This window comes from Roseburia sp. OM04-10BH (genome assembly GCF_003462605.1).
GTDB lineage: Bacteria > Bacillota > Clostridia > Lachnospirales > Lachnospiraceae > Roseburia_C > Roseburia_C amylophila.
The window spans coordinates 1-57,671 of sequence record NZ_QTZI01000003.1 but is presented as its reverse complement, the minus strand read 5'-3'; the positions used below and the strand labels follow the sequence as shown (position 1 = coordinate 57,671).

General features: G+C 40.9%; 55 protein-coding genes and 1 other annotated feature (1 of these 56 running past the window's edge). Of the genes, 9 read left to right on the top strand and 46 right to left on the bottom strand.

Annotated elements, in window-relative coordinates:
• The 7 genes from DXB43_RS04160 to DXB43_RS04130 form a co-directional block, all read right to left on the bottom strand.
• A protein-coding gene (locus DXB43_RS04160; protein ID WP_117946893.1) for a DUF4340 domain-containing protein crosses the window boundary here: on the bottom strand, positions 1-403 show its 5' portion. 236 nt of this gene lie to the left of the window's left edge; the window shows 403 of its 639 coding nt (coding positions 1-403); it begins with the start codon at positions 401-403; its stop codon lies beyond the left edge, outside the window.
• Complete coding sequence (locus tag DXB43_RS04155; protein WP_117946892.1) at positions 403-2,508, bottom strand: Gldg family protein; 2,106 nt, start codon at positions 2,506-2,508, stop codon at positions 403-405. The genes DXB43_RS04160 and DXB43_RS04155 overlap by 1 nt, the downstream gene beginning before the upstream one ends.
• The gene (locus DXB43_RS04150) at positions 2,508-3,449 is read right to left on the bottom strand and encodes an ABC transporter ATP-binding protein (protein WP_117946891.1); all 942 of its coding nucleotides are present in this window, start codon (positions 3,447-3,449) and stop codon (positions 2,508-2,510) included. The genes DXB43_RS04155 and DXB43_RS04150 overlap by 1 nt, the downstream gene beginning before the upstream one ends.
• A gap of 113 nt (positions 3,450-3,562) precedes the next feature.
• Positions 3,563-4,210 carry an HAD family hydrolase gene (locus DXB43_RS04145; RefSeq protein WP_117946890.1) on the bottom strand — a complete coding sequence of 216 codons (648 nt, stop codon included), beginning with the start codon at positions 4,208-4,210 and terminating at the stop codon, positions 3,563-3,565.
• A 10-nt stretch (positions 4,211-4,220) separates the two neighbouring features.
• Positions 4,221-5,990, bottom strand: a complete 1,770-nt coding sequence (gene argS, locus DXB43_RS04140) for an arginine--tRNA ligase (protein WP_117946889.1) — start codon at positions 5,988-5,990, stop codon at positions 4,221-4,223.
• Positions 5,991-6,057: 67 nt separating this feature from the next.
• Positions 6,058-6,906: a diaminopimelate epimerase gene (gene dapF / locus DXB43_RS04135; RefSeq protein WP_117697129.1), complete on the bottom strand. Its 849-nt coding sequence runs from the start codon at positions 6,904-6,906 to the stop codon at positions 6,058-6,060.
• A gap of 65 nt (positions 6,907-6,971) precedes the next feature.
• Positions 6,972-7,421: a hypothetical protein gene (locus DXB43_RS04130; protein WP_117946888.1), complete on the bottom strand. Its 450-nt coding sequence runs from the start codon at positions 7,419-7,421 to the stop codon at positions 6,972-6,974.
• A gap of 174 nt (positions 7,422-7,595) precedes the next feature.
• On the opposite strand from DXB43_RS04130, the gene sigG reads away from it, so the two are divergent.
• Positions 7,596-8,381 carry an RNA polymerase sporulation sigma factor SigG gene (gene sigG, locus DXB43_RS04125; RefSeq protein ID WP_022242606.1) on the top strand — a complete coding sequence of 262 codons (786 nt, stop codon included), beginning with the start codon at positions 7,596-7,598 and terminating at the stop codon, positions 8,379-8,381.
• Here the strand turns inward: sigG and DXB43_RS04120 are convergent.
• Positions 8,360-8,899 carry a biotin transporter BioY gene (locus tag DXB43_RS04120; protein ID WP_117946887.1) on the bottom strand — a complete coding sequence of 180 codons (540 nt, stop codon included), beginning with the start codon at positions 8,897-8,899 and terminating at the stop codon, positions 8,360-8,362. The genes sigG and DXB43_RS04120 overlap by 22 nt on opposite strands.
• 211 nt (positions 8,900-9,110) lie before the next feature.
• Between DXB43_RS04120 and DXB43_RS14995 the strand changes: the two genes are divergently transcribed.
• Complete coding sequence (locus DXB43_RS14995) at positions 9,111-9,305, top strand: hypothetical protein (protein WP_147337963.1); 195 nt, start codon at positions 9,111-9,113, stop codon at positions 9,303-9,305.
• A gap of 258 nt (positions 9,306-9,563) precedes the next feature.
• On the opposite strand, the gene trpD is transcribed toward DXB43_RS14995, so the two are convergent.
• Genes trpD through trpE form a run of 7 tightly spaced genes read right to left on the bottom strand, consistent with a single transcriptional unit; the run spans position 9,564 to position 15,985 of the window.
• Entirely contained in the window at positions 9,564-10,577 is a 1,014-nt protein-coding gene (gene trpD / locus DXB43_RS04115; protein ID WP_117946886.1) for an anthranilate phosphoribosyltransferase, read from the bottom strand.
• A 14-nt stretch (positions 10,578-10,591) separates the two neighbouring features.
• Positions 10,592-11,383, bottom strand: coding sequence for a tryptophan synthase subunit alpha (gene trpA, locus DXB43_RS04110; RefSeq protein ID WP_117946885.1), 792 nt, complete (start codon positions 11,381-11,383; stop codon positions 10,592-10,594).
• 10 nt (positions 11,384-11,393) lie between these two features.
• Positions 11,394-12,581, bottom strand: a complete 1,188-nt coding sequence (gene trpB, locus DXB43_RS04105; protein ID WP_022242610.1) for a tryptophan synthase subunit beta — start codon at positions 12,579-12,581, stop codon at positions 11,394-11,396.
• Positions 12,574-13,185, bottom strand: coding sequence for a phosphoribosylanthranilate isomerase (locus DXB43_RS04100; protein WP_117946884.1), 612 nt, complete (start codon positions 13,183-13,185; stop codon positions 12,574-12,576). Before DXB43_RS04100 ends, trpB begins: the two co-directional genes overlap by 8 nt.
• Before the next feature lie 11 nt (positions 13,186-13,196).
• Positions 13,197-14,009 (bottom strand): indole-3-glycerol phosphate synthase TrpC, encoded by an 813-nt coding sequence (gene trpC / locus DXB43_RS04095; protein ID WP_117946883.1) that lies wholly within the window; start codon positions 14,007-14,009, stop codon positions 13,197-13,199.
• Between the two features lie 3 nt (positions 14,010-14,012).
• Positions 14,013-14,582 (bottom strand): anthranilate synthase component II, encoded by a 570-nt coding sequence (locus tag DXB43_RS04090; RefSeq protein ID WP_117946882.1) that lies wholly within the window; start codon positions 14,580-14,582, stop codon positions 14,013-14,015.
• Positions 14,579-15,985 carry an anthranilate synthase component I gene (gene trpE, locus DXB43_RS04085; RefSeq protein ID WP_117946881.1) on the bottom strand — a complete coding sequence of 469 codons (1,407 nt, stop codon included), beginning with the start codon at positions 15,983-15,985 and terminating at the stop codon, positions 14,579-14,581. The genes DXB43_RS04090 and trpE overlap by 4 nt, the downstream gene beginning before the upstream one ends.
• Positions 15,986-16,064: 79 nt before the next feature.
• Positions 16,065-16,367: a binding site (T-box leader), on the bottom strand.
• Between the two features lie 184 nt (positions 16,368-16,551).
• On the opposite strand from trpE, the gene DXB43_RS04080 reads away from it, so the two are divergent.
• On the top strand, positions 16,552-18,039 hold the full coding sequence (locus DXB43_RS04080; protein ID WP_117946880.1) for a hypothetical protein: 1,488 nt from the start codon (positions 16,552-16,554) through the stop codon (positions 18,037-18,039).
• A 124-nt stretch (positions 18,040-18,163) separates the two neighbouring features.
• On the opposite strand, the gene DXB43_RS04075 is transcribed toward DXB43_RS04080, so the two are convergent.
• From DXB43_RS04075 to DXB43_RS04045, 7 genes are all read right to left on the bottom strand, one after another.
• Complete coding sequence (locus DXB43_RS04075; protein WP_117697112.1) at positions 18,164-18,421, bottom strand: HPr family phosphocarrier protein; 258 nt, start codon at positions 18,419-18,421, stop codon at positions 18,164-18,166.
• Positions 18,422-18,532: 111 nt separating this feature from the next.
• Positions 18,533-20,443: a PTS fructose transporter subunit IIABC gene (locus tag DXB43_RS04070; protein WP_117946879.1), complete on the bottom strand. Its 1,911-nt coding sequence runs from the start codon at positions 20,441-20,443 to the stop codon at positions 18,533-18,535.
• Between the two features lie 18 nt (positions 20,444-20,461).
• Positions 20,462-21,376 carry a 1-phosphofructokinase gene (pfkB, locus tag DXB43_RS04065; RefSeq protein ID WP_117946878.1) on the bottom strand — a complete coding sequence of 305 codons (915 nt, stop codon included), beginning with the start codon at positions 21,374-21,376 and terminating at the stop codon, positions 20,462-20,464.
• Positions 21,373-22,122 (bottom strand): DeoR/GlpR family DNA-binding transcription regulator, encoded by a 750-nt coding sequence (locus tag DXB43_RS04060; protein ID WP_022242619.1) that lies wholly within the window; start codon positions 22,120-22,122, stop codon positions 21,373-21,375. The genes pfkB and DXB43_RS04060 overlap by 4 nt, the downstream gene beginning before the upstream one ends.
• A 298-nt stretch (positions 22,123-22,420) precedes the next feature.
• Positions 22,421-22,921 (bottom strand): GreA/GreB family elongation factor, encoded by a 501-nt coding sequence (locus DXB43_RS04055; protein ID WP_022242620.1) that lies wholly within the window; start codon positions 22,919-22,921, stop codon positions 22,421-22,423.
• A 25-nt stretch (positions 22,922-22,946) separates the two neighbouring features.
• On the bottom strand, positions 22,947-23,930 hold the full coding sequence (gene pta, locus DXB43_RS04050) for a phosphate acetyltransferase (RefSeq protein WP_117697104.1): 984 nt from the start codon (positions 23,928-23,930) through the stop codon (positions 22,947-22,949).
• 115 nt (positions 23,931-24,045) lie between these two features.
• Entirely contained in the window at positions 24,046-24,720 is a 675-nt protein-coding gene (locus DXB43_RS04045; RefSeq protein ID WP_117946877.1) for a Crp/Fnr family transcriptional regulator, read from the bottom strand.
• A gap of 86 nt (positions 24,721-24,806) precedes the next feature.
• Between DXB43_RS04045 and DXB43_RS04040 the strand changes: the two genes are divergently transcribed.
• Positions 24,807-25,586: an ATP-binding protein gene (locus DXB43_RS04040; protein WP_117946876.1), complete on the top strand. Its 780-nt coding sequence runs from the start codon at positions 24,807-24,809 to the stop codon at positions 25,584-25,586.
• Positions 25,587-25,615: 29 nt separating this feature from the next.
• Here the strand turns inward: DXB43_RS04040 and DXB43_RS04035 are convergent, their stop codons facing one another.
• Complete coding sequence (locus tag DXB43_RS04035) at positions 25,616-27,313, bottom strand: alpha-glucosidase (protein WP_117697099.1); 1,698 nt, start codon at positions 27,311-27,313, stop codon at positions 25,616-25,618.
• A gap of 78 nt (positions 27,314-27,391) precedes the next feature.
• On the bottom strand, positions 27,392-27,700 hold the full coding sequence (locus DXB43_RS04030; RefSeq protein WP_147343660.1) for a hypothetical protein: 309 nt from the start codon (positions 27,698-27,700) through the stop codon (positions 27,392-27,394).
• Between the two features lie 294 nt (positions 27,701-27,994).
• Here DXB43_RS04030 and DXB43_RS04025 point away from each other — a divergent pair, with 294 nt between their 5' ends.
• Positions 27,995-28,936, top strand: a complete 942-nt coding sequence (locus tag DXB43_RS04025) for an AraC family transcriptional regulator (RefSeq protein WP_117946874.1) — start codon at positions 27,995-27,997, stop codon at positions 28,934-28,936.
• An 85-nt stretch (positions 28,937-29,021) separates the two neighbouring features.
• On the opposite strand, the gene DXB43_RS04020 is transcribed toward DXB43_RS04025, so the two are convergent.
• From DXB43_RS04020 to DXB43_RS04010, 3 genes are all read right to left on the bottom strand, one after another.
• Positions 29,022-29,774 (bottom strand): DUF6033 family protein, encoded by a 753-nt coding sequence (locus DXB43_RS04020; RefSeq protein WP_117946873.1) that lies wholly within the window; start codon positions 29,772-29,774, stop codon positions 29,022-29,024.
• A gap of 101 nt (positions 29,775-29,875) precedes the next feature.
• Positions 29,876-30,706 (bottom strand): undecaprenyl-diphosphate phosphatase, encoded by an 831-nt coding sequence (locus tag DXB43_RS04015; RefSeq protein WP_117946872.1) that lies wholly within the window; start codon positions 30,704-30,706, stop codon positions 29,876-29,878.
• 88 nt (positions 30,707-30,794) lie between these two features.
• On the bottom strand, positions 30,795-31,052 hold the full coding sequence (locus DXB43_RS04010; protein ID WP_117946871.1) for a heavy-metal-associated domain-containing protein: 258 nt from the start codon (positions 31,050-31,052) through the stop codon (positions 30,795-30,797).
• 168 nt (positions 31,053-31,220) lie between these two features.
• Between DXB43_RS04010 and DXB43_RS04005 the strand changes: the two genes are divergently transcribed.
• Genes DXB43_RS04005 through DXB43_RS03995 form a run of 3 tightly spaced genes read left to right on the top strand, consistent with a single transcriptional unit; the run spans position 31,221 to position 33,643 of the window.
• Positions 31,221-32,192: a TAXI family TRAP transporter solute-binding subunit gene (locus tag DXB43_RS04005; RefSeq protein WP_117946870.1), complete on the top strand. Its 972-nt coding sequence runs from the start codon at positions 31,221-31,223 to the stop codon at positions 32,190-32,192.
• Positions 32,193-32,203: 11 nt separating this feature from the next.
• Positions 32,204-33,394 (top strand): sodium/glutamate symporter, encoded by a 1,191-nt coding sequence (gltS, locus tag DXB43_RS04000; RefSeq protein WP_117946869.1) that lies wholly within the window; start codon positions 32,204-32,206, stop codon positions 33,392-33,394.
• Between the two features lie 15 nt (positions 33,395-33,409).
• Entirely contained in the window at positions 33,410-33,643 is a 234-nt protein-coding gene (locus DXB43_RS03995) for a hypothetical protein (protein ID WP_117697081.1), read from the top strand.
• Positions 33,644-33,759: 116 nt separating this feature from the next.
• Here DXB43_RS03995 and DXB43_RS03990 read toward each other — a convergent pair whose 3' ends face one another.
• The 18 genes from DXB43_RS03990 to leuB form a co-directional block, all read right to left on the bottom strand.
• Positions 33,760-35,118 (bottom strand): DUF5808 domain-containing protein, encoded by a 1,359-nt coding sequence (locus DXB43_RS03990; protein ID WP_158567190.1) that lies wholly within the window; start codon positions 35,116-35,118, stop codon positions 33,760-33,762.
• Between the two features lie 5 nt (positions 35,119-35,123).
• On the bottom strand, positions 35,124-35,489 hold the full coding sequence (locus tag DXB43_RS03985; RefSeq protein WP_117697075.1) for a GntR family transcriptional regulator: 366 nt from the start codon (positions 35,487-35,489) through the stop codon (positions 35,124-35,126).
• Positions 35,490-35,602: 113 nt separating this feature from the next.
• The gene (locus DXB43_RS03980) at positions 35,603-36,418 is read right to left on the bottom strand and encodes a hypothetical protein (protein ID WP_117840962.1); all 816 of its coding nucleotides are present in this window, start codon (positions 36,416-36,418) and stop codon (positions 35,603-35,605) included.
• 860 nt (positions 36,419-37,278) lie between these two features.
• Positions 37,279-39,915, bottom strand: coding sequence for a pyruvate, phosphate dikinase (gene ppdK / locus DXB43_RS03975; RefSeq protein WP_117840960.1), 2,637 nt, complete (start codon positions 39,913-39,915; stop codon positions 37,279-37,281).
• Between the two features lie 205 nt (positions 39,916-40,120).
• Complete coding sequence (locus tag DXB43_RS03970; RefSeq protein WP_117946867.1) at positions 40,121-41,518, bottom strand: glycine--tRNA ligase; 1,398 nt, start codon at positions 41,516-41,518, stop codon at positions 40,121-40,123.
• 18 nt (positions 41,519-41,536) lie between these two features.
• On the bottom strand, positions 41,537-42,148 hold the full coding sequence (locus DXB43_RS03965) for a hypothetical protein (protein ID WP_117946866.1): 612 nt from the start codon (positions 42,146-42,148) through the stop codon (positions 41,537-41,539).
• Between the two features lie 103 nt (positions 42,149-42,251).
• Positions 42,252-42,992: a DNA repair protein RecO gene (gene recO, locus DXB43_RS03960; protein WP_022243040.1), complete on the bottom strand. Its 741-nt coding sequence runs from the start codon at positions 42,990-42,992 to the stop codon at positions 42,252-42,254.
• Positions 42,937-43,125, bottom strand: coding sequence for a YqzL family protein (locus DXB43_RS03955; RefSeq protein ID WP_022243041.1), 189 nt, complete (start codon positions 43,123-43,125; stop codon positions 42,937-42,939). Before DXB43_RS03955 ends, recO begins: the two co-directional genes overlap by 56 nt.
• A 78-nt stretch (positions 43,126-43,203) precedes the next feature.
• The gene (gene era, locus DXB43_RS03950; protein ID WP_022243042.1) at positions 43,204-44,115 is read right to left on the bottom strand and encodes a GTPase Era; all 912 of its coding nucleotides are present in this window, start codon (positions 44,113-44,115) and stop codon (positions 43,204-43,206) included.
• A gap of 45 nt (positions 44,116-44,160) precedes the next feature.
• Complete coding sequence (locus DXB43_RS03945) at positions 44,161-47,079, bottom strand: insulinase family protein (protein WP_330417861.1); 2,919 nt, start codon at positions 47,077-47,079, stop codon at positions 44,161-44,163.
• 151 nt (positions 47,080-47,230) lie between these two features.
• Entirely contained in the window at positions 47,231-47,431 is a 201-nt protein-coding gene (locus tag DXB43_RS03940) for a cold shock domain-containing protein (protein WP_022243044.1), read from the bottom strand.
• Positions 47,432-47,551: 120 nt separating this feature from the next.
• Positions 47,552-48,463, bottom strand: coding sequence for a mechanosensitive ion channel family protein (locus DXB43_RS03935; RefSeq protein ID WP_117946864.1), 912 nt, complete (start codon positions 48,461-48,463; stop codon positions 47,552-47,554).
• Between the two features lie 31 nt (positions 48,464-48,494).
• Positions 48,495-49,733 carry a DUF1015 domain-containing protein gene (locus DXB43_RS03930; RefSeq protein WP_117946863.1) on the bottom strand — a complete coding sequence of 413 codons (1,239 nt, stop codon included), beginning with the start codon at positions 49,731-49,733 and terminating at the stop codon, positions 48,495-48,497.
• Positions 49,734-49,853: 120 nt separating this feature from the next.
• Entirely contained in the window at positions 49,854-51,017 is a 1,164-nt protein-coding gene (locus DXB43_RS03925) for a phosphoglycerate dehydrogenase (protein ID WP_117697045.1), read from the bottom strand.
• Positions 51,017-52,099 (bottom strand): 3-phosphoserine/phosphohydroxythreonine transaminase, encoded by a 1,083-nt coding sequence (gene serC, locus DXB43_RS03920; RefSeq protein ID WP_117946862.1) that lies wholly within the window; start codon positions 52,097-52,099, stop codon positions 51,017-51,019. The genes DXB43_RS03925 and serC overlap by 1 nt, the downstream gene beginning before the upstream one ends.
• A 52-nt stretch (positions 52,100-52,151) precedes the next feature.
• A complete protein-coding gene (ilvB, locus tag DXB43_RS03915) occupies positions 52,152-53,825 on the bottom strand; it encodes a biosynthetic-type acetolactate synthase large subunit (protein ID WP_117946996.1) in 1,674 nt (557 codons plus the stop codon).
• A 58-nt stretch (positions 53,826-53,883) separates the two neighbouring features.
• Positions 53,884-55,566: a dihydroxy-acid dehydratase gene (gene ilvD / locus DXB43_RS03910; protein ID WP_117946861.1), complete on the bottom strand. Its 1,683-nt coding sequence runs from the start codon at positions 55,564-55,566 to the stop codon at positions 53,884-53,886.
• Between the two features lie 50 nt (positions 55,567-55,616).
• Entirely contained in the window at positions 55,617-56,717 is a 1,101-nt protein-coding gene (leuB, locus tag DXB43_RS03905; protein ID WP_022243051.1) for a 3-isopropylmalate dehydrogenase, read from the bottom strand.
• Positions 56,718-57,005: 288 nt separating this feature from the next.
• On the opposite strand from leuB, the gene DXB43_RS03900 reads away from it, so the two are divergent.
• Positions 57,006-57,347 (top strand): phenylpyruvate tautomerase MIF-related protein, encoded by a 342-nt coding sequence (locus DXB43_RS03900; RefSeq protein WP_022243052.1) that lies wholly within the window; start codon positions 57,006-57,008, stop codon positions 57,345-57,347.
• Between the two features lie 86 nt (positions 57,348-57,433).
• On the opposite strand, the gene DXB43_RS03895 is transcribed toward DXB43_RS03900, so the two are convergent.
• The coding region (locus DXB43_RS03895) for a hypothetical protein (protein ID WP_158567189.1) at positions 57,434-57,671 on the bottom strand (238 nt) is incomplete at its 5' end.

The window sequence follows — 57,671 nt, the reverse complement described above, 5'->3', positions numbered from 1 at the left end:
TTGTTGTTCCATCCCCTGTCGTCAGGGTAATGGTATTTGACGGCGTTTCAAGCCCATACTCTGATAAGTCCTCATAATCCCTGATTTCCTGGTCTGCTGTAAGCTGTGCTACGGTGGTAACCAATGTTTCCACGGCATCCTGGTCTAATGCAATGCTTTTATCTGCCTCATAATACCATGTATCATCTTCTTTTACAAAAGACAGTGTCTCATTATTATATTGATAAGAAAATGCATTTACATCTTCTGTGTTAACATCTGTCACCATAACTTTGGATGCTTCTTCCTCTTCCTGTTTTTTCTGTTCCTGGCTCTTATTCCACTTCGTCAGGCCAACCCATGCAACAATACAGATAAGAAGCAGGACGCATAAAGCAATCAACTGTTTTTTCTGTTTCTTCATTACTTCTTTCTCCTTCTCATCCAGATTACGATACCGATTGCAAGAAGCAATAACGGAATTACTGCAATGCCGATTACAGCTGATGCAATGACAACCGAAGCCGGTACGGTCAGAGTACTGCTGTCATATTCTTTGACCGGAATCACAACTGCTGAACCGCTGTCTTCCGGAATATAGCTTGCAATGGATTTTGAAAATACGGATAAATTATTTCCGGATACCATACTGTCTGCATCATCCGTAAACATACTCATGGAAGAATATACCAATATATCAGCACTTGCATCATCCAGCGTTTTTTCTGCTTTTAATCCCACGGTAAACGGTCCTGCAATATCATCCTCCGTCTGCTCTAAGGAGCTTGTAGCATCTGTCTTACTGTACGCTGCATCCGAAGTGGTAAGTAAAGGTGTATAGGTTACATTTCCGGTATCGGTATTATAGGTAAGACCTACTGCATACGGTGTAAATACATAGCCATCCACACCGGAAGTCAGCGCACTGCTTTCTACATTTGGTAAAAGATAATATGGTGCCTGATAATAAGAACCGGTATTGCTCTCCATCACCATTCCATCTACTGCAGTAATGCCAAACTCATTTAAAACCGAATAAAAATTACTCATATCAGCATCTGTATAAGATAGCGTTACAAAAAGTTTTCCACCTTTATTGATATAATCAATTACTTTTGACGCATCATCGGATGAAAAATCAGAGGTCGGTCCATTGATAATAAGTGCCTGTGCATCTTCCGGAATGCTGTCTGCCTGCATCAGGTTGAGGCTGTTTAAAGTGACATTTGCTTTCTCAACAGCATCTTTAAAATTACCGTTCAATGCTGTCTCACCATGTCCCTGCAGTTCGTACATAACCGGCATTTCATTCGATGTGACATAGGAAATGGCACTGGTAAGCTGTCCCTCTCCATCATAACCTGTAGTCTGGCTGCTATAAGTACTGTAATCTATACTGGTCTCATAAATATTGCTGTAATTAATTACTTTGGAACGTTTACTGCTTTCTACAATCAGACTCTTTCTGGTGATAGATGTATCATCCGTATAATCCCGGTAAAAATTCGGATAAACGGAGGGGTCTTTATATTCTACCGAAATATGGGAAGATTCGCCTTCATAACGCTTTAATGTCGTTGCAAGGGTATCATCCATATTTCCTTCCGCTTCCAGAACATAAATAGTGACATCCTCATCCAGATTATGAAGAATCTCTTTTGTATCATCAGAAATGGAATACATCTTCTGTGCTGTCAAATCAATAGACGTAATGGAAGATGGCAATGCATTTACTACAAGGTTTACTGCGACTGTAACCACGATTCCGATCACAACCATGGCAGAACTGAATACGCCAAGCTTTAATTTCTTACTGCTCATACTCCAGCGACGCTTCTGTATGGACTGTACCGTCAGGAACAAAAACAGGATAATCATGGAAATATAATATACAATGCCTGATACATCAAGAATTCCCTGCATCAGCATATCCATGTGTTTTGTCAAATCATAACATCCTAAAATCTTTGTAATCATATTTCCATTCTGTGAAATCAGATTGGTAATTCCGGTCATCAGATATCCCACAAAGAGAAATACAAAGGTTAATACTGCAGAAATTACAATACTTTCTGTCAGTGAAGATACAAAGGTTCCAATGGCAATACAGGTCATACCATATAACCAGAAACCCAGTACTCCCACATAGCTCTTTGCAAAAGCAACGTTTCCATATGCTGACATAATTAACGGTGCCAGACACATAACCGCTGCACTGATGGTAAATACGGTTCCGGTGGCGAGATATTTTGCCAGAACCACTTTTTCTACTGATACCGGCGAAGTTAAAATCAGCTGGTCTGTCTTATTCTTCCGCTCCTCTGCCAGGGTACGCATCGTAAGAATCGGCACAGTAACCAGAAACAGAAACGTTACTGCTGATAAAGTACTGCTGATATCTGTCGAACCATAATACATATTGTATACATAAAAATAAAGGCCAAACAGTGCCAGTGTTGCTGCAATAAAAATCCATCCTGTCACTGTCTGAAAATAAGATTTTAATTCTCTTTTCCATATTGCACGCATTATTCTTCCTCCTTTGAAGTAAGTTCAAGAAAGATATCTTCCAGCGATTTACCACCGTTTATCATTTCCAAAATCGGCATATCACTTTCTGCACAAATATGAAAAATCTCTTCTCTGACATCTTTATTTTTTTCTGCCGTTACAGTCACCTCAGTAACTCCATCCTCTGGCAGTTCTTTCGTTTCTACTGCAGTAATATGTTCTGCATCTGCAAAAACTTCTTTTATTTTTTCTTCTTCAGCTTTTAACTTAAGCTCGATTACCTGTCCACCGGACATCCGCTCTACCAGTTCTTCTGTTTCTTCCGATGCAACTAATTTTCCATGGGAAATAATAAATATGTAATCACATACTGCCCGGACTTCCGAAAGGATATGGGAACTTAAAATTACAGTATGCTTCTTGCCAAGACTCTGAATCAGATCACGGATTTCAATAATCTGTTTCGGGTCTAAGCCTACTGTAGGCTCATCTAAGATAATAACTTCCGGATAACCTAAAATTGCCTGTGCCAGTCCGACTCTCTGCCGGTATCCTTTGGACAGATTTTTAATCAGTCTGCCTTTCATATCAGTAATCTTTGTGGTTGCCATGGCATCTTCTACATATGGTTTCCGGTTCTCCTTTGGAATCTTCTTAAGTTCTGCTGCAAACAAAAGATATTCTTCTACCGTCATATCCATGTATAAAGGTGGCAGCTCTGGCAAATAGCCAATACATTTCTTTGCTTCCTCCGGCTGTGCCAAAATATCAAATCCATTGATTTTAATAGTTCCCTCTGTTACCCCCAGATATCCGGTAATCATGTTCATTGTAGTTGATTTGCCTGCACCATTCGGTCCTAAGAAGCCATAAATTCTTCCCGGCTCAATGGTAAGATTCAAATCATCTACCGCTACATGCGTCCCGTATTTTTTCGTCAAATGACTAATCTCTATCACGTCTCTTCCTCCTTATAACATCTCACCTCAGAAAGTTTATGAGAAAGTTGTGTTAAAAAGACGATGTTTTTGTGATAAAAATGCGGTCAAACTGTGTTTTTTGTGTGACGGAATTAATCTAATAATTCTTCAAAGCTTAGGATATAGCGGTCAGATAGCTGCATGATTTCATTTTTCTCATAGGAGGAATGGATATCTTCCACACCTACCACATAGAAATCATCCATCTTTGCACCTTCCACACCTTTTAAAATATCTTCATATACCACACACTGCTCCGGTTTCAAAGAAAGCTTTTCTGCTGCAAGCTGGTACACATCCGGGAATCCCTTTCCCCGTCTCACTTCCTGCGTCACTGTAAATGCATCAAAATATTTCATGATGCCGCAATGGGTAAGACAGGGACGAAACAGCCTCTCATCGGAAGAAGTTGCTGCTGCAATCTTAATTCCTTCTGCCTTTAATTGCTTCAGGTAATCTATAACACCAGCTTTCAACTTTACTTCATTGGTATAAGCTTCAATCGCCATATCAAACCATTCTTTGATAATCTCTTCTTCGGACTCCGGCAGATTAAAACGCTCTTTGGTATATTCTGCTGCCGCATCAAAGTTCTTTGAAGTAATTGCTACCAGATAATCATCCGGCACAACAAATCCTCTTTTGCCAAGAAAATCCTCATCAATTTTCCGCCATACTCCCATGGAGTCTAAAAGAGTGCCATCTAAATCAAAGATGGCACCCATTCTATTGTCAATCATATATTTTCCTTTACATTCTGTCTGGTGCAGAGAAACCTAATACATCGATACAAACCTCTAATGTCCGCCTGGTCAGTGTTAATAAACGAACATAGGAAGCCTGCACTGCCTCGTCTTCTTCTGCCATAATCTTTGTCTCATGATAAAAATGATTCAATGCATTTGCCAGGTCATAGATATAAGAACATACCTTATGTGGTGCTGTCTCTTCGTAGGCATTTTCCATCATGGCATTGAAACGGGTCAGCTCTAACATCAATGCCTTCTCGCTTTCGGAATGTGCCGGAAGAATTGCTGCTGTTCCTGCTTCTTTTCCTGCTTCTTTATATTTGTTCAGAATGGATTTGATCCGGACAATCGTATAAAGAATATATGGGCCTGTATTTCCTTCAAATGAAGTAAAACGGTCGATATCAAAAATATAATCCTTGGAAGCCTGATTGGAAAGGTCTCCGTATTTTACTGCAGAAAGTGCAACTACTTTTGCGGTTGCCTTTGCTTCCGCTTCTTCTACCGTACGGTTCTCTGTAATCTTGCGGTACATCTCATCATTGATGCTGGAAAGCAGTGTCTCTAACCGCATGACACCACCCTCTCTGGTCTTAAATGGTTTTCCGTCTTTTCCATTCATGGTACCAAAACCTAAAAACTGAAGCTCTGTATCATCATCCACAAGATGTGTCTTTCTGGCACAACGGAACACCTGTGTAAAATACAGCTCCTGACGTTTATCCACTACATAGATAATTTTATCCGGATGATAGTCTTTCATACGCCATACAATCGTAGCAAGGTCTGTTGTGTTATAAAGAGAAGCCCCATCGGATTTTAAAATCATACATGGCGGGATTTCTTTCGTATCAGTCTCTTCTTTGACATCTACTACCAGTGCACCATCACTGATATATGCATAACCGTCATCCTTCATCTTCTGTACCATGTCCGGGATATATGGCTGTGCGTCAGACTCACCCTTCCATAATTCAAAAGATACATTTAAATTAGCATAATTCTTCTTTAAATCCGTTACAGATACATTTAAAATATGGGAAAGTAATGCCTGATAGCCTCTTCTCCCATGCTGCAATTCATAAGTTGCCTGCATGGCAGCTTCTTTATAAGCTGCATCCTCTTTGGATTTTCCGCTGGCTGTCGGATAAATTTCTTCCAGCTCGGAAATGGTAAATGGAGGCTCAACCGGATATTCTCCCTCATAATTTTCATCAAAATAGCAAAGTTCCGGTTTACGAAGCTTTAACTCAGTAATAATCAGTCCCATCTGAAGACCCCAGTCTCCCAGATGCACATCACCAATCATATTGTGTCCCATGAATTTACCAATACGTTTGATGCTTTCACCGATAATAGCAGAACGTAAATGTCCTACATGAAGTGGTTTTGCAACGTTTGGTCCGCCATAGTCAATCATGATGGTCTTTGGATGTTCCACCTTATCACAGCCTAAACGCTCTGTATCCTCCTGCATCTTACTGATATAGGAAGCCACAAATTCATTATTCAGCTTTAAGTTAAGGAAGCCAGGTTTTACAGCTTCTACGGATTCAAACATTGCGTTATCCTTAAGCTGTGCTACTACTTCCTCCGCAATCATAATCGGTGCTTTCTTATATTCTTTTGCAGCAGCCATAGCGCCGTTGCACTGATATTCACATAAGTCCGGTCTGTTTGAAACAGTTACTTTTGCATATTTTGCATCAAGTCCGGCTGCTTCAAATGCTTTCACCATCTCATCTGTTATTAAATCCAGTATCTTTCTCATTCTTTCTCATGTTCCTTTCTGAGCATTCTATTTTTCCATTTTATACTCAAAGGCAAGCAGTTGTCAACTACGCCAGAAAGTGTTCTGCCATCAGAATTGTTCCGATTTTCTGCACCTCTCCGGTAAGGAACACGCTGCCATCCTCTCCGATTTCTATCAGTAACTGCCCACCCGGCATCGTGACTTCAATTCTGTCATCCACCAGTCCCAGCTTATGGGATGCTGCCGCTGCTGCACAGGCTCCGGTTCCGGAAGCTAAGGTATATCCGGCTCCCCGCTCATAGATTTCCACCCGGATATGACCTCTATCCATTACTTTACAAAGCTGCATATTAATCCGGTTTGGAAAATAAGATGCATTTTCCACATAAGGTCCTAATTCCATTGCCTTTTCTTTACTGATTTCATCTAAATGAATCACGCAGTTCGGATTTCCCATGGAAACACAGGTTGCCCGGTAAGGATGGTCATGAAAAACCAGAGGCCTGTTTATAATTTCCGGAGGCGTACCTACATAAGCAAGTACCCCTCCGGTAAATTGTGGTATTCCCATATTTACTTTCATAAGACTTCCGTCTTCATTTAAAAAATCAATCCTTACTTCGCCTGCCTTGGTATAAAGGCTAAACGGTCTGTGTCTGATATATCCGGCATCTAATAAATATTTTGCAAAAATCCGAACACCATTTCCGCTGCGCTCTGCTTCACTTCCATCCGGGTTAAATATCTTTACATAAAGCTTCTCATCCTGCCATATCGGTCCATATAAAATGCCATCAGCTCCTGCACCAATATTTCTTCTGCATAGCTTTACAATATGACGTTCCAATAAATGTATCTTATTCTTATTCGGGTCGAGTACAAGATAATCATTTCCTAATCCATGATACTTCTGTAACAGCAAGGCATCATCCATACTTATGCTCCAGTTTTACTTCTTATTACAATATATGAATGAGATATTGTCCGTTAGAACCCGACTTATTCCTGTTCTGTTTCAACGGTCGCTTCTATGACCTCAGGCACTTGTTCTCCACTGTCTGTCTGTTTCTCCACCACCTGCGGTGTTTCCACCTCCTGTGACACTTCCGCTGCCTGCGGTGTTTCTTTTCGTTCAGGACTCTTTTCTCCTAAAATAGCAGATAACTTATCATCTGAAATCGTTTCATCTGCTTCTTCTTTCTGTAAACGTGCTCTTTCTTCCTCAATCTGCTGCCTTACTGCCGCATCAATCTCACGCTGCTTTTTTTCTTCTTCCTCTGCAGCCACTCTTGCAAGACGATCAAGAATCTCCTGTGCCCGCTGTTCATCCTGCTGTTTCTTGCGTGCGGCTAAAATCTCTTCTTCCGACATGTAATGAACATTCCAGCGTTTCACAATACTATGAGCAATTCGATCTCTTTCATTTCTCTTATCTATTGCATCCTGCATATTATTCCACTTCCATTTTTTCTCTTTATGTATATCATAGCTTTCACTCATTCGTTTTTCAAGATGAAAAATTATTAAATTTTTATTGTTTTCGGCATATTTTTATGTAAATAAGGACATCCTTTCTGTATCAGCCAATGGCTGCAAAAACATTTTAACCCGGAGGTACGCATCATGTCCGTCTACAAAGTTGAAATCTGCGGTGTAAATACCGCAAAGCTTCCAATCCTAAAGGAAGAAGAAAAGGCTGCTCTATTTGCCAGAATCAAACAGGGGGATATGACTGCAAGGGAAACATATATCAAAGGGAATCTTCGTCTGGTCTTAAGTGTGATTAAACGTTTTTCCGGAAATCAGGAAAATATTGATGACCTCTTTCAGATTGGATGTATCGGACTGATTAAGTCCATTGACAATTTTGATGATACACTGGGGGTAAAATTTTCCACCTATGCCGTCCCTATGATTATTGGCGAAATCCGCCGCTATCTGCGGGATAACAACAGCATCCGTGTCAGCCGTTCCCTGCGGGATACTGCCTATAAAGCCATTCATGCCAAAGAAATCCTGATGAAGAATTCCATGCAGGAGCCTACTTTACAGGAAATTGCAAAAGAAGCCGGACTTACCAAAGAGGAAATCGTCTATGCCCTAGATGCCATTCAAAGTCCGGTCAGTCTTTATGACCCGGTCTATACGGATGGTGGTGATACACTCTATGTGATGGATCAGATTAGTGATAAAAAGAATAAAGAAGATAACTGGGTGGAAGGGCTTGCCCTCTCCGATGCAATGAACCGGCTCAACGACAGAGAAAATCATATCGTTAAGCTACGGTTCTTTGAAGGCAAAACCCAGATGGAGATTGCTGATGAGATTCATATTTCCCAGGCTCAGGTCAGCCGTCTGGAAAAAACTGCTCTAAAGACTATGAAAAATTATCTTGCCCTGCATACCTGAGCTCTGATTTTTGGTGCAATTAAAATTGCCAGTGCCATTTTCACCAGGTCACCAGGAATAAAAGGAATTACACCAGCCCATAATGCTGCCATCATGTCCATCTTCGCTTCATAAGCAAGCCATGCTGTTCCTAATGCATAGCAGACAATCGTTCCAACAATCATTGCCAGCAGACATAAGAGCCATTTCTCAGTATATTTATCAATTACAATACCGGCAATGATTGCCATTGGAATAAATCCGATTAAATATCCACCGGTTGGGCCAAAAAGTTTCGCCGGTCCTGCGGTAAATCCTGAAAATACCGGTACACCAACCAGTCCAATCAGAAGGTAAATGACGTAGCTTAACGTTCCAAGCTTCCAACCCAGTAAATACAATGAGAAGTAAATAACCAGATTGGTAAGGGAAATTGGTACCGGACCAATCGGCAATGAAAATGGTGCCAGGATACAGGTCAGCGCTGTCATGATTGCTACCAGTGCCATCTGCTGTGTTGTTATTTTTCTTTTTTCCATAATAATGCTCCTATCATTGTGTTTTTTTCAGGCGATTATGAAAGGAAATACCCTATCATTCACTAAAATTTCAGCTATTCAAAGGACATATCTTTTAAGCCACCAGATGCCGCAATTCTAAACAGCATGTTTTCCTTTTTGCTATGAAAACAGTCTTTCCAATGTTTGACAAGATAGCGGTGCTGTCCGTTGAAGGTACGGATGCATTAGAATGACTGTTAGGGGCACTTGGAATTTCGTCTGTCACCCGGCAACGCTGGCACAGGGATGTGCCAGCGAGGCGCATCTGAACATGGATGTAAATATGCGCCGGTTGCCAGACGAATCCATATATGTTCCGAAATTCTTAGTGCCCCTTGCAGACGTTCGGCTGCATCCGTATTCAACGGACAGTGCCGCTATCTAAGTCAAAGCAACGGAAAGACAGTCTGCATTCAAGGAAAACATGCCGCTAAGAATTGCTGACATCTGGTGCCGGATAAAATATAGTCCTTTGAATATCTGAATATTTTATTGGTAATATTGGTATTTCTTTTCACAATCGCCTAAAAATACCCTATAGATTTTATCCATAGGGTATTATATGGTATTCTGGCTTATATTGTCAACCTATATTTGCAAAAGGTTAACATTCCGTTTTTACGGTGCAGCTTTATTTCTGTTTTTACGCTTCGTTTGATACCTTCACCAGCTCTGATAACTTCCCTGCTGCTTTTCCACTGTCGATTGCTTCTTTTGCAAGGGTGATTCCATCTTCAATGGTGGATGCTGCTCCACCAACATACAGGGTTGCTCCGGCATTCAGTAATACGATGTCGCGTTTTGCGCCTTTTTCTTCTCCGGAGAGAATTTTCTTTGTGATAGCGGCGTTTTCTGTTCCATCGCCACCACGCAGTTCTTCTAAGGAAGCACGTTTTAAACCAAACTGCTCCGGTGTTATGGTAAATGTATTTACTTTTCCATCCTTGATTTCAGATATTACGGTCTCAGTTGTTGTTGTGATTTCATCCATATTGTCTTTGCCGCTTACTACAAAGGCACGTTCAACGCCAAGCCTGCTCATGGCAAGGGCAATTTTTTCTGTCAGGGCTGCATCATAAACACCTACCACCATATTTTTTGCTCTGGAAGGATTGGCAAGAGGTCCTAAAATATTGAACACAGTACGCACACCCATTTCCTTTCTTGCCTGACCTACATATTTCATGGATTTGTTAAAGAGCTGTGCAAACATAAATCCGATTCCGGCTTTCTCCACGCAGGCTTCTACATTTGCAGGCTCTGCCATAATATTTACGCCCAGTGCCTCTAATACATCACCGGCTCCGCTCTTTGAAGAAATGGAACGATTGCCATGCTTTGCTACCGGGAGTCCGGCTGCTGCAACGACAAATGCAGAAGTGGTAGACACATTAAAAGTATAAGTACAGTCTCCACCGGTTCCAACCAGATCCACATAATTAGAAACCTTCGGTGAAATAGTATCTGCCTTATCCCTGAGCACTCCTGCAAACCCGGTTAATTCATCTAATGTCTCACCTTTCATACGGAGTCCCATTAAAAAAGCACCAATCTGTGCCTGGGATGCTTCCCCGCTTAATAAGATTTCCATTGCTGCTTTTGCCTGTTCTTCTGTTAAATCTTTTCCTTCTGCAACCAGTTCAATATATTCTTTCATCGTAAATTTCTCCTTTACTGATTCAGTTCTTTTTTAAATGTGCCACAATAAGTTCCAATTGTCTGTAAATCATAATCATTTTCTTCCATCAGTCTGATGAAATGTGAGCCTACAATTGCTCCGTCGATAATATTTTTCATCGGTGCAACATCCTCTGCAGTACGGATACCAAAGCCCATCATAACAGGAATCTTTGATACTTCTTTTACACTGCCAAGATAATCAATTACACTCTTATGGAAGGTTGCTTCCTGTCCGGTTACACCCATGGAAGATACGCAGTAAACAAATCCTCTTGCATCCTTTAAAATCTCAGGAATTCTGTCTTTCGAAACCGGAGATACCAGTTGGATAAGAATCGGTGCATTTTCCTTCTGTAAAAATTCCTTTATCTCATCCTGTTCCTCTAATGGCAGATCCGGAATAATCAGTCCGTCTACTCCGCTTTCAATACATGCATCCACAAAGGCTTCCACACCATAGTGAAGTATGGTATTGTAATACATCATAAATACAATTGGAATCTCAATTTTTGCACTGCGAAGCTTTTTCATGGCTTCTAATACTTTCTTTAAATTCACACCTTTTAAGATGGCATGATAGGAAGCATCCTGAATAACCGGACCGTCTGCTACCGGGTCTGAAAATGGAATTCCAAGCTCGATGATGTCTGTCCCCGCCTGCTCCTGTGTGCGGATAATCTCCTGCATTTTATCAAAGTCCGGCATTCCTGCTGTCATATATGTAATAAATGCTTTTTTGTTCTGTTCTTTTAACTGTGCTAATTTTTCTTCGATTCTGTTCATGCTGCACCTCCTAATTTAAATAACCCTTTCCTGCAAGATAATCTGCAATTGTATTTACATCCTTGTCGCCTCTTCCGGAAAGGCAAACCACCATAATATCATCCGGCTTCATTTTCTTCGCCTGCTTCTTTGCATATGCCACTGCATGGGCACTTTCGATTGCCGGTATGATACCCTCTAATTTACAAAGCTCCATTAATGCATCCATGGCTTCATCATCCTTGATTGCAACATATTCTGCTCTGCCGCTGTCCTTAAGATAGGCATGCTCCGGTCCAACCCCCGGATAATCCAGTCCTGCGGAAATGGAATGGGCAAGCTGCACATTTCCATCCTCATCCTGTAATAAATAGGAACGCATACCATGTAATACGCCAGGCTCGCCCAATGCCATGGCACTGGCATGCTCCCCTGTCTCAATTCCCTTTCCGGCAGCTTCTACACCAATCAGTTTTACATCCTTTTCTTCAATAAAATCTGCAAACATTCCGATAGAATTAGAACCTCCGCCAACACATGCCATAACCACATCAGGCAGTCTTCCTTCCTGCTCTAAAATCTGTTTCTTTGCTTCTTTGCTGATGACGCTCTGGAAATATTTTACCATCTTCGGATAAGGATACGGTCCAACAGCGGAACCGATTACATAAAAGGTATCCTCTGCGGTTTTTGCCCAGGTACGAATTGCCTCATTAGTAGCATCCTTTAAGGTATTACTTCCGGATGTAACCGGCACTACTTTAGCTCCCAGCATTTCCATACGCATTACATTCAGTGACTGACGTTTCATATCCTCCGCTCCCATATATACGGTACATTCCATATTAAAAAGAGCTGCTCCGGTTGCAGTTGCCACGCCATGCTGTCCTGCTCCGGTCTCTGCGATTACTTTGGTCTTTCCCATTCTCTTAGCCAGAAGAATCTGACCGATTACATTGTTAATCTTGTGGGCTCCGGTATGATTTAAATCTTCTCTCTTTAAATATATCTTTGTTCCGTATGCTTCACTTAAGCGGCTTGCAAAGTAAAGTGGTGTCTCTCTGCCTACATATTGTTTCAGATAATAGTCCACTTCCTTTAAAAATTCTTCATCCTTTGTATACTTTTCAAAAGCATCATCCAACTCTTTTAAAGTATTCATCAATGATTCTGCTACATACTGTCCACCAAATGCTCCATAATAACTCTTCTTATTCATGTTCTCTCACCTTTCTTACAAATGCTTCTACTTTTTTATAATCTTTTCCATGTTCTCCTTCTACCGAAGAACTGACATCTACTACATCAGGTTCAAATAACCGGATACCTTCTTCTACATTTTCACTGCTTAAGCCGCCGGCTAAAATAAATGGTATCCTTCTTTCCTGCCATTCCCTTCTTTTTTTCATCGGAAAATCCTGCCAGGAAAAAGTCTTTCCACTGCCATATTCCGGTGCGTCTAATAAAATGCCGGAAGTACCATCCGGAACATTTATTTCTTCTGCTTCTTCCCTGCTTCGCACCTGATATGCTACCCAGACCGGAATTTTAAGATTTTCAGGGAATTCCTGCATCTTATGTATCTGCAGAATATCAAAACCCGCTTCTATAATTTCATCTATCAAATCCGGTGCGGGATTTACTGTAACTGCCACAGTTTTAATAGAAGGATTCAAATGTTTCTTAATTTCTTTTGCCTGTTCTATCGAAACGTTTCGTTTGCTTTTTTCAAAGAATACAAAGCCTGCATAATCTACCTGCATCCGGTTCAGCACTTCTGTCTCAGATTCTCTTGTGATGCCACAAATCTTAATCTTTGTCATGCCATTTCTCCTTACTTTGCGGCTTCCTTATAAACCTGTTTCCAGTGGGCTGCCAGCGCCTTGGGATTTTCATGTTCCATAAATGCTCTTCCGATTAAGAATCCGCTGACACCGCAATCTGCAAGATATGCCACATCATCATCTCTTACAATTCCGCTTTCTGCGATTAAGAGTTTATCCTTTGGCACCATCTTAGAAAGTGTTTTGGTTCGTTCCAGCGAAATGGTAAAATCTTTAAGATTACGGTTGTTGATTCCAATGATGTCTGCATCCAGCTTCAATGCCCGTTCCATTTCCCATTCATCATGGGTTTCCACCAGTACATCTAACTTTAATTCCTTTGCAAGCTGATAAAAGTCATACATTTCCTTGTCATCTAAGATTGCTGCTATCAGTAATACCGCATCTGCATCAATGGCTTTTGCTTCATAAAACTGATATTCTTCAATCATAAAATCTTTCCGTAACATTGGAAGCGGAGTCAGATTTCTTACTTTCCGGAAATAATCAGTATTTCCAAGGAAATGCTTCTCCTCTGTCAGGCAGGATACCGCATCCACAGAAGCGGTATAATCTTCCATCCGCTCTTCCAATGTAATCCTGCTTTCTATCTTTCCAAGGCTTGGGGATGCATTTTTAAATTCTCCGATAATGGAAAGTCCATCTTTGGCAAGATTCTGATAAAAGCTTCTTATCTTTTCTTTCTTTTCCGCCTCTTCTCTTAACTTCTCTTCCGCTAATGTCCGCATCACGGTCAGATCTGTTTTCTGCTTATCCCGAAAAAGCTGCTCTCTTTTATCTGCAACAATTTCATCTAATATCATGTTCTATATCCTCCCGTTTAAGAAATTCTCTATCATACGCTTCCCATGCTGTGTATAAATGGATTCCGGATGGAACTGTAATCCAGCTACCGGATAATCTTTATGGCGCATTGCCATGATTTCGCCATTCTCTGTCTCCGCCGTTACCACAAGACACGCCGGAAGACTATCTTTCTGAACAGCCAGGGAATGATATCTTGCCACCTGAATCGGGCTTTCAATTCCCTGAAAGATTCCTGTGCCGTCATGGGCAATCAGGGACTGTTTTCCATGATATAATTCCTTTGCATAGCTCACTACGCCGCCAAAGGCTTCCCCGATACACTGATGTCCTAAGCAGATGCCAAGGATTGGAATTGTCTTATAAAATTCCTTCACCACATCCATACAGATGCCGGCATCCTTCGGTGCTTTTGGTCCCGGAGAAAGAATGATGCGTTCCGGGTTTATGGTGCGGATTTCTTCTATTGTAATCTTGTCATTCCGTTTTACGATAATGTCCTTCGTAAAAGTTCCTATATACTGATACAGGTTATAGGTAAATGAATCGTAGTTATCAATCAGCAGTATCATAAGTTCTCCTCCTCAACCAAAGTCTTTGCCAATGCCATTACTTTATTGCAGCATTCATAATATTCATTTTCCGGTACGGAATCTGCTACGATTCCGGCTCCTGCCTGAAGGTATACCTCATTTCCTTTCTTTACCATGGTCCGGATTGTAATACAGAAATCCATGTCTCCACCGAAATCAATATAACCGGTTGCTCCACCATACAAGCCTCTTCGTACACTTTCTAATTCATCAATGATTTCCATGGCCCGAATCTTTGGTGCTCCGCTTAAGGTTCCTGCCGGAAGGAAGGATGCCACCAAATCTAATGGATGAGATTCTCCTTTCTTGCGTCCCTCTACCTGGGAAACAATATGCATTACATGGGAATAATTCTGTACTTCCATAAACTGTGTTACCTTTACGGTTCCAAATTCACTGATTCTTCCCATATCATTTCTTGCAAGGTCTACTAACATAACATGTTCTGCCCGCTCTTTTTCATCGGAAAGTAGTTCATCCCGTAGCCGTTTGTCTTCTGCTTCATCTTTTCCTCTCTTCCGGGTTCCTGCAATCGGACAGGTGAACACTTTATTTCCCTGCTTCTTTACAATCATCTCAGGTGAACTTCCGATTACTTCAAAGGTTCCGTAATTAAAATAATAAAGATATGGAGAAGGATTTAATTCTCTTAATTCCTTATATAATTCAAAACCGGTCTGTCTGGTTTCAATCGTCCAGCGCTGTGACAATACGGTCTGGAACACATGACCTTCTCTGATATAATGTTTGATTTTCTCTACCTTTTCGCCATATTCTTCGATACTGTCTGACTTCTTAATAATTTTTCCATCGTGGTAGAAGTTCCGTTTGCATTCCTTCTTCTCCATGGCTTTCTTTATCATCTGTCCTGCCTTTTCCATTGCCTGCTCTCTTCCTTCTTCCGAAGGCTCTTCTAATACTACAGCAGTCAGTGTTTCTGCTACATGGTCTACCATAAGGAAAGAAGTCATCAACATCATCTGTATGGTTTCGATTCCGATTTCATCCGGGTTATTGTCCGGAAGCACTTCAGAATATCTTACGAAATCATATCCAAGATTTCCAACCAGTCCGCCGGAGAAGGACAGCTCTTCGTCTTCTTTTTCGATATGAAATTCACTGTAATATTCTTTCAGACGCTCCAGCGGATTTCCTTCTCTTACTTCCTCTGTGCCATCTGCTTTTGTAATCACCAGTGCATTTCCTCTTGATGTTACAATTTCTTCCGGCTCCATGCCAAAGAAAGTATAGCGGTCATAATTCTTATCGTAACTTTCTAACAGGAAGCCTTTTTTATCTCCTACCAGACTTTCGTACATGTCTGTTGATTTTTCATTGACAATGCTCACTGTTTTTTTGAATACTTTTCTGTTTCTTACCATAATCATCCTCCTATAAACCGGCTTTATAAATGCTGCTCGTGCAAAGAAAAAGTCCCTGACCGGAAAATGTTCTTTTCCAGTCAGGGACGCTTATCGCGTGGTGCCACCCATCTTCGCTATGTCTGCTTTTTACCTGTAAGTAACTAAAAAAGCGGATATTTTCAATCAGAAAATATCCGCCACTAATTCAAACATAACCTCTTGGATACAGAAGTCTCCTTCGATATCCTCGTCCCTGTAACGTGGGAAAACGGCATCCGCTACTATTGTTCACTTTGCATCTGACAAATCCATTCCGAATAAACTATCTTACCGGCTTCCACCAACGCCGGCTCTCTGTAAAGAAATCATTTACCGTACTACTTTTGCTCACTGATTTTATTTATTCAGTTCATTAATTGAGCATAGTTTATCACTGTAAAGTGATGATGTCAATGTATTTTTATAAATTTTTGATTTTTTTCTGTAAAAAAACGCAAAAAAAAGAAAAACATTGTCAAGCTGACTTTAATATGATACCTTAGTAGAGTGTAACCATTCACATAATATATGAAAAGGAGAAAGTTATGTATAATTTAAATGGAGAAAATGTAAACGACAACCCAAATGGTTTTTCCGGAAATGAACCTGCCGGAACTCCCAGCCCAGACAACAATGCTCAGATGAACTATGGTCAGCCGGCTCCTGAGCAGCAGATTTACAACCAGCCGGACAATGGTCCTCAGACCTATGATGCACCAAATGCAAATCAGCAGCAGGCATTCAACCAGAACGATTATAGTCCAAACAGCTTTAATCAGAACGACTATAATCAGTCTGCTTACAATCAGCCAAATTACGGACAGCAGGCATTTAACAATGGAAACACCTATAATGGAAACAGCTACAATGCAGCACCTTCCTACAATATCAACGGTGATGCGCCGAAAAAATCCTGTGTTTTTGGTGTCCTTGGTCTGATTCTTGGTATCGCTGCTTTACCTTTCGGATGGTTTGTTCCAATTATCGGAATCATTCTTGGTATCGCTGCTATCATTCTTTCCATTCTTGGAATGGGTAAGAACCGTGACCTTCGTGGTGCAGCAATTGCCGGATTAATCATTTCCATTCTGGCAACCATCTTTTCTATCGGTGTTATTGTATATGCAGTTATCAATGTTTCTAAAACCTTAAGCAATGCTGGAAAAGAACTTTTTGACAACAGTGGTATCACATCTGATCTTGATGACTTTGATTTTGATTCCGATTCAGATGATAGTGATGACTATGATGACAGTGATTACAGCTATGGCGATGACAAAGAAGTTCCTTTAGATAATGTTGTATTATACTCAGCTAATGATGTTACCATTACAGCTACCAGTATTGTATACAGCTACTATGATGATTCTGTAATTCCGGAAATTAAAGTTACTGTTGAAAACAATACTTCTAACGACCTTGGAATCAATGTTGATTATTGTGCAATCAATGGTGTAACCATGTATGGTTATATTTCAGGTGACGTCGCTGCCGGCAAAAAAAGCAACGAAGAACTTAGCATTTCTTCTGATGATTTCACTTTAACCGGTTTTGACAGCATCGATAATATTAAACTTCAGGTAAGCTTCTATGATTCTGATACTTATGATACTTTGATTGATGATGGTGTTGTACAGGATATCAATCTTTCCGATTCCTATACCCCATTCTCTATTTCCTCTGTTCCGGGTGCAGTTGCATTAGATTCCTCTAATGGCATCAATGCATATTATGTCGGCACAACAACCGGTTGGGATGATACACTTGTATTTGTATTCTATATTGAGAACACTACAGATAAAACCTGTGTTGCTGAATCCGATGATTTCTCAATCAATGACTTTATGCAGGATGATTACGGATATGGATATCTTCTTCCTGGAACCGGTACCTTTATGTCAATTGAAGCAAATGATGATATTACATCTATTGATGATGTAACCAATGCTTCTATTAAATTTGAAGTACGTGATTATGATTCTTATGAGACATTCTATTCCTCTGATGAATTAACATTTATCTCAAATAACTAAGGAATTTTAAAACAATACAAATCATCATAAAAGGACCTGCCACTTATCATAAGTGACAGGTCCCTTTTCATCGCTGTGAACACCTTTTCCGAAATGCACTTCAGCTTAAATATTCTTCCTGGCTTTACAGATTCTCCTGTAAGAATGCACTTAATTTTTCAATTGCTGCATCTTCATCTTCACCTTCAGCACGAAGTGTGATTTCTGCACCTTTCTTAGCACCCAGCCCCATAACGCCAAGGATTCTCTTTGCATCTACTTTCTTACCATCCTTTTCAATGGTAATTGCACTTGCAAATCCTGCAGCTTCCTTTACCAGTAATCCTGCCGGTCTTGCATGGATTCCCTGCTCATCTGTGATTGTGTAAGTAAATTCCTTCATGTTCTTCCTCCTAAAAAGTTATATTTTTTCCCGTTTTTTATACCATAGTTTTAATTTGCAAGTATTTTGACTCGCTTATGCTCACTATTCGTGAGTACATCATTTATTATATCATACAATCTTCTTTTTTAACAATCCCAAAAGCAGACAAGATACTGCTGAACCTACAATCAATGATAAAAGATACCAGATTGCATTACCCATTACTAAGAATACGAAGATTCCACCATGTGGTGCCATCAGTGTACAGTTAAATGCCATAGACATTGCTCCTGCAATTGCAGAACCTACCACACAGGCTGGAATCACGCGCAGCGGATCCGCTGCTGCAAACGGTATTGCACCTTCTGTAATAAAGGATAATCCCATAATAAAGTTTGTCGGTCCGGCTTTTCTTTCTTCTGCTGTAAATTTATTTTTGAAAAATAAGGTTCCAAGTGCAATGGCAATTGGTGGTACCATACCTCCAATCATAACGGCTGCCATAATATTATAGTTTCCAGCGGCAATGGATGCAGTTCCAAATACATATGCTGCCTTATTTAAAGGACCACCCATATCCACAGCCATCATTCCAGCTACCAATGCTCCCAGTAATACCGAGCTTACACCATTCATATGTGCCAGTCCTGTATTAATTGCAATATTCAAAGCTCCGACCGGTGGTTCGATGATAAAGGTCATCAATGCACCTATTAACAATACACCAAGCAGCGGATACAGTAGAACCGGTTTCAATCCATCCAGGCCTTTTGGCAGTTTGTCAAAGATTTTCTTTAATAACTGGATGATAAGACCTGCGGCAAATCCGGCTACTAAGGCTCCAAGGAAACCTGATTTTCCATTTGCTGCAATTGCTCCTCCAACGAAACCTACTACCAGTCCCGGACGGTCTGCAATACTCATGGCAATATAGCCAGCCAGTACAGGAAGCATAAAGCCAAATGCCAGTCCTCCAATGGACTTAAAGAATGCTGCTGCCGGAAGAATTGTACCAAAATTAGCACGCTCATCCGTAGGAAGTGATGCAAGGTCTACACCAAAGCTGTCGATTAAGAATGCAATGGCAATCATAATACCACCACCGACAACAAACGGAAGCATATGGGAAACACCATTCATCAGATGCTTGTAAACTTTGTGTCCAAAACTTTCTCCACCCATGCTTTCACTTTCTGATGCTTCGCCGCTGCCTTTATAAATTGGTGCATCCTTTGCCATAGCGCGCTGTATTAATTTATCTGCTTTACTGATTCCATCGGAAACCTGACAGATGATAACCGGTTTTCCGGCAAAACGATCCATCGGGACTTTGGTATCGGCTGCTACAATAATACAGTCTGCCTCTTCAATTTCTTTTGCAGTAAGCACATTTTTTGCTCCGCCGGAGCCTCTTGTTTCCACCTTAATAAAGCAACCTAATTCTGCTGCCTTCTTTTCCAGACTTTCTGCTGCCATGTATGTATGGGCAATTCCAGTCGGACATCCGGTTACTGCAAGAATCTTTTTCTGATTTACTTCCGGTTCCTTTATTTCTGCTTCCTTCTGTTCTTCCTTTTCTTCCTTCTCAGACTCTGCTTCATCAATGACTTTTAAGAATTCCTCTACCGAAGCTGCCTGTTTTAATCCGTTGGTGAAATTCTCATCCATCAGAAGAACAGACAGACGGCTTAATACATCAAGATGTACATTATCTTCTGTATCCGGTGCTGCAATTAAGAATATTAAATGAACTTTCTCTCCATCTAAGGCATCAAAATCTACCCCATCCTTTAATACCATTGCACTTAATCCCGGTTTCTTTACGGCTGCTGATTTGCAATGAGGAATTGCAATGCCCTCTCCAATTCCTGTGGTACTCTCTTCCTCTCTTGCAAAGACTCCTTTCCGGTAAGTCTCTTCATCTGTAATTTTTCCACTCTTTACCATCAGGGAAACCATCTGGTTTAATACATCTTCCTTTCCGGTTGCTGAACCATTCAACTGAATGCTTTCCGGTGCCAGCAAATCTCTGATTCTCATATACCTTCCTCCTTTTTCTTAAAATGGAAATGCATGATTCTTTAATAATTGTTCTACTTCTTCTTTCGTTGCAAGTTCTTCTGAAAATGCACTGGCGCTTCCGGTACAGACTCCCATCTTAAACGCCTGCGCATAATCCTTATTCTTTAAATATCCTGCCAGGAAACCTGCCACCATGGAATCTCCTGCTCCTACGGAATTCTTTACTTTACCCTTCGGAGCTTCGCTCTCAAAAGCTTTTCCCTCTTCTGTCAAAAGCACAGCCCCGTCACCTGCCATGGAAACAAGTACATTTCTTGCACCCTGCTCCTGCAGCTTCGCTGCGTATTTCTTTACATCCTCTTTGCTGCTGATTGTCACACCAAATAACTGTCCTAATTCATGATTATTCGGTTTAATCAGGAATGGATGAAGCGGAAGTACATTTGCCAGAAGTTCTCTGGTTGCATCTACAGCAATCATGACATCCTTTCCTTCCAGGTATTTCATGATATCCATATATATGGACTGCGGCATAATATCCGGTATACTTCCTGCCAGTACCAGCACATCTCCGGTTTTTAAGGTATCTAATTTAGCATAAAGCTTCCCGATATCTGTGCTGCGGATCATCGGTCCCTGGCCATTGATTTCTGTTTCTTCTGTGGACCGAAGCTTCACATTAATTCTTGATATTCCTTCCTCTACCTGAATGAAATCGGTATTTACCCCCTCTTCATCCAGACGCTTGCTGATTTCTTCTCCGGTAAAGCCAGCTAAAAAGCCCCATGCGGTACTCTTTATTCCCAGATGCTTCAATACGATGGACACGTTGATTCCCTTTCCTCCCGGGAACATTTTCTCCTGTTCCGTCCGATTTACCTGACCGGTTTTGAAGGTTTTTACATCCACCACATAATCCAGTGACGGATTAAAAGTTACGGTATAAATCATTCTTCCACCTCCTTTATATTTTTATACTTCCGATAAGACTCTAAGGTAAGACCTGTTGTAATCACATCTGCTGAAGCAAATGGTGCAAATGTCACACTGGATATCTGTGCAAATTTACTCTTATCTCCCAGGATATAACACTGTCTGCAATTTGCCATTGCTTTCTTCTTTACCATAGCCTCTTTCACATCTGGTGTGGTATATCCTTTTTCTACATTAATTCCATTGGTTCCGAAGAAGCCTTTTGTAAAGTTATATTTATCCAAGGACTCCACTGCCTCAGCACCTACCACCGCTTCTGTGGATGCCTTGAACTCTCCGCCGATGATATAAACCTCACATCCCAGTTCAGAGAGCCGTTTTGCATGGGCTACTGCGTTGGTTACCACACAGGATGGCTTCACATCCATAAAATCAATCATGCAGTCTGTTGTAGTTCCTGCATCCAGATAAATAAAATCATCTGCTGTAATTAAGGATGCTGCATACTTCGCTATAGCTGCCTTCTCATCACGATGCATGTTTCTTCGAAGTGGCACATCATCATCCTGTGTATGAAAAACTGTTCCTCTTAAAATTGCACCGCCATGAACCTTCAAAAGCTTTCCATTTTCGTCTAAAGTATTCAAATCTCTTCGTACCGTTGACTCGGAAGCATCGAAAAGCTGCATCAGCTCAGTTACTTTAACACTGCCCTGTTCTTCCAGCAGGGAAAGGATTTTTCCATATCTTTCCTCTGTCAGCATATCATCCCTCCCATTCCTTTTTTCTATTTTCTGCTTTCTATGGTTTTATTATACGTTCAAAAACCGTCATAGTCAATCATATTCCGTCATTTTCATTCACAAAAATCCATTTCACAATTTGTGCAAAATATACAAAACAGGATACACCTTGGTACATCCTCGCAGAGCGTTTTTTACGTTACAGGAAAGCAATTTCCTGTAACGTAAAAAAAGAAGCCTGCAAAAGCATCACCTTTTACAGACCTCTTCTCGCCTTTTTAAACCGTTTTCCAGTTCTTATTCTTATTCTTATTATCTTTTAGAAGCTTCGGATTTTCTCGTTCTCTTCTCCGGTATTTTCAATTTTACGGATTATAACATCATAACTGTAATCGTCATTTACCTTCACACTGACACGGTCTCCTACCTTATGACCAAGCACTGCTTTCCCCATAGGAGATTCAATACTGATTAATCCTTTCAGCGAATTTCCACGCATGGTGGTCACCAATTTGAAGGATTCTTCCATATCATCTTCTTCAATATAAACCGTCACCGTATTATTGATACCTGCCTCGTCTTCCTTAGAATCATCTGATACAACGACTGCAGTACGAATCATGCGCTCTAAATAACGAATTCTGCTTTCGTTTTTATTCTTATCTTTCTTGGCGGCATAATACTCGAAGTTTTCACTTAAGTCACCCTGTTCTCTTGCTTCCTGTACAGCACGGATTGCATTCTTTCGTACCACTAATTTCCGATATTCAATTTCTTCTTCCATCTTCTTGATATCACTTTGTGTTAATTCGTTATGCATACCGTCACCTTTTCATTCTAACAGTTTAAGCTAATGCAGCTGTAATAATTGCCATGGAATATACTTCTGACGCATTACATCCGCGGGATAAGTCATTGATTGGTGCATTCAATCCAAGAAGAATCGGACCATATGCATCGAAGTTACCAAGACGCTGTGCAATCTTATATCCGATATTTCCGGCATTGATATCCGGGAAAATAAAGGTATTTGCATGTCCTGCCACTTTGGATTCCGGACATTTGGTACGTGCAACTCTTGGAGATACCGCTGCATCAAACTGAAGCTCTCCCTCGATTGGAAGCTCCGGATATTTTTCTCTTGTCTTGTTTGCAGCATTACGCATCTTATCTACATCCTCGCCCTTTCCGGAGCCTAATGTAGAATAGCTTAAGAATGCCACCTTTGGATCTACACCGAATATCTTTGCACACTCTGCTGCTTCTCCGGCAATTTCAACCAGTTCATCTTCTGTCGGATGAATGTTGATTGCACAGTCAGCCATTGCCAGTACTTCATTCTCGCCGGTTGCAGAAGGACGTACCAGAATAAAGCAGGATGATACAATGCTGTTACCCGGTTTTGTCTTAATTAACTGTAATGCTGGACGAACAGTATCTGCTGTAGAATAGGTTGCTCCACCTAACAGTGCATCAGCATATCCCATTTTTACTAACATGGTTCCGAAATAATTAGCCTGTGAAAGAATTCCTTTTGCCTGCTCCGGTGTTACGCCTTTGCTCTTTCTTAAATCACAGAACATGGTAACCATTTCATCAAATTTTTCAAAATGTAATGGATCGATAATTTTGGCTCCACGAATATTAAATCCGCTCTCCTCTGCTGCTTTCTGAATCTCAGCCTCATTTCCAACCAGAATCGGGCTTAAGAAATTACTTGCCAGCAGGCGGGATGCTGCCTCTAAAATTCTTGGGTCATTTCCCTCTGTAAACACAATTTTCTTTGGGCTTTTCTTTAAAATATCAATCAGTTGACCAAAACCAAACATATCTTTCTCTCCTCTTTTTCTATGTATTATTTTAACTGCATATTATTGTACCCTCTTTTAAATAAAAATCAAGTTTTGAATTCAGTACAATTTCTCAAGAGTGCATTTTCTTCTATTACAAATATGCATCTCTGTTCAGGCAAAAATGATTCTTCCGGAAAGAAAGCCGTCCCTCATCTCTTAATTTTCCAAGCTCCGTTGACATCGCACTCCGTTCCACAGAAAGATAATCTGCTAACTGCTGTCTGGAAAATGGAATATCAAACTCTGATGTTCCATGCTTCTGTGCCTCTGCTGACAGATAGGACAATAACTTTTCCCTGGTATTGCGTTTTCCCATATGGGTTAATTTTTCATTAAAGCGAAGATTCTTTTCTGCCATATTCTCTAATAAATTCCGAAGCAGAACCAGCTTCCAGCCTTCCGTTTCTCCATCTGCATTCAATATATTCTGAACGTTCAGCCACAGCACATCTGCCGCCTCTTCTGCAATCACATTTACATTAATATTCCGCCTCTGCATACAGGCAAAGGTCTCTGCAAAAACATCCCCTGGACCTATCTTTGCAACCAGATTCCGGTTTCCCCAGAAATCCTCCTGCACAATCAAAAGTCCGCCAGAAACCAGCAGCCCCATTTCTTTTACCTGCTCTCCGCAGTGCAGAATATAATTTTCTTTATCATAAGTCATCTCATGGGCATCTAATCCCTTTAAGACTTTCTCCTCTTCTGTTTCCTCAATTCCTTCAAAAAAAGGTGAATTTTTCATTTCTACAGGAAATTTTTTCATTTTATAACCTCCGTTGTTTTTCCAACCGATTATTTATTGCTATTATAGTATACTGACCATACAAAATCAACGAGGAGGAATCTAAAATGATTCGTAAAATAATTCATATTGATAAAGAAAAATGTAATGGATGCGGTTTATGTGCATCCGCCTGCCACGAAGGTGCCATCGGCATGGTCGATGGAAAAGCCCAGCTTTTAAGAGAGGATTACTGCGATGGGTTAGGTGACTGTCTTCCGGCATGTCCTACCGGTGCTATTACCTTTGTACAGAGGGAAGCCGCAGCTTATGACGAAGCCGCTGTAAAAGAGCACTTAAAGAACCGTGAAGCAGCTTCGGTAAAACCTGCAGTTTCAGCCAATCACGCAGCTCCGGCTTTCAGCGGATGTCCGGGCAGCCGGATGCGCTCCATGCAGCGTAAAAACACGGAAAATACTTCTGCAGGCTCTAATACCGCATCCGATACTGCATCCAACGCAGTCACAGCAGGAAACGCACCGGAAAGCCAGCTTACCCAGTGGCCGGTTCAGATTAAATTAGCACCTACAAATGCTCCGTATTTTGACAATGCAAGACTGCTGATTGCTGCAGACTGTACAGCTTTTGCCTATGGCAATTTCCATGAAAAATTCATAAAAAACCACATCACCCTGATTGGATGTCCCAAACTGGATGATGTGGATTACAGTGAAAAGCTTACTGAAATTATCCGCAATAACAATATCAGAGATATCAGTATTGTGCGCATGGAGGTTCCGTGCTGCGGCGGCATTGTAATGGCTGTCCAGAATGCCTTAAAGCAAAGCGGGAAAATGATTCCATGGCAGGTTGTTACCATCTCTGTTGATGGCAAGATTATGGAATAAATTTCCAGATTAAATTGCTTCCACAAATCTTACTTTTCTAATTCTAAGACAACGGTTTCACAGCTGTCTAATGTAATTGTTCCATTTAAGGCTGCCTCAGCATTGATTGCTTCCTGGCGGCCTTCATTGGTTAACAATACCTTGGCAATTCTTTGCTCTAATGTGATGGTATGCTCTTCTGTTCCAAAGTTTGCAAGAATCAAAAGCTTCTGACCGCTTTCTTCATTTACCCGTTCAAAAGCAAATATGTCATCTGCATTTTCATATTTTGGTTTAAAAATACCATAAGTGAAAGTATCTTTGTATTCTTTTGCCTTACGCAGTGCAATTAATTTCCTATAATAAGCCAATACAGAATCTGCCTTATGTTCCTGGGCTGCTACGTTGATTTCCATGTAATTCGGATTCATGGCAAGCCATGGAGTTCCATCTGTAAATCCGCCATTTTTTCCATCGGACCACTGCATTGGTGTTCTGGCATTATCACGGCTGTTCTCATAGCAGCATTTCAAGGCTTCTTCTTCACTGAGTCCTGCACGCAACGCCTCCTGATACTGGTCGATGGTGCTGATGTCATCATATTCTGAAATATCATTTCGTTTGCAGTTGGTCATCCCGATTTCCTGTCCCTGATAGATAAATGGAATTCCACGCAAAAGAACGGATACGGTTCCAAGCATCTTCTTTCCTGCATCATTTCTGGCATGCTCCGGCAGATAATGAGTTGCTCCTCTTGGTTCATCATGATTTTCAATAATGTTTGCCTTAAAGCATTTTCCCTGTAATTCCTGCTGGGAATCGAAAATTACTTTCCGCCATTCCTCAAAACGTAATGGTTTCTGGTCGTACCAGCCATGCTCACCAAAAGTAAGCACATGGGCGCTGAAATCAAACATCGTAGAGAAATGTCCATCCTCTCCGATAAATTCCAAGAGTTCATCTTCCTTCATATTAAAGACTTCTCCTACTGTAAAGGCATCGTGCTTCTCAAAGGTCTCATGCTTTAATTCCTCTAAGAAATCTCCTACTCCATTTACTGCTTCCACCATCTTGATACAGGTTGCAAGTCCATCCGGTCCATCCGGCTCAAAGGACGGGAAGTTAATATCTTTCTTGATATTGATAATTGCATCTATACGGAATCCTGCCACGCCTTTGTCTAACCACCAGTTCACCATTTCATAGATTTTCTGACGTACTACCGGATTCTCCCAGTTTAAATCCGGCTGCTCTTTGGCGAACATATGAAGATAGTATTTATCACTGTTTGGCACCTTCTCCCAGGTACTTCCGCCAAAATAGGAACGGTAATTACTTGGAGCCTTGCCATCTTTTCCTTTCACAAAATAGAAATAATCTGCATACTCTCCATCCGGGTCTGCCAGTGCTTTCCGAAACCACTCATGCTGGTCGGAGCAATGATTTACCACCAGATCCATTACGATATACATATCACGTTTCTTTGCTTCCGCAAGCAACTCATCAAACTCTTCCATGGTTCCGAATTCTTCAGCAATATTATAATAATCTGAAATATCATATCCCTGGTCTACAAATGGGGATTTATAAATCGGTGAAAGCCATACGATATCGATACCCAGTTCCTTTAAATAATCCAGTCTGGATATGATTCCTCTCAAATCACCGATTCCATCTCCGTTGCTGTCCTGAAAGCTCTTTGGATAAATCTGATATGCCACCTTGTCATGCCACCATTTTTTCTTCATGTTCTCATCCTCCATATTTCCATTATTCCTGTATTTACACTTCGTTCTTTGTATGATACTGTTATTATATACAAAGTTTTAGGAAGTTTCTTCCGTGATATTTGCGTTTTTATTGCACAATCCTGCTCTTTTATGTAAAACAAAATAAACGATATGATTATGGATTTCAGATGCAGACGGTGGAAAGTAGGTTATAGGATACAAAATAGCAGCATTTCTTAGATACATTTTTTCTTGATTATAAACTGTCTTTCCGCTTGCTTTGACGAGGATATCTGCACCGTCCGTCGAGTGTGGATGCTGCATAAAGATAGTAAGGCGCACTAAGAATTTCAGTATTAATATTATTTTATCTGCCAACCGGCGCAAATTCACATCCATGTTCATATGCGCCTCGCCGGCACGTCCCTGTGCCAGCGTTGGCTATTGCTGTATGAAATTCTAAGTGCGCCTAACAATCCTTATCATGCATCCATACTTCGGCGAACGGTACAGATATCTTGTCAAACATTGGAAAGACTGTTTTTATCATAGAAAGAAAAAATGTATTTTAGAAATGCACTGTTTTGCATCAGACCTACCTTCCATCGTCTGCATCCAAAATTCCATTTCTTTCATTTTGTTTGTATAAAAAATCAGGATAAATGCTGTTTAAATAAGCAACATTAAAAGGAGATTCCCATGAAAGATAAAAAACAACTCCCTCTGGAACAAAAAGAAAAGGCCGTTCATGGCGAACGAATTTTTCCATTAAAGAAATATCTTACTACGTTGCAGGAACGGTATCCCATTGTTACGCCACACTGGCATGAAGAGGCTGAATTTACCCTGATTACCAGCGGTGTCTGTACGTATCAGGTTGACCTTGAAAGCTTTCAGGCTATGCCTGGAGATTTCGTTTTCATTCCTCCTCTGGCTCTGCATTCCATTGCCATATTACCTGCCGGGCATATGCATTCGGAAACATATGTCTTTCACCTTGATTTCCTTGGTGCATCCTCTGCAGATATCTGTGCCATGCGATATCTGATGCCCCTTGCCAAGCAGCAGCTGATTCCCCCTTTTCATATAGTAAAAGAGCACCCGGTCTACCCGGATGCCCTCGCATTGTTCTATGAAATCAGCAGCTGTTATTCCGCTGCCCAGCCGGGATATGAACTGATGTTAAAATCCCTGCTGTTAAAGCTTCTTACCCTTCTACTTCCGTACTGCAGCAAAAGTTCTGAGCAGCCACAGCTTCAAAGCGAACATACCCAGAAGATTAAGGGTGTCTTAGAATATATCGGATTACATTATACCGAAAATATTTCTATTGAAAGCCTGGCATCCTCCTGCTATTTCAGCGAATGCCATTTCATGCGCTTTTTTAAGAAATATGTCGGAATGTCATGCTTAGATTATATCAAGAGCCTGCGCCTGCAAAAGGCTGCCGACCTCTTAGAACAGCAGGAGCTTTCCATTACAGATGCCGCCATAACTGCCGGTTTCAGCAGCCTTTCCTACTTCTACCGGGAATTTAAAAAACGCTATGGCATGACACCACGCCAGTTTATCCATTCCCTTCCGGAACGTCAGCATACGAATCGTACCTCTACTCCAGGCAGTCCTTTTTCTCCACTTTGATTTCCCAGTGGATTAAGAAAGTCAGGACTGCCCGGAGTGCAATAGATAGGGACTCTTTTCCATATTGTATCCTGCCTTTTATTTATTATCCACGAAAATCTACATTCCAGCCAACCTGTTTTTCCTGTGGTGTAAATACATAATCGCTCATGCTGTCATATAACATATCCTGGATTTTCTTTTCCAGTTCTTCCAACGAACCAGCAGTAACCATTACCAGATCTTCACTCTTACCAGTTTTATCCGTGCTGTCAGTCCTGTCCGATTTCTTAACGGAAGATGTATCTTCATCCTTCTTATTCATTCGTTTCTCATAAGCTTCCTTCTGAGCTTTCTTACGTTCTGCACGGTTTTCTTCCTGTTTCTTTTCGATACGTTTCTTCTGAAGAGATAAAGACTTATCTACAACTGCAAAAAATGATGCATTGCCGCCATCATTTACCTGAATGCCATATGCCTTCACACCACTCTGTCCATTAGCAAACCGACTCTGCATGGTTGCAAGCTGACTGGATGCATTGGCTATGATTCCCTCGTACTGTTTCCGGTAAGACTCATCTTCTGCCATCCGCTCAATCTTCTCTTCATCAATTAGAACCACCATTTTGTTGGCATTGGCATACTGTCCTGCATTGGCTTTTGCTGTCTCTTTCATATCCTTGGATACCAGAATGAAATCCATCGTGCTAAATTTCTTTTTCAGCTTCTCATAATACTCTTTCGCCTTATCCGAAAGCTTTGGCTCTCCAATGGTTTTTCCGGAGACTTTGCTGCTCTTTTCCGATTCCGTATAACCAGAAACGTTTTCTGCCACCTGATTTACTGCGTTTGTGTTCATAAAAATTCCTCCTTGAAAATATCTATAAGCAAATCCTTTTGCTTAAAACAATCTGTTCCATTCTTTATATCGGAAGAATCTCTCATTTTCTTAAGCGGTTCCTATAGTGCAAAATAGCCTAAAACAATGGCTCCAAGAATAATCCGGTACCAGCCAAATACTTTAAAATCGTGTTTTTTGATATAGCCCATCAGAAAACGAATGACTACTACAGATACCGCAAATGCTACCACGCAACCTAAGCCTAAGACACAAAGTTCCTGAGCAGAAAACGCAAAGCCGAACTTAATAAGTTTGATCAGGCTCCAGCCAAACATAACCGGCACAGCCAGGAAAAATGTAAACTCTGCTGCAGCCACACGGGATACTCCGATTAAAAGTGCTCCGATAATGGTTGCACCGGAACGGGAGGTTCCCGGAATAATTGCAAGTACCTGAAAAAGTCCGATAAAAAATGCTGTCTGATAAGTAATATCATTTAAGCTTTCCACCCTTACTTTCCGCTTTTTATTCCAGTTTTCAATCAGAATAAACGCAAAACCATAGAAAATCAATGCAGCAGCAATCACAAGCGGTGTATGAAAATGTGCATCCACATAATCATCAAACAAAAGCGTTACCACAGCTCCCGGTATGCAGGCAGCTACAACCTTAAACCATAAAGAAAAAATATCTTTCCGGATGACCGGCTGTGTCTTGTCTTTAAACTGAAACGGGAACATTTTCTTCCAGAACAAAAGCACTACCGCAAGAATAGCTCCCAACTGTATCACCACGAAAAACATCTCTTTGAATGAATCTGTCATATCAAGCCTGATAAATTCATCCACTAAAAGCATATGTCCTGTGCTGCTGATTGGAAGCCATTCTGTAATTCCTTCTACAATTCCAAGAAAAATAACCTTCAGCATTTCTACAAAATCCAATAACATTTCGTTGTCCTCTTTTCCTATTATTTCAGATTTCTCATTTTAACATACTATGCCGATAATATATATTATTTTTCTTAAGATATTCTGTTTATTTGCGGAGTGCTGAAAATAATCCCTTCTTCTCATAGGGTTCTTTTGTTACTTCTAACGCATCATATCCACTGTTTTTAATCACTTCTTTGATTTTTTCCTCCGGAATATCGGTATCGGTAATAATTACGGTCTCTTTTTTACTGTGGGATGAAGTTACTTTCTTTACCGGAAATGCTGCCCGCACTGCATCATTTACATGTGCCTCACACATTCCACACTGCATACCATCTACTTTTACTGTTATTTTCTGCATAAATCCTTCCTCCTTCATTTCATTCCATCACATTATAATCTCTTTTTTTCTAAAAAAATATAGGATTAACGATATTTTTTCTCACTAATTTTTCGCTCTTCCTTTTCTGAAAAAATTATTGTAAAATACTTTACTGGGATTAAATTTTAAAAAGAAAGGATTTTATATATGAAAAAACCATTCCGTCTTCTTCTATGTCTTGCGCTGCTTTTTGTGAGTGGATGCAGTGGTTATCAGAAAACCATCCGCTTTGGTGCCGCTGACATAGGTGGAATCTACTATACCTTTGCCAATACCTTTACCGGGCTTGCCTCCTCGGAGGATGATACCTATCAGTTTGAAGTTAAGACAACCGCAGGCTCTGCTGCCAATCTAAGGCTGCTCTCCGGTGGATATATCGAACTTGGATTAGCCCAGTCTGACCTGATTGCCTCCGCCTATGAAGGCAGTGGAATTTTTGAGGGAGATCCTTGTCAGGGATATTCCGCTATTGCCGGGCTATATACGGAAGCCTGTCAGATTGTCATCCGTGCAGACTCCAATATTCAGACGCTGGATGATTTACAGGGCAAAACCGTCAGCATCGGTGCGGAGGATTCCGGTACTGAACAGAACGCTAACCAGATTCTGACCATGAGCGGACTTACCACTGAACTGGTGAAAACAGTAAACCTCGATTATACCGATGCTGCTGACCAGCTTATCAATGGAAAAATCGATGCATTTTTCTGTACTGCCGGTATCCAGACAACTGTAATCGAAGAATTAGCCAAAGAATGTGATATCCGTCTTTTGGATATTGATGAGAAATGCAGGAATAAATTGCTGTCTGCTTATCCATCCTATAGTGAATATACCATTCCTGCCAATACTTACACCGGACAGACGGAAGATATCCATACCCTTGGTGTCAAAGCGGTTCTCCTTGCTTCCGACAGGCTCTCTACTGATACAGTAGAACACTTAACGAAATGGCTTTTTTCCCATGCGAAGGATTTACAGTATGCAACTTCTTTAAACCTGCAATTAGATGAAACTTATGCTACTGATGGCATACCGATTCCATTCCATCCGGGTGCTGTTGCCTATTATGAGAAACAGGGTATTACGCTTTCTTCCGAAAGCAATACACCAAACTAGAAAGGAACACTATGAATATACATTTAGATATGTACCAGACCTTAGCTGTTGCTGTGCTGGTACTCATGCTGGGAAGTTTTTTACGAAAAAGAATACATTTTCTGGAAAAATTCTGTATTCCGGCACCCGTTATCGGCGGTCTGCTCTTTGCGATTTTCACCTGTATCTGTTACAGCACCGGAGTTGCAGAATTTTCCTTTGATGATACCCTGCGGGAAGTATGTATGGTATTCTTCTTTACTTCCGTAGGATTTCAGGCTAACTTAAAAGTCTTAAAAAGTGGTGGGAAATCCATGGCAGTATTTTTAGGACTGGTCATTGCCCTTATTATTACCCAGAACTTTCTTGCCGTTGGATTATCCAAACTATTAGGATTAAATCCATTAATCGGTATGTGTACCGGTTCCATTCCAATGGTGGGCGGACATGGTACAGCAGGTGCTTTTGGACCGGTACTGGAGGATTTCAATATCCATGGTGCCACTACCATCTGTACGGCTGCTGCTACCTTCGGTCTGATTACAGGAAGTCTGATTGGCGGTCCTTTAGGAAAACGCCTGGTAGAAAAGAAAAATCTTCTCTCTACTGTTGCTTCCGAAGATGACAGCCTCTTAGTGGAAGATGAGAAAAAACACGAACGCCATACCAACATGTATGCTTCCGCTGTTTTCCAGCTTATCCTTGCCATTGGACTTGGTACTATTTTTTCCTATTTTCTAACAAAAACAGGACTGACTTTTCCAATTTATATTGGTGCCATGTTAGCAGCCGCACTGATTCGTAATATTGTGGAATACTCCCATGGCAATGCCACGATCCATATGGGAGAAATTAATGACCTGGGTGGTATTTCCCTGTCATTATTTCTTGGTATGGCTATGATTACTTTAAAATTATGGGAACTGGCTTCTCTGGCACTTCCGCTTATCATTTTATTAAGCTCACAGGTCATTCTGATTGCTGTATTTACTTACTTTATTGAGTTCAATATTATGGGACGGGATTACGATGCAGCAGTCCTTGTTGCAGGTACCTGCGGATTCGGTATGGGTGCCACACCAAATGCCATGGCAAATATGCAGGCTCTCTGTGACCGCTATGTTCCATCCGTCAAAGCATACCTTCTGATTCCACTGGTGGGAAGTCTCTTTGCCGATTTCATCAACAGCCTTGTAATTACATTTTTTATTAATATTTTGTAAATAAAGGAGCACCTTATGTTTCATTTTAAAAATAAAATCAAGAATGCAAGAAAAGAACGTGAAAAGAAAAATTATGATCTGACTTATGATAATGTTGCCATTCCAGAGGTGCACAAGACATCTTCCACTCCGGATACAGCAGAAAATACCACTGCTGCCTTTCCATCTGAATCTTCCGATGAACAGACTTCCAGTGTCAGCTTTGATAATGTTGCGATTCCGGAAATTCATATACGAAAGAAAAACTAATTTCACTTTTGAATACAGACCGCCGGCAGGAAAAACACATTCCTTTCTTATGTGTTTTTCCTGCCGGCCGTTTTCAATCTTTCCTATTTTTTCAATTTTCTATTTTCAATCTCTTTCTATCTGCTCAGAATTTCCTTATAAATTTCTTCTGTCTGTGCATCATCCACTCCGCTCATATAATATTGTTTTCCATTTGCCGAAAAATGCAGAAATTTCTTATTCTGCGGATTTAAAAACTCCTGACATTCTCCCTGCTCATAAATCTTAAATGTTCCTTTCTCAAGATTATCCATTCCTGTTCCATTTATCTTAGACCTGCGCGGAAGTTCTGTCACCATTTCCACCTCTTCTATGGTATCCAGCGGAAGCTCATAATCGGTGCGGATATGCTCTGCACAAAGATTGCCATTTTCTATTTCCAGATGAATCGGTGTAAACTCTTCTGCAATCACCCAGGCACATAAAATTGGAATAGTAAGAAATACCAGTGCTGTAAATAGCATTGTTGCTTTTCCAGCTTTTGACGCCATATTTACAGTTGTTCCAATGCCGACTTTTTTATCTACCATCGTATGCGGATCATTAGGATTATAATAAAGAACACCGCCTATCCAGTTTCTATCATCTTCTGTTCCGTTGCTTAAATCATGTTTGCCTGCATAAGCCTTTTCCACTTTTCCCAGTCTGATAAATACCGGAATGCATATCACCAGCAGGAAAACTGCATACACTATCATGGCAATAAGCATTATGCTTTCTACCTTCTTATCTACGAATGAAATTGCCAGAAGAAATAATATCAATATGGTATTCATCCAGATACAGCAAAGCCAGAAATTTTTCCAGATATTTTTCTTTGCCCTGCTATAATTGATATTAATGTCACTATCTGAACTGATGACCTGTATTGGCTGTCTGTCCATAATAACTGCGACCAGAAAATAAATGAATCCACAGGCAGCTCCAATCAGACAGGATATTCCAACCATTTTATAAACCGGCAGTGCTAAAGCTGCGCCTATAATGCCTATGGCAAGCGGAAGAAAGAATTGGAAAAAATGTATGCACCGAATGGCTCCCGCATTCTTTAGTTCCACATATCGCTCTGTTGACTGTGTCTCATAGTATCCCTTTTGCCGCTTCCATTCTTTCAGCCGGCTATTGGCAAAGACCAATGGCAGCATCAGTAATATAATTGCTCCAAACATCCATACCAGCCAGATCGTCATCTGGATGGAAAAATACGGTGTCAAAAGACTGCTAAAAGGAATTACCGCAAGCAGCAGCCCATACCATCTCATTTCTCTTTTAAACCGCTTCTGAATTGCCTTTACTTCATCCTCTTCGAACCATTCCGGTTTCATATTTACACCAAAAATACTTCCATTCTTCTGTCCGCTTTGCAGCGCCATTACCACATATACAATAAATAATACCGGATACAATGTTGCAAAAAATATAATATTAAGAAACATCTTCATCACCCCTTATACATATTCCTGCATAATGCTAAAAATTCTTCCTGCGTTATGCCACATATCTTTGCCTCGGAAATCACCTGTTGTAATATTATTTTGGATTTCTCCTGCAGTTCCTTTGTCTCAGTAAATTCATTCCGCACATGAGCGCCATTCCGCCGGTCGGTATAAATATATCCTTCCTGCTTTAATAATGCATATGCCTTATTTACTGTCATAGAATTGATTCCTATCTCTCCTGCCAAAGCCCGGACCGTTGGAAGCTGCTCACCTGGCTTTAACCTGCCATCCGAAATTCCCAGTACAATCTGATTACGAATCTGCTGGTAAATCGGCACTTCCGCTGTCTCATCAATCGATATGACCATCTGAAAACTTCCTTTCTAAATTTTCTTTGTCTCATTTGTGTTATTAATTATAATACAAATGAGACAAAGATGCAAGGAATATATTCACATCATATATCCAATCTGACAGCATATTATTCTGTTTCATCAATCATCATATGTATCATCTTCTTTACACCTGAAATATCAAATGGACTTTCCGAAGATTCATAAGTAAAAATAACATCCCGCCCCGGCATAAGATAATTTTCTATATATAAATTCTGCTTTCGGATAAAATTTCCTACATAAGATATATTATCCATCATTCCAGCATGTTCCCAATAAAGAATCCGCCCGGTTTCCTTATTTAAAATTGTAAAATCCGGATATATTTCTATCTCTTTTCCTTTCTTTTTTAACTTTAATGGGCGTTCATACTTATATAGCAGAATGTCTTTTTTCTGATGCAGCATATTAGCTATAAGCACTTCTGACTTGGAACGCACCAGTTCCCCATGCTCCGTCTCATATCGTAAATTCTCCGGATATTCTATATTCTGCTCATATTTTTCCTCTTCCCATTCCTTCAAAACAACTTCTTCCGGTTTTAGATATGGTGTGATCAACTTCTTCCTCTGGTATTCCTGCTCCTCATAAATCTCTCTCATCCATCCTATATCATAATCAGCCTCCACCTGCTGAAGTATTTTTAAATTTCTCTCTGCTTTGGTCTTAAGCTTTTTGCAATAGCTCTTCTGTGCCAGAATACGAATAAAATTCATTTCTCTTAGTGGAAGATATTGTTGTATCATCTTCCCTTCTTCATCTTTCATCTGCCTGTAATAATACGTTTTTCCATTTTTATTATGAATTCTCAGCGTACCACTTGGTGCTTTCTCTTCAAAATGCTTTATATCATTGAGTATCTTCTGCAATTCATTTATTTCATTTTGTATCCAATTTTTCATAAGCATTATTCCTTTCTTTTATAAGATTTAAAGTTCTTATATTCTTTACAGTTCTTGTATTCTTTACAGTTCTTATAGCTTTTACAATTCTTGTATTCTTTACAGCTCTTATAGTTTTTATAGCTCTTATATTTTCATATTTAAACAATGATTCCTATTGTCACATACTTCGCATGATAGTCTGCCTTATGCCATAATCATACTTCTTTTTCTTGCAGCATATATCTAGTATGATTTTTTCAACACTTTTTCAGCTTTCTTCATACTAAAAAAATAGATTCTACTGTTTAGTATGATTTTTTTCATTTTTCAGGGATTTTTTTGATATAAATGGAGATTTTTTCATACTAGAAACTTTAAAAGAACTGAATTAGTATGATTAGACTAAACAATATGATTTGACTATATAATATGATTAAACCAAACAATATGATTTGACCATATAATATGATTAAACTAAATAATATAATTAAACTAAATGATATGATTACTTTCAAAATATAATTACTTGAATATTATGCCTTAACTGAATTTTGTAATTAAATGGAATTTGATAAAGAAACTTAAGATTTTTCAACAAATAAGCGAATGGATTCGTAATAAGAATATTCTGTTATCATCCTGCCAGAAGAATAAGAACCTGGCAGCAAGCGAAATATAAGGTCATATAACAATCATGCTGCACAAGCTAAAAAGCACTATGCAATATAAAAATGCTATGCAATACAAAAATACTATACAATATAAGTACCATTTCACAAGATAGATAAGCCTCACCATACGGTGAGGCTTATCCTGCATATACAGCATTCCCACGATATATGAGATATGCTGTATATTATATTGTTCCTGTCCAATAATTATTTGTTAGCGATTGCTGCCTGAGCTGCTGCTAATCTAGCGATTGGTACACGGAATGGTGAACATGATACATAGTCAAGACCAATCTTGTGGCAGAATTCAACAGATGAAGGATCTCCACCGTGCTCTCCACAGATACCAACATGAAGGTTCGGATTAACTGGCTTACCAAGTTTCAGTGCCATATCCATAAGTTTACCAACACCAGTCTGGTCTAACTTAGCAAATGGATCGTTCTCGAAGATCTTCTTGTCATAGTAAGCATCTAAGAACTTACCAGCATCGTCACGGGAGAATCCAAATGTCATCTGAGTTAAGTCGTTAGTACCGAAGCAGAAGAAGTCAGCTTCTTTAGCGATTTCATCAGCTGTAAGAGCAGCTCTAGGAATCTCGATCATAGTACCAACTTCGTACTCTAATTTAACGCCTGCAGCTGCGATCTCAGCGTCTGCTGTCTCAACAACTACTTTCTTAACGTATTTAAGTTCTTCAACTTCACATACTAATGGAATCATGATTTCAGGTTTCACATTCCAATCTGCATGCTCTTTCTGAACTTCGATTGCTGCACGGATAACAGCTTTTGTCTGCATCTTAGCAATTTCAGGATATGTTACAGCAAGACGGCATCCTCTGTGACCCATCATTGGGTTGAACTCATGAAGTCCATCGATGATTGTCTTAATCTGCTCAACAGTTTTGCCCTGAGCATCTGCTAATTTCTTAATGTCAGCTTCCTCTGTAGGAACGAACTCATGAAGAGGTGGATCCAGGAAACGAATAGTAACCGGGCATCCTTCCAGTGCTTCATAAAGAGCTTTGAAGTCTCCCTGCTGATATGGAAGAATCTTCTCAAGAGCTGCTTCTCTTTCTTCTACAGTGTCAGAACAAATCATCTCACGGAATGCTGCAATTCTGTCTTCTTCGAAGAACATATGCTCTGTACGGCAAAGTCCGATACCTTCTGCTCCAAGCTCACGAGCTTTCTTAGCATCTGCAGGAGTATCTGCATTTGTACGAACTTTAAGTTTTCTATATTTGTCAGCCCAAGCCATAACACGGCCGAACTCACCAGCGATGGTAGCGTCAACTGTCTTGATTTCGCCATCGTAGATGTTACCTGTTGTACCATCGATAGAGATGAAATCTCCCTCATGGAATTCTTTTCCAGCAAGAGTGAATTTCTTATTCTCTTCGTCCATAGCGATATCGCCACATCCAGATACACAGCATGTACCCATACCACGGGCAACTACGGCTGCGTGAGATGTCATACCACCACGAACAGTTAAGATACCCTGGGAAGCTTTCATACCTGTGATGTCTTCTGGAGATGTCTCAAGACGAACAAGTACAACTTTCTCTCCACGAGCGTTCCAAGCTTCTGCATCTTCTGCTGTGAAGACGATCTTACCACAAGCTGCTCCAGGAGAAGCTCCTAAACCTTTTCCGATTGGTGTAGCTGCTTTTAATGCTGCTGCATCAAACTGTGGATGAAGAAGTGTATCTAAGTTACGAGGATCGATCATAGCTACTGCTTCTTCTTCTGTCTTATGTCCTTCATCAACAAGGTCACATGCAATCTTAAGAGCTGCTGGAGCAGTTCTCTTACCATTACGGCACTGAAGCATGTATAACTTCTTGTTCTCTACTGTAAACTCCATATCCTGCATGTCATGGTAGTGATTCTCAAGAGTCTCACAAACCTTGATGAACTCAGCATATGCTTCTGGGAATTCCTGCTCCATCTGAGCGATTGGCATAGGTGTACGAACACCAGCAACTACGTCCTCACCCTGAGCATTGATTAAGAACTCACCCATTAATTTCTTCTCGCCTGTAGCAGGATCACGGGTAAATGCAACACCTGTACCAGACTCATCATTTAAGTTACCGAATACCATAGGCATTACGTTAACAGCTGTTCCCCAGGAATATGGGATATCGTTATCACGACGATATACGTTTGCACGTGGGTTATCCCATGAACGGAATACAGCTTCAATAGCTAATTTTAACTGCTCTACAGGATCAGATGGGAAATCGGTTCCTAACTGGTTCTTGTACTCAGCTTTGAACTGCTCTGCTAATTCTTTTAAGTCAGCGGCTGTAAGTTCAACGTCGAACTTAACTCCTCTGTCTGCTTTCATCTTATCGATGAGCTGCTCGAAATATTTCTTACCAACTTCCATAACAACGTCAGAGAACATCTGGATAAAACGTCTGTAAGAGTCATATACGAAACGCTCGAATTTAGGATCTGGGTTTCCAGCGATCATTGCTGCAACTACTTCGTCATTCAGTCCAAGGTTTAAGATGGTGTCCATCATACCTGGCATAGATGCTCTAGCACCAGAACGAACAGAAACAAGTAATGGATTCTTGAGGTCTCCGAATTTCTTTCCGTTAATCTCTTCCATTTTCTTAACGCCTTCCATAGCCTGTGCCATGATTTCGTCGTTAATCTTGCGGCCATCCTCATAATACTGAGTACAAGCCTCTGTTGTGATTGTGAATCCCTGTGGTACTGGAAGACCGATATCAGTCATCTCGGCAAGGTTAGCACCTTTTCCACCAAGGAGATTACGCATGGACATGTTTCCTTCACTGAACATGTAAACCCATTTGTTTGCCATTTTGAATTCCTCCTAATAAATTTACTTTGGTTTATTGATATGCGAACATCGTCTGTTATCAACAACAATTGATATCCACAATGTCACCCATTACGCGTGCCACTTGTCCACAAGCGCACATATTTATTTTATCATAATTTTATAGTTTCGCAACCATTTTTTCGAAATCAGACCACTCTGTTCTGTTAAAAATCAGGTGTTTGATTTAGAAAGTGAATTTTTCTGCAAAATATGTATCCAAATCTTCGATTTTGATACGCTCCTGCTCCATGGTATCACGGTCACGTACCGTAACTGCTCCGTCTGTTTCAGATTCAAAATCGTAAGTTACACAGAATGGAGTTCCGATTTCATCCTGACGACGATAGCGCTTACCGATATTTCCTCTGTCATCAAATTCGCAGTTGTATTTCTTGGAAAGCTGTGTAAATACTTTCTCTGCACCTTCATTTAATTTCTTGGAAAGCGGAAGCACACCAATCTTAACCGGTGCAAGTGCCGGATGGAAATGAAGAACGGTTCTCATATCCGGTTTCTCTTCTGTTCCGATGTTCTCTTCGTCATATGCTGCACAAAGGAATGCAAGTACCACACGGTCTGCTCCAAGAGACGGTTCAATAACGTATGGAATGTATTTTTCATTCTTGGTATCATCAAAGTAAGACATATCCTGGCCGGATGTATTCTGATGCTGTGTCAGGTCATAGTCGGTACGGTCTGCAATTCCCCACAGTTCGCCCCATCCGAATGGGAATAAGAATTCAAAGTCGGTAGTTGCTTTACTGTAAAATGCAAGCTCTGCCGGATCATGATCACGAAGACGTAATTCTTCATCTTTCATGCCAAGGCTTAACAGCCAGTTATGGCAGAAAGTTCTCCAGTACTGGAACCACTCAAGGTCGGTACCCGGCTCACAGAAGAACTCCAGCTCCATCTGTTCAAACTCTCTGGTACGGAAAGTAAAGTTACCAGGAGTAATCTCGTTACGGAAAGATTTTCCAATCTGTGCAATGCCGAAAGGTACTTTCTTACGGGATGTTCTCTGCACGTTTTTGAAGTTAACGAAAATACCCTGTGCTGTTTCCGGTCTTAAATATACCGTATTCTTTGCATCCTCAGTTACACCCTGGAAGGTCTTGAACATCAGGTTGAACTGACGGATATCTGTAAAGTTATGTTTTCCACAGGATGGACATGGAACACTGTTATCTTTGATGAAGTTCATCATTTCTTCCTGAGTCCAGCCATCTACAGAAGTCTCTAATGTAATGCCATGCTCTTCTGCATAATCTTCAATAATCTTATCTGCACGGAAACGTTCATGACACTCTTTACAATCCATAAGAGGGTCTGAAAATCCGCCTAAATGTCCTGAAGCTACCCATGTCTGCGGGTTCATAAGAATGGCACAGTCTACACCAACGTTGTATGGATTTTCCTGTACGAATTTCTGCCACCAGGCACGTTTCACATTATTCTTTAATTCTACACCAAGGTTACCGTAATCCCATGTATTTGCCAGTCCACCGTAAATCTCGGAACCCGGATATACAAAACCTCTTGCCTTTGCTAAAGCTACAATTTTTTCCATTGATTTTTCCATAAAATTCTTCCTCGCATTCTATTTATAAATAATATATCTTGCTTCTGCTGTCTCACCAGCAGGAATGTCATCCACAGTTGCGGTGTTCTTATCCTTGACGGTTACCCCGGATGAAACATACTGCAGTGTTCCATCAACCGTAACATCTACACCCTTGCTTAATACGATAACATGATAGTCATCATTTTTCATGACATCTTTGCTGTCCGCTGCATCTCCGGCAGCTCCATCTGTTACCGCTACGAAATCTGTATTAAAATCATATCCGGCAGCAATTGCCTGTACCACCGTTCCGGTAAATACGGTATCTCCCACAAATGCAGAATATGCTGTGCTGTCACTGTAATGCATACCAAGCTTTGCGACTCCGTCTTTTACGGAAAGATTTTTTAATTTTACTGTCCCGGCGCCATCATTGTCTTCATATTCTTTGATGGAATCCTTTACATACTGTTCTAACTCATTCTCATCATAATTGTCTTTGTCAAAGTCGCCTACTGCAACTTCTGTGATTCCACCCTTTTTCTCCGGAAAGAGCGTTGTGGTATCTGCATCTTTTGTAGCACCGCAGCCGCCAAATATTCCACAGACTAACAGCATTACAAGGAGTGCACTTATCTTCTTCTTCATACGAACCTCCAAATCCCTATATCTCATAATCTCAACAATTATACTATTTTCGGTTTGGTATTTCAAGCGTTACCTCAGGCAAAATGCCCGGCTTCTCCATAAATCAGAAAAGCCCTTCTAAAAATTGCTCTGATTTAAATGTATGGGGTGCATATTTTTCCCGAAATTCCTTCACCGTCCGAATCAGTTCAAACAACACTTTTTCTGATACTGCAAAATGAAAAAGCTTTGCTGATTCCGTGGTAATAATATACTGCATCGTATAAATGGTAGATGCATCTAACCGTCTGCCATGCTCGGTTTCGCTGCAGGAATCGCAAAGAAGTCCGGCACGCTGCACACTGAAAAACTGCATCGGTTCCTTTCTTCCACATTTCTGGCAGGAAAAAAGATTCGGATATACTCCATTTAGCACCATCATTTTCAATTCATAAATCACGCGGACCAGCCGGTTATCAAAATTCTTCTTTCCAAGTGCCTTTAAGGACTGGTAAAGCAGCTTTAGCATTTCCCGGTCATCACTGTTTTCCTGGGCATAATATTCTGCCATCTCAAGAAAATAAAATCCATAGTATGTATCATTCAAATCTGTGGTGAGTTCGGTAAAATAATTTTTAATTTCTGCCCGCACCACATTGTAGGAGGTACGGCCCTCATAGACTTCAAACTGTCCGAAGGAAAAGGGATTGCAGGCTGCCAGCAGTGTACTGTTCGGTCTTCTTGCACCTCTGGCAAACGCCGTAATCTTTCCCCTCTCCAGGGTCAGTATCGTAATTCGTTTGTCATATTCACTGATTGGCATTGCGGTAAGCACCATACCCGTAACCATCACGTTTGTGCCCACGGTCCTGTTCACCTCTTACTTTCTCTTTCAGGCTGCCCAATCCATCCTGTTCCTCTTTTTCCTGTTCCTTAAACTTAAGATAATCATCTACTCTTCCGGTCAAAGTAAAATGATTCCAGCTTGCTCTTACCATATGCTTCCTTCCTGCCCTTTCTTCATACTTGTATGAAATTAGGTTTTCCAGAAGCACTTAAGATAATACTGTCAATATTTAGAATTCCTCTTCCCGGTATCCGAAGTTCTTAATCATATAATCGCTGTCACGCCAGTCTTTTTTCACTTTTACCCAAAGTTTCAAATTAACCTTGGCATCTAAGAGGTGTTCAATTTCATATCTGGCATTGGTACCAATCTTCTTTAACATGGCTCCCTGCTTGCCGATAATAATTCCCTTGTGGGAATCCCGCTCACAGATAATCGTGGCATCAATATCAAACATTTTCCTGCCTTTGCGTTTCTTCATCTGGTCAATAGAAACGGCAATTCCATGAGGAATTTCTTCATTTAAAGCATGTAAGGCTTTTTCACGAATCAGCTCTGCCACAATCTGACGCTCCGGCTGGTCGGTAATGGTATCCTCATCATAGAACATCGGACCATACGGCAGATATTTAAAAATCAAATCAATGATAACATCCGTATTTTCTCCCCGTAGTGCAGATGCCGGTACGATTTCCGCAAAGTCATAAACTTTACGATAAGTGTCAATGTACTCCAGCATTTTATCCTTGTTATCCAAGGTATCTAATTTATTGATAACCAGAATAACCGGTGTCTTTACGGTCTTTAATTTCTCAATAATATGCTGCTCTCCTGCGCCGATAAAATCACTCGGTTCCACCAGCCATAAAATGACATCCACTTCATTTAATGTGTGTTCTGCCACATTTACCATAAATTCGCCCAGCTTATTCTTTGCCTTATGGATACCAGGTGTATCCACAAAAATAATCTGTCCTCTGTTTTCATCCGTATAAATAGTCTGGATACGGTTTCTGGTAGTCTGCGGTTTATTGGATGTAATTGCAATCTTCTGTCCAATCAGATGATTCATCAAGGTGGACTTTCCTACATTCGGCCGTCCAATCAGTGTTACAAAGCCTGATTTAAAATTTTCCGTCATACTTACTCCTTCTTATGTATGCTGCGGGACTATTACCCACAGCTTTTAATAAAGATTCTTTACTTCTAAGAACATATCTTTTTCTGCTTCTACATTTTCCTCTGCACCGATGACACACAAAGCATCCTGTGCGAGTACTGCTTCAATAAGCACTGCGAGATTTTTGATATTTTCCGGCTGTGCATCTAAAACTTCATTTCTCTCACGCTGTAATTCCTCATAAGAAATATTGGTAAGATAAGCACTTACGGAACGCATGCCCTTGGCAGCCGGATTCAACGGGGTATCCATATCGCTTACTGTTCCGATGATATATTTTGTCATATCACGTTCATCTGCATCAAAAGCTCTTAAATATGCCGGGATACCTTCGTAAATCTCATTGGTGCTCTTAAGGTTCGGGTCACGGTAAGAAGTGAAATATGCATCTCCGTTCCGCATAAATCCGCTCATGCAGCCATATGCACCACCCTTTACCCGGACATTAATCCAAAGGTAATCATAGCTTAAAATTACTTTTAAGATACGAAGTGCTCCGGTATAGGAATATCCTTTCGATAAATAATTTCCGGCTCTGGATACATACTGTACTTTGGATGCATCCAAGAAGCCTTCATTCTTTTTCTCACAATGGAAGGCAACTGCTTCTCCCTCTTTCTCTCCATCCGGTAAAACAGTTAAGAACTGCGGGAATTTTTCTTCTAACAGCTGATATCCTTCTGCGTCTGCCGTCAGGGAAATCAACAGTCTGTTCTTTACAAATATTTTCTCTGTAAGGCTTCTTAATTTATCCATTAAGAACTGCTTCTTTTCTTCAAAATGTTCTTCTAATTCTGCAATCGTCCGGTACAGTGCAATTCCGCCAACCAGATCATTGAATCGGGCTACCGGTGAGAAATAAGACATTGCCCGCATGGCAGATACGGAATGTCCGGCAGAGCTTAAGGACATCTGCAGTCTCGATTTGATACGCGCTAAAATCTCATAGAGACGTTTTTCATCTGTAATCTGTGTGCCCATCAGAATCTCAGAAAGAAGTCTAAGCCCCTCTTCCAGATTCTGATAAAGAATCTTGGAACGTACTTCGTATTTTGCATGGAAACTGTCTTTTTTCTTAGTATCCGCATAAATATTAATCTGGGAAGAGATACCGCCGGTCATAAGATTAATCTCATTTGCTAAGTCTGCATAATTATAATGCTCTGTATCCATATAACCAAGTACAGCTTTTAACACCCCAAGGTATGGCAGTTCTTCTTCTGTAATATCACTGATATCAAACATCAGATTCAGATAATGAATGCCATTGGAATAAATGTTGGTATGAATGGTTTCGATGCCATTGCAGCTTACCTTTTCATATACCAGCGGCTGTGCTTCACGCTTCATGTCCTGCCGTTTTAACATCGGAATCTTCATCAGGTCTTCCTTTGGTGACGGCTCTTCCTGATACAGTTTTAAATGCTTTGTATCCTCTACTAACTTATCAATCTCTTCTTCTGATAAGCCATTCTTATAAGCTGCCAGTTTCTCTTCTAATTCTTTTTCCAGCCTGGCATTTAAGCCTTTTTCCGGTTCAATGGATACATAGGATTTATGGCTGTTATCCAAAAGATATTTCTGAATCAGTTCTTCAAAATATCCTGTTTCAATCTTTTCCTTTAATGCTGCAAATACGTCTAATATTTTAAGATATAAGAATGGTTCGTCATCATCATAAAGCCAGCTGTCCATACAGGATAATCCATAAATTAATCCCTTCGGGAAATTACCGTAATCTGCTTCACGGAACTTGAATTCTTCACTGTTGATTCCTGCTAACAGGGATTTTCTATTGAGACCGTCTTTGACGATTTTCTTTAAAGTATCTTCGATAATTCCTACAAACTTCTCTTCGTCTTCTTTATTAGCATTCTTTGCCACCACAGAAAAAATTGGCTGTAAGGTGCTGTTATCAAATCCGCCCATGATATCTTTTCCGATTCCTGCATCAATAAGTGCCTGCTTCAACGGTGCTCCCGGTGCACTTAATAGTGCATAATCCAAGACATCAAATGCCAGAGTCAGTTCACTCTCAAGATTCGTTCCGATTGCCACATTATAGGAAAGATATGCATTGTCCTCTAAGCTTTCGGAAGATGCAATGGAATATGGCTTGCTGATGGTTACCGGCTTTTCAAAAGGAGCCTGCAGCTGAATTGCGGAATCTACTTCGATTTTATCATAATGGCTTAAATATTCTTTATCGAGAAACTCCAGTTTTTCGTCCATATCCATATTTCCATAAAGGTAAATATAAGAATTACATGGATGATAAAATTTCCGGTGGAAATCAAGGTACTGCTCATAAGTAAGCTCCGGAATTACTTCCGGGTCACCGCCGGACTCATTGCTGTATGTGGTATCCGGGAACAGGGAATTTAATACTACACGGTCTAAGACACCCTCCGGAGAAGAAAATGCGCCCTTCATCTCATTGTATACCACTCCATTGATGGTAACCGGTGCATCTCTATCCTCTAATTCATAGTGCCAGCCTTCCTGTTTGAAGATTTCTTCTTTCTTATAGATATTCGGATGGAACACAGCGTCTAAGTATACATCCATCAGATTAGCAAAATCTTTATCATTGCAGCTTGCCACCGGATAAACGGTCTTGTCCGGGTAAGTCATGGCATTTAAGAATGTATTTAAAGAACCCTTCACCAGTTCCACAAACGGGTCCTTCACCGGGAACTTGTCCGAACCGCACAATACCGTATGCTCAATGATATGTGGTACGCCGGTGCTGTCCTCTACCGGAGTACGGAATCCAATATAAAAGACCTTATTTTCATCATCATTGGAAATAAGGCTGATTTTAGCTCCACTCTTTTTATGTCGAAGCAGATATCCCTTTGCATGGATGTCTGTCAGATTTTCTTCTTTGATTAATTCATATGCTGTTAACGCTGCTAAATTCAAATGTTTTATCCTCCATGTTCTCATAATCTGACTCACAGTCTTTATCAGTATAACACATTTTTTTTACATTTACACCTGATAAACCTAAAAACAGGAAGACGGATATCCATCTTCCTGCTCTGCGCTTATTTCATATTCAACTCTATACGAATTAACCTAAGCGAACTACGTTAGCTGCCTGAGGTCCTTTTTCTCCTTCTACTACCTCAAATTCAACTGCTTCTCCATCTTTAAGCTCTTTGAATCCATCCATATTTAATGCGGAGAAATGAACGAATACATCATTTCCTTCTGCATCTGAGATAAATCCATAACCCTTCTTTGCGTTAAACCATTTTACAGTTCCCTGCATTTCTTTTTCCTCCTAATACACAATAAATCTAAAAAGTTGCACAAAATTGTGCACGACTACATGGCTAACAGTAGCATATTTTCCAATATTTGTCAAACTTTTTCACTTTTTTGTCCGATTTTATACCGGATTCTTTACGTTGACATCAAGCTGCGGGAATGGAATTTCGATTCCATTTTCATCCAGGGCATTTTTCATCTCCTCAGTCAGTGCCCAGCGGATATCCCAGTATAAATCAGTCGGCACCCACACTCTTGCACCAATGGTAACACTGCTGTCTCCCAATTCCGATACAAAGACCTGCACCGCCTCGTCCTTAAGCCGGCGTTCTTCGGAAAGAAGCAACTGCTCTATCACAGCCTTCGTCTTCTTTAAATCCGCCGAATAGGACACCCCTACTTCCAGGTCAATCCTGCGTTTCTCACTGTAGGTTACATTGGTAAGGCTGCTGTTGGCTAAGATTCCATTTGGAATTACGATAATCTTATTGTCAACACTCTTTAACTTGGTGTAGAAAATCGAAATCTCTGTTACCGTTCCTTCGTTGCCATGGCTGTCTTCTACAATATAATCCCCCACTTTAAACGGTTTTAACATCAGTATTAATACGCCGCCGGCAAAGTTGGCTAAGCTTCCCTGCAGTGCCAGGCCTACCGTCAGTCCTGCAGAACCTGCAATTGCCATTACAGATGTGGTTGCAATTCCAAAAAGCGAAAGAATGATTACAATCAAGAAGAAATATCCAATGCACTTGACCAGTGCATCCATAAACTGTTTTACACCCTTGTCAGCATCCTTTTTATCCAGCCATTTCCGGACGAGTTTCCGGAAAAGTTTGATTAACTTTACGCCAATGGCATATACCACGCAAGCAATCACCACCTGAAAGAGAAACGCCAGTAAATCCGGCACCAGCCCCTCCAGGTAAGTACGTACCACGCCCGGTTTCTTCATCTGTTCAATAGTATCGCTGACTTCTTCCGCTGTAATGCCCTCTGTGCCGGCTTCTAATGCGGTCAGATAAAATCCCATTTTAATATCCTCCAGTTATTTATGAAAGTTATTATGAAAGTGCATGAACAAATAATCCACTGCGAAGTTTTGGCTCAAACCAGGTGGATTTCGGCGGCATCAGTCTTCCGGCATCTGCTACTGCAAACAGCTCTCCGATGCTGGTCGGATACATGGCAAATGCCACTTTACAGTCACTATGTACTCTGCGCTCCAATTCCTCCAGTCCACGGATTCCACCTACGAAATCAATCCGCTTATCGGTCTTTGGGTCTTCAATGCCAAGTACCGGATGCAGTAACACATTCTGTAAAATTGATACGTCCAGCCCATCTACCGGGTCACTGCTTAAATCCGCTTCTTTCATCCGGCAGGCATACCAGTTATCCCCAAGGTACATGCTGAAACTTCCTTTTTCCGTTGGATGAACCGCTTCCTTCTGTGGCGTGCCCACTTCAAACAGGTCGTTCATCTTTCCAAGGAATTCCTCTTCTGTCATTCCATTTAAGTCTTTTACCACACGGTTATAATCCATAATCATAAGCTGGTCATCCGGGAATAATACGGATAAGAAATAGTTAAATTCCTCAGTTCCGTCATAATCCGGATGCTCTGCTCTCCGCATCAGTCCTACCTTTACCGCGGATGCTGCACGGTGATGACCGTCTGCGATATAGATTTCTTTTATCTTTGCAAATGCTTCCTCGATAGCCGCAATATCTTCTGCCTCTACAATTCTGTATACACGATGTCCGATTCCATCCTCTGCCACAAAATCATAAAGAGGTGCTGTCTTCTTTACCTTCTCTACCACTGCATTGATGACATCATTGGAACGGTATGCTAAGAAAATCGGTCCGGTCTGTGCATCACAGATATTTACATGGTTGATTCTGTCCTGCTCTTTATCTGCTCTGGTATTCTCATGTTTTTTAATGACCTGATTCTGATAATCATCAATCGAAGCACAGGCTGTAATACCGGTCTGCACCCTTCCGTCCATGGTCAGTTCGTAAATATAATAGCACGGTTTCTCTTCTTTTACGAAATCACCTTCTGCTACCATATCCCAGAGCATGTCATGGGCTTTCTTATATACCTCCGGTGCATAAGTGTCTACGGAATCATCAAACTGTGTCTCGGCACGGTCAATGCGAAGAAAGCTTTTGTCATGTCCTTCTACCGCTTTCTTTGCTTCTTCTCTGTTATATACATCATACGGAAGCGCTGCAATCTCTGCCGCCTCATCCTCTCTTGGTCTGATACATAAAAATGGTCTGATATCTGCCATTGTTTTCTCCTTCCTGCGTAATTGCGAAAAACACGCTTTGTGAGTTTCCTGCGTAAGAGAAATGGACTGTCGCGGCGTAACCGGGCAGTCCATATATTATCTTTTTCTCACCTGCATTTATTATTTTACAATACGAACCTTTAATACACCATCTAAGGTCTGAAGTTTCTCTTCTACTTCTTTAGTAACAGGTGCATCCACATCAAGCAGTGTACATGCATAATCGCCACGGCTCTTATTAGTCATATCAGAAATGTTGATATTTGCATCTCCTAAAATAGAAGTATAGCTGCTAATCATTCCCTTTACGTTACGGTGTAACAGTAACAGTCTTCCTGCACTCTTGCACTCGCCCATATTGCAGTCCGGATAGTTTACAGAATGTGTAATATTTCCATTCTCTAAGAAATCACGAATCTCTTTTACTGCCATTACTGCACAGTTATCTTCGGATTCTTCGGTAGAAGCTCCAATATGAGGAGTTACGATACAGCCTTTCTTTCCAACTGTGGTTGGATTTGGGAAGTCGCTGACATATTTTGCAATCTTTCCTTCCTCTAATGCTGCTACCATTGCCTCTTCATCAACCAGTAAGTCTCTTGCAAAGTTCAATACTACAGTGGTAGGTTTCATCATTGCAATTGCTTCTGCATTAATCATTTTCTTGGTAGAATCTAAAAGCGGAACATGAATTGTGATATAATCACAGTTCTTGTAAATTTCTTCTACAGCATTTACATGATTTACATTGCGTGATAAGCTCCATGCAGCATTTACAGAAATGTATGGGTCATATCCGTATACTTCCATTCCAAGATGTGTTGCAGCATTTGCTACTTTAACACCGATGGCACCAAGTCCGATAACGCCAAGCTTCTTTCCTGCAATTTCGCTTCCGGCAAAGTTCTTCTTCTGTTTCTCAGCAAGTTTTGCAACATCTGCATTGCCTTCCTCGCCTTTTACCCATTCGATTCCACCGACTACGTCACGGGCTGCCAATAACATTCCTGCAAATACCAGTTCCTTTACACCATTTGCGTTTGCACCCGGTGTATTGAATACTACGATACCTGCTTCTGCACATTTATCCAATGGGATATTATTTACACCTGCACCGGCTCTTGCAACAACTTCTAAAGTCTTTGGAAGTTCCATATCATGCATTGCTGCACTTCTTACTAAGACTGCCTGTGCATCTTTAATATCTTCTACTTTGTTATATTCATCTGACAAAAGGTCTAAGCCTACACCAGCGATTGGATTTAAACATGTATAGTTAAACATTATGCGTTCTCCTCCTCAAACTTCTTCATAAATGCCACCAGCTTCTCAACGCCCTCTTTTGGCATTGCATTATAAATGCTGGCACGCATACCGCCAACGGTTCTGTGTCCCTTTAAGTTTACAAAACCGGCTTCGGTTGCTTCTTTGACGAATTTTGCATCTAAGTCAGCATCACCGGTAACAAATGGTACGTTCATAAGAGAACGGTCTTTTGGAACTACAGTTCCCTTGAATAACTTGCTCTGATCTAAGAAATCATAAAGAATCTTAGCTTTCTCTTCGTTACGCTGTTTCATAACTTCGAGTCCGCCCATCTTCTTTAACCATTTGAATACTTTACCACAGATATAAATGCCGTAGCATGGTGGTGTATTGTAAAGAGAATCAGCATCTGCCTGAGTCTTGTATTTTAACATGGTAGGTGTTCCCGGAAGAACATCATCTGTAATTAAGTCTTCACGAATGATTACGATTACAACACCTGCAGGTCCAATGTTCTTCTGAACGCCGCCGTAGATTACTCCGTATTTGGTTACATCAACCGGTTCTGATAAGAAGCAGGAAGATACGTCTGCAACAAGTGTATGTCCTTTGGTATTTGGAAGTTCTTTGAACTTGGTTCCATAAATTGTATTGTTTTCACAGATATATACATAATCTGCATCTTCCGGAATATCCAGATCTGAACAATCCGGAATATAAGAGAAGGTCTTATCTGCTGAAGATGCTACTTCTACTGCATCCCCATACATTTTTGCTTCCTGGTAAGCTTTCTTAGCCCACTGTCCAGTTACAATGTATGCAGCTTTCTTATTTTTCATCAGGTTCATTGGAATTGCAGCAAACTGCTGGGAAGCTCCACCCTGTAAGAATAATACCTTGTAATTATCCGGGATATTCATTAAGTCTCTTAAATCAGCTTCTGCCTCTTTGATGATGTTGTCATATACTTTGGAACGATGACTCATCTCCATTACGGACATTCCACATCCTCTGTAGTCTAACATCTCATCTGCTGCTTCCTGTAAAACTTCTTCCGGTAATACTGCCGGACCTGCAGAAAAATTATATACTCTGCTCATTTTCTAATTCCTCCTCACTTCTTACACATATCTTTCTATATGTAATGGCTTATTATTTTAAATCTTCCTCGGTAAACACCTCAGATATAGCTGCCCCCGGTGCTACCATTGGCCACACCTTATCATCACTATCAATTATACAGTCTATAACAACTGGTGTACTACTTGCAAGTGCTTTTTTCAAAATATCGACAAATTCTGCCTGACTGGTTGCACGATATCCCGTTGCTCCCATGGCTTCTGCCAGTTTTACAAAATCTACTCCATCGTCTAAAACAGTTGCAGAATAATGCTTCTCATAGAAAAGTGTCTGCCACTGTCTTACCATTCCAAGCACATGGTTATTGATGATAACTTCGATTAACGGAAGCTTCTGACGGACTGCTGTTGCAATCTCATTCATATTCATACGGAAACATCCGTCACCGGCAATATTGATAACCTGTTTATCCGGATTTGCTATCTGCGCACCGATTGCTGCCCCCAGTCCATAACCCATGGTTCCAAGTCCACCGGATGTCAGAAGTGTTCGCGGCTGTTTGTATTTATAATACTGTGCTGCCCACATCTGATGCTGTCCGACCTCCGTTACCATGATAGCATCTCCGTTGGTCTGACGATAGATTTCTTCGATTACGAACGGACCGCTTAATCCTTCCGGATGATAGATCAATGGATATTCTTTCTTGTATTCCATGATGTGCTCCATCCACTCTTTATGCTCCATCGGAGATAACATCGGATTGATTCTTGCAAGAATCTTCTTTAAATCACCAATCACGCTGTTTGTTACCATGATATTTTTATTAATCTCTGCCGCATCCACATCAAACTGTAAGATTTTTGCATGATGGGCAAATTTCTTAGCATTTCCAAGCACACGGTCTGAGAAACGGACACCTACTGCAATCAGAAGATCGCACTCGCTGACTCCAAGATTGGAAGTCTTGGTTCCATGCATTCCAAGCATTCCGGTATAACGTTCATCCGTTCCGTTAAATGCACCTTTTCCCATCAGGGTATCACAAACCGGTGCATCCACCTTATCCACAAATTCTCTCAATTCATCCGAACAGTCGGAAATTACGGCACCGCCGCCCACAAAGATATATGGTTTTTTCGCTTTCTGAATCAAAGCTGCTGCTTCTTCTAAGTCTTCCTCCCGGATGGTTTCTGTCACACGCAGTACCGGTTCAATACGCTGTGCTTTATATTCTGCCTTGTTGGCAGTGACATCCTTTGGAATATCCACAAGAACAGGACCCGGTCTTCCTTTTTTTGCAATGCGGAATGCCCGGCGGATGGTATCTGCCAGATCATTGACATCTTTTACAATAAAGTTGTGCTTGGTAATCGGCATGGTAATTCCTGCGATATCAATTTCCTGGAAACTGTCTTTGCCAAGAAGCGGCACATTGACATTACAGGTAATTGCTACCATTGGAACAGAATCCATATATGCGGTTGCGATTCCGGTTACCAGATTAGTTGCACCCGGTCCGCTGGTGGCAAAGCACACACCTACTTTTCCGGTGCTTCTTGCATATCCGTCTGCCGCATGGGAAGCTCCCTGCTCATGGGAAGTTAAAATATGTTTTATTTCATTACTATGTTTATATAACTCATCATATACATTTAAAATTGCACCGCCCGGATAACCAAATACCGTATCCACGCCCTGCTCTTTCAAACATTCTATTACGATTTCAGCACCTGTTAAGAGCATTGAAATTTCCTCTCTTTCCAACTTATCTTTCTGCTGTATATTTACAGATTACCGGTTCTTATTTTTCTTCCCCGGTACCTGGAATCTGTAAAATTGCACCGCGGTTTCCTGAAGTAACCATGGAAGCATAACGTGCCAGATATCCGGTTGTTACCTTCGGTTCTCTTGGCTGCCATTTTGCTTTACGGGCTGCCAGTTCTTCATCGGATACTGCAAGCTCTAACTTCATTTCCGGAATGTTAATCTTAATGATATCGCCTTCTTCTACCAATGCGATTGGTCCGCCTACGGCTGCTTCCGGTGAAACATGACCGATGGAAGCTCCACGGCTTGCGCCGGAGAAACGTCCGTCTGTAATCAATGCTACGGAAGAACCAAGTCCCATACCTGCGATTGCAGAAGTCGGATTTAACATCTCACGCATACCAGGGCCGCCTTTTGGTCCTTCGTAACGGATCACGACTACATCACCGGCAACAATTTTTCCACCTTTGATTGCAGCAATGGCATCTTCCTCACAGTCAAATACTCTTGCCGGTCCTTCATGAACCATCATCTCTTCTACGACTGCGGAACGTTTTACAACACCGCCGTCCGGAGCAAGATTTCCTTTTAATACGGCAAGACCACCGGTCTTACTGTATGGATTATCCAGTGGACGGATAACTTCCGGATTCTTATTGACTGCATCTTTGATATTCTCGCCTACGGTCTTACCGGTTACGGTCATACAGTCTGTATGTAAAAGTCCTGCATCTGCTAATTCTTTCATGACAGCATAGACACCGCCGGCTTCATTTAAGTCTTCCATATAGGTTGGGCCTGCCGGTGCCAGGTGGCAGAGGTTCGGAGTCTTCTCACTGATTGGATTTGCAAAGGAAATATCAAAATCAAATCCTACTTCATGTGCGATTGCAGGCAGATGAAGCATACTGTTGGTAGAGCAGCCTAACGCCATATCTACGGTTAGTGCATTTAAAATAGCATCCTTTGTCATAATATCTCTTGGACGGATATCTTTCCGATACATATCCATAACTGCCATTCCGGCATGTTTTGCTAATTTGATACGCTCGGAATATACAGCAGGAATAGTTCCGTTTCCACGTAAGCCCATACCAAGTGCCTCGGTCAGACAGTTCATGGAGTTTGCGGTATACATACCGGAACAGGAGCCGCAGGTCGGACATACTTTCTCTTCGTATTCTCTTACTTCTTCCTCTGTCATTGTACCTGCTGCATAGGAGCCTACTGCCTCAAACATGGAAGATAAACTTCTCTTACGTCCCTTTACATGACCTGCTAACATCGGACCACCGGAAACAAATACGGTAGGGACATTAATTCTTGCTGCTGCCATCAGAAGTCCCGGTACGTTCTTATCACAGTTTGGCACCATAACCAGTGCATCAAACTGATGGGCTAATGCCATACACTCTGTGGAATCTGCAATTAAGTCTCTTGTTACCAGGGAATATTTCATTCCGATATGTCCCATGGCAATTCCATCACAAACTGCAATTGCGGGGAATACAACCGGTACTCCACCTGCTTCTGCAACACCTAATTTTACAGCGTTTACAATTTTATCCAGATTCATATGGCCCGGTACGATTTCATTATAAGAACTTACGATACCAACCATTGGTTTCTTCATTTCTTCTTCGGTAAATCCCAAAGCGTTAAAAAGACTTCTGTGCGGAGCCTGCTGCATTCCGGCTTTTACATTATCACTCTTCATCTTCGTTCTTCCTCTCTTTTTTATTGTTCTGTCTGAAAATTTCTTATCTCTTACAGATTCTCTACGATTAAGTCACCCATTCTGGCTGTTCCTACCTGGGTTACGGTTGCTTTCTTTGCTTCTTCCTGTGGCATAATGTCAATGGTACGATAGCCTGCCTTTAATACCTTCTTTACGGCATTTTCAATGGCATCTGCTTCTTTATCGAGATCAAAGGAATATCTTAACATCATCGCTGCACTTAAAATGGTTGCAATTGGGTTTGCAATTCCTTTTCCTGCGATATCCGGTGCAGAACCGCCGCTTGGCTCATAAAGACCGAATTTCGTATCATTTAAGCTTGCAGAGGATAACATTCCGATAGAACCGGTTACCATACTTGCTTCATCGGATAAAATATCTCCAAACATATTCTCAGTTAAAATTACATCGAACTGCTTCGGGTCTTTTACCAACTGCATGGCACAGTTATCTACCAGCATATGCTCATATGTTACTTCCGGATAGTCCTTTGCTACTTCTTCTACAATCTTTCTCCAGAGTCTGGAGGAATCCAGTACGTTTGCCTTATCCACGCTGGTTACTTTCCTGCGGCGTTTCATGGCAATGTCAAATCCACGTTTTGCAATTCTGCGGATTTCATTTTCGTTATATGTCAAAGTATCGGTTGCCGTCATCACACCGTCCACTTCTTCTGTCTTTCTCTCTCCGAAATAAAGTCCGCCGGTCAGCTCACGCATAATCATCATGTCAAATCCGTCTCCGATAATATCATCACGCAGTGGACATGCTTCCTTTAATTCTTCATAAAGGTATGCCGGTCTTAAGTTAGCAAAAAGGTTCAATGCTTTTCTTAATTTCAAAAGACCTGCCTCCGGGCGAAGGGATGGCTCTAATTTGTACCAAGGGGATGTTGCTGTATTTCCTCCGATGGAACCCATCAGAACTGCATCTGCCGCTTTTGCATGCGCAATGGCATCATCGGTCAGCGGTACACCGGTTGCATCGATAGAACAACCGCCCATCAGTATCTCGTCATATGTAAAGGTGTGTCCGAATTTTGCTCCAATGGCATCTAACACCTTTCTTGCTTCGCTTACAATCTCCGGTCCGATTCCGTCACCGGCAATTACTCCAACATTATAATTCATGGGTAAATCCTTCTTTCTTTTCCTATTGCATGCATCCCAATTTCATAACTACTGATTATGGTAATGCTCATTATCCTATATCATAGCTTATTTATCCGAAGAATTCAATAAATTTTACCATTATAGTTTCTCATAGTTTTTATAAACTGTGGTTATATTCTGTTCTTTTGATATGATTTGTTGTTATTATACAAATCTTTTTCTTGTCAGATGGGGACTGGTACAGTAGACTTGAGGTAGGTATTTAATGAACCAATTAACTTATCAATTTGCAAGGAGGATTTTCAAATGCCATTTATTAACATGAAAACTACTGCGACTTTAGATATTGCAAAAAAAGATGCCCTGTCCAAGGAGCTCTGCATCATCACCAGAGACTGTCTCGGCAAAGGTGAAAACTGGGTGATGACCGGGTTCGAGGGGAATGCTTCTCTTTGCTTTCTAGGAAGCACCAAAGACATTGCTTATGTAGAAGTGAAATGCTACGGCTATCCGACCAAGCCACAGATGAATCTTATGACAAGGAAGGTCTGCACGCTCTTAGAAAATGAGCTTGGTATTCCGAAGAAGCGAATCTATGTTGCTTACTTCCCGACCGAGGACTGGGGATGGAATGACAGTAATTTCTAGGGGACTAGAAAAGGCATATCACACTAATAGCTATACGTTGTGTGATATGCCTGTCTTTTTGTGTTTTATTCTATGGCAACCCTATCTTATGATTTCCAATTCCAGTCCTCTAAAAAGCTCATCAGTTTATACCAGTTATCTACCGGTTCCCAGATTACAGAATCCTGATTATGAGGGTCTATACGCCCTAAAACAATTACCTTTACCGGTTCTTTATCTACTCTATAAAATTTCCATTGTAATCCATTTGTATAAATTACTCTCCGGTGAATTGGAAAATTAAATTCCAGTCCATTCACCCAAAAACTGGAACTTAGTATTGCA

What these genes read in the sequence shown, in the direction of transcription:
- DXB43_RS04155 (WP_117946892.1), bottom strand. Translation starts at nt 2,508, where the DNA reads ATGCGTGCAATATGGAAAAGAGAATTAAAATCTTATTTTCAGACAGTG.
- DXB43_RS04145 (WP_117946890.1), bottom strand. Translation starts at nt 4,210, where the DNA reads ATGATTGACAATAGAATGGGTGCCATCTTTGATTTAGATGGCACTCTT.
- argS (WP_117946889.1), bottom strand. Translation starts at nt 5,990, where the DNA reads ATGAGAAAGATACTGGATTTAATAACAGATGAGATGGTGAAAGCATTT.
- dapF (WP_117697129.1), bottom strand. Translation starts at nt 6,906, where the DNA reads ATGGATGATGCCTTGCTGTTACAGAAGTATCATGGATTAGGAAATGAT.
- DXB43_RS04130 (WP_117946888.1), bottom strand. Translation starts at nt 7,421, where the DNA reads ATGCAGGATGCAATAGATAAGAGAAATGAAAGAGATCGAATTGCTCAT.
- sigG (WP_022242606.1), top strand. Translation starts at nt 7,596, where the DNA reads ATGTCCGTCTACAAAGTTGAAATCTGCGGTGTAAATACCGCAAAGCTT.
- DXB43_RS04120 (WP_117946887.1), bottom strand. Translation starts at nt 8,899, where the DNA reads ATGGAAAAAAGAAAAATAACAACACAGCAGATGGCACTGGTAGCAATC.
- DXB43_RS14995 (WP_147337963.1), top strand. Translation starts at nt 9,111, where the DNA reads ATGACTGTTAGGGGCACTTGGAATTTCGTCTGTCACCCGGCAACGCTG.
- trpD (WP_117946886.1), bottom strand. Translation starts at nt 10,577, where the DNA reads ATGAAAGAATATATTGAACTGGTTGCAGAAGGAAAAGATTTAACAGAA.
- trpA (WP_117946885.1), bottom strand. Translation starts at nt 11,383, where the DNA reads ATGAACAGAATCGAAGAAAAATTAGCACAGTTAAAAGAACAGAACAAA.
- trpB (WP_022242610.1), bottom strand. Translation starts at nt 12,581, where the DNA reads ATGAATAAGAAGAGTTATTATGGAGCATTTGGTGGACAGTATGTAGCA.
- DXB43_RS04100 (WP_117946884.1), bottom strand. Translation starts at nt 13,185, where the DNA reads ATGACAAAGATTAAGATTTGTGGCATCACAAGAGAATCTGAGACAGAA.
- trpC (WP_117946883.1), bottom strand. Translation starts at nt 14,009, where the DNA reads ATGATATTAGATGAAATTGTTGCAGATAAAAGAGAGCAGCTTTTTCGG.
- DXB43_RS04090 (WP_117946882.1), bottom strand. Translation starts at nt 14,582, where the DNA reads ATGATACTGCTGATTGATAACTACGATTCATTTACCTATAACCTGTAT.
- trpE (WP_117946881.1), bottom strand. Translation starts at nt 15,985, where the DNA reads ATGGTAAGAAACAGAAAAGTATTCAAAAAAACAGTGAGCATTGTCAAT.
- DXB43_RS04080 (WP_117946880.1), top strand. Translation starts at nt 16,552, where the DNA reads ATGTATAATTTAAATGGAGAAAATGTAAACGACAACCCAAATGGTTTT.
- DXB43_RS04075 (WP_117697112.1), bottom strand. Translation starts at nt 18,421, where the DNA reads ATGAAGGAATTTACTTACACAATCACAGATGAGCAGGGAATCCATGCA.
- DXB43_RS04070 (WP_117946879.1), bottom strand. Translation starts at nt 20,443, where the DNA reads ATGAGAATCAGAGATTTGCTGGCACCGGAAAGCATTCAGTTGAATGGT.
- pfkB (WP_117946878.1), bottom strand. Translation starts at nt 21,376, where the DNA reads ATGATTTATACCGTAACTTTTAATCCGTCACTGGATTATGTGGTGGAT.
- DXB43_RS04060 (WP_022242619.1), bottom strand. Translation starts at nt 22,122, where the DNA reads ATGCTGACAGAGGAAAGATATGGAAAAATCCTTTCCCTGCTGGAAGAA.
- DXB43_RS04055 (WP_022242620.1), bottom strand. Translation starts at nt 22,921, where the DNA reads ATGCATAACGAATTAACACAAAGTGATATCAAGAAGATGGAAGAAGAA.
- pta (WP_117697104.1), bottom strand. Translation starts at nt 23,930, where the DNA reads ATGTTTGGTTTTGGTCAACTGATTGATATTTTAAAGAAAAGCCCAAAG.
- DXB43_RS04045 (WP_117946877.1), bottom strand. Translation starts at nt 24,720, where the DNA reads ATGAAAAAATTTCCTGTAGAAATGAAAAATTCACCTTTTTTTGAAGGA.
- DXB43_RS04040 (WP_117946876.1), top strand. Translation starts at nt 24,807, where the DNA reads ATGATTCGTAAAATAATTCATATTGATAAAGAAAAATGTAATGGATGC.
- DXB43_RS04035 (WP_117697099.1), bottom strand. Translation starts at nt 27,313, where the DNA reads ATGAAGAAAAAATGGTGGCATGACAAGGTGGCATATCAGATTTATCCA.
- DXB43_RS04030 (WP_147343660.1), bottom strand. Translation starts at nt 27,700, where the DNA reads ATGAACATGGATGTGAATTTGCGCCGGTTGGCAGATAAAATAATATTA.
- DXB43_RS04025 (WP_117946874.1), top strand. Translation starts at nt 27,995, where the DNA reads ATGAAAGATAAAAAACAACTCCCTCTGGAACAAAAAGAAAAGGCCGTT.
- DXB43_RS04020 (WP_117946873.1), bottom strand. Translation starts at nt 29,774, where the DNA reads ATGAACACAAACGCAGTAAATCAGGTGGCAGAAAACGTTTCTGGTTAT.
- DXB43_RS04015 (WP_117946872.1), bottom strand. Translation starts at nt 30,706, where the DNA reads ATGTTATTGGATTTTGTAGAAATGCTGAAGGTTATTTTTCTTGGAATT.
- DXB43_RS04010 (WP_117946871.1), bottom strand. Translation starts at nt 31,052, where the DNA reads ATGCAGAAAATAACAGTAAAAGTAGATGGTATGCAGTGTGGAATGTGT.
- DXB43_RS04005 (WP_117946870.1), top strand. Translation starts at nt 31,221, where the DNA reads ATGAAAAAACCATTCCGTCTTCTTCTATGTCTTGCGCTGCTTTTTGTG.
- gltS (WP_117946869.1), top strand. Translation starts at nt 32,204, where the DNA reads ATGAATATACATTTAGATATGTACCAGACCTTAGCTGTTGCTGTGCTG.
- DXB43_RS03995 (WP_117697081.1), top strand. Translation starts at nt 33,410, where the DNA reads ATGTTTCATTTTAAAAATAAAATCAAGAATGCAAGAAAAGAACGTGAA.
- DXB43_RS03990 (WP_158567190.1), bottom strand. Translation starts at nt 35,118, where the DNA reads ATGTTTCTTAATATTATATTTTTTGCAACATTGTATCCGGTATTATTT.
- DXB43_RS03985 (WP_117697075.1), bottom strand. Translation starts at nt 35,489, where the DNA reads ATGGTCATATCGATTGATGAGACAGCGGAAGTGCCGATTTACCAGCAG.
- DXB43_RS03980 (WP_117840962.1), bottom strand. Translation starts at nt 36,418, where the DNA reads ATGAAAAATTGGATACAAAATGAAATAAATGAATTGCAGAAGATACTC.
- ppdK (WP_117840960.1), bottom strand. Translation starts at nt 39,915, where the DNA reads ATGGCAAACAAATGGGTTTACATGTTCAGTGAAGGAAACATGTCCATG.
- DXB43_RS03970 (WP_117946867.1), bottom strand. Translation starts at nt 41,518, where the DNA reads ATGGAAAAATCAATGGAAAAAATTGTAGCTTTAGCAAAGGCAAGAGGT.
- DXB43_RS03965 (WP_117946866.1), bottom strand. Translation starts at nt 42,148, where the DNA reads ATGAAGAAGAAGATAAGTGCACTCCTTGTAATGCTGTTAGTCTGTGGA.
- DXB43_RS03955 (WP_022243041.1), bottom strand. Translation starts at nt 43,125, where the DNA reads ATGGTAAGAGCAAGCTGGAATCATTTTACTTTGACCGGAAGAGTAGAT.
- era (WP_022243042.1), bottom strand. Translation starts at nt 44,115, where the DNA reads ATGACGGAAAATTTTAAATCAGGCTTTGTAACACTGATTGGACGGCCG.
- DXB43_RS03940 (WP_022243044.1), bottom strand. Translation starts at nt 47,431, where the DNA reads ATGCAGGGAACTGTAAAATGGTTTAACGCAAAGAAGGGTTATGGATTT.
- DXB43_RS03935 (WP_117946864.1), bottom strand. Translation starts at nt 48,463, where the DNA reads ATGGGATTTTATCTGACCGCATTAGAAGCCGGCACAGAGGGCATTACA.
- DXB43_RS03930 (WP_117946863.1), bottom strand. Translation starts at nt 49,733, where the DNA reads ATGGCAGATATCAGACCATTTTTATGTATCAGACCAAGAGAGGATGAG.
- DXB43_RS03925 (WP_117697045.1), bottom strand. Translation starts at nt 51,017, where the DNA reads ATGTTTAACTATACATGTTTAAATCCAATCGCTGGTGTAGGCTTAGAC.
- serC (WP_117946862.1), bottom strand. Translation starts at nt 52,099, where the DNA reads ATGAGCAGAGTATATAATTTTTCTGCAGGTCCGGCAGTATTACCGGAA.
- ilvB (WP_117946996.1), bottom strand. Translation starts at nt 53,825, where the DNA reads ATGCTCTTAACAGGTGCTGAAATCGTAATAGAATGTTTGAAAGAGCAG.
- ilvD (WP_117946861.1), bottom strand. Translation starts at nt 55,566, where the DNA reads ATGAAGAGTGATAATGTAAAAGCCGGAATGCAGCAGGCTCCGCACAGA.
- leuB (WP_022243051.1), bottom strand. Translation starts at nt 56,717, where the DNA reads ATGAATTATAATGTTGGAGTAATTGCCGGTGACGGAATCGGACCGGAG.
- DXB43_RS03900 (WP_022243052.1), top strand. Translation starts at nt 57,006, where the DNA reads ATGCCATTTATTAACATGAAAACTACTGCGACTTTAGATATTGCAAAA.